At 46.6% G+C, this 57,671-nt stretch carries 48 protein-coding genes, 3 pseudogenes and 1 other annotated feature (1 of these 52 running past the window's edge); of the genes and pseudogenes, 9 read left to right on the forward strand and 42 right to left on the reverse strand.

The features are described from left to right. Window positions 1-294, forward strand: a 294-nt coding sequence (locus DXB83_RS16715; RefSeq protein ID WP_207665916.1) for a hypothetical protein, incomplete at its 5' end; no start/stop codon positions are given. A 272-nt stretch (window positions 295-566) separates the two neighbouring features. Here the strand turns inward: DXB83_RS16715 and DXB83_RS11775 are convergent. From DXB83_RS11775 to DXB83_RS16500, 23 genes and pseudogenes are all read right to left on the reverse strand, one after another. Beyond that, window positions 567-1,592 carry a U32 family peptidase gene (locus DXB83_RS11775; protein ID WP_117510905.1) on the reverse strand — a complete coding sequence of 342 codons (1,026 nt, stop codon included), beginning with the start codon at window positions 1,590-1,592 and terminating at the stop codon, window positions 567-569. Between the two features lie 24 nt (window positions 1,593-1,616). Beyond that, the gene (locus tag DXB83_RS11780) at window positions 1,617-3,881 is read right to left on the reverse strand and encodes a S8 family peptidase (protein ID WP_117510907.1); all 2,265 of its coding nucleotides are present in this window, start codon (window positions 3,879-3,881) and stop codon (window positions 1,617-1,619) included. Next, entirely contained in the window at window positions 3,874-4,923 is a 1,050-nt protein-coding gene (locus DXB83_RS11785; protein WP_117510909.1) for an ATP-binding protein, read from the reverse strand. The genes DXB83_RS11780 and DXB83_RS11785 overlap by 8 nt, the downstream gene beginning before the upstream one ends. A gap of 190 nt (window positions 4,924-5,113) precedes the next feature. Next, window positions 5,114-5,518 (reverse strand): IS66 family insertion sequence element accessory protein TnpB, encoded by a 405-nt coding sequence (tnpB, locus tag DXB83_RS11790; protein ID WP_117805366.1) that lies wholly within the window; start codon window positions 5,516-5,518, stop codon window positions 5,114-5,116. Window positions 5,519-5,552: 34 nt separating this feature from the next. Then, entirely contained in the window at window positions 5,553-6,329 is a 777-nt protein-coding gene (gene istB, locus DXB83_RS11795; protein WP_117510913.1) for an IS21-like element helper ATPase IstB, read from the reverse strand. 6 nt (window positions 6,330-6,335) lie between these two features. Continuing rightward, window positions 6,336-7,022 (reverse strand): annotated as a pseudogene (locus tag DXB83_RS11800) (Mu transposase domain-containing protein); the annotation flags it as partial. Window positions 7,023-7,048: 26 nt separating this feature from the next. Then, window positions 7,049-7,135 (reverse strand): annotated as a pseudogene (locus tag DXB83_RS17285) (DNA cytosine methyltransferase); the annotation flags it as partial. A gap of 101 nt (window positions 7,136-7,236) precedes the next feature. Beyond that, window positions 7,237-8,034 carry a hypothetical protein gene (locus tag DXB83_RS11810; RefSeq protein WP_117510915.1) on the reverse strand — a complete coding sequence of 266 codons (798 nt, stop codon included), beginning with the start codon at window positions 8,032-8,034 and terminating at the stop codon, window positions 7,237-7,239. Then, complete coding sequence (locus DXB83_RS11815; protein ID WP_117510947.1) at window positions 8,034-9,479, reverse strand: AAA family ATPase; 1,446 nt, start codon at window positions 9,477-9,479, stop codon at window positions 8,034-8,036. The genes DXB83_RS11810 and DXB83_RS11815 overlap by 1 nt, the downstream gene beginning before the upstream one ends. A 231-nt stretch (window positions 9,480-9,710) precedes the next feature. Further along, window positions 9,711-10,490: an ATP-binding protein gene (locus tag DXB83_RS11820; RefSeq protein WP_118697669.1), complete on the reverse strand. Its 780-nt coding sequence runs from the start codon at window positions 10,488-10,490 to the stop codon at window positions 9,711-9,713. A gap of 12 nt (window positions 10,491-10,502) precedes the next feature. Beyond that, a complete protein-coding gene (locus DXB83_RS16930; protein WP_242991210.1) occupies window positions 10,503-11,102 on the reverse strand; it encodes a Mu transposase domain-containing protein in 600 nt (199 codons plus the stop codon). Between the two features lie 80 nt (window positions 11,103-11,182). After that, the gene (locus DXB83_RS16935; protein ID WP_243002141.1) at window positions 11,183-12,058 is read right to left on the reverse strand and encodes a transposase; all 876 of its coding nucleotides are present in this window, start codon (window positions 12,056-12,058) and stop codon (window positions 11,183-11,185) included. A 111-nt stretch (window positions 12,059-12,169) separates the two neighbouring features. Continuing rightward, window positions 12,170-13,129, reverse strand: a complete 960-nt coding sequence (locus DXB83_RS11830; protein WP_330410168.1) for a relaxase/mobilization nuclease domain-containing protein — start codon at window positions 13,127-13,129, stop codon at window positions 12,170-12,172. 13 nt (window positions 13,130-13,142) lie between these two features. After that, window positions 13,143-13,334, reverse strand: coding sequence for a plasmid mobilization relaxosome protein MobC (gene mobC / locus DXB83_RS11835; RefSeq protein WP_242991212.1), 192 nt, complete (start codon window positions 13,332-13,334; stop codon window positions 13,143-13,145). Beyond that, window positions 13,279-13,410 (reverse strand): hypothetical protein, encoded by a 132-nt coding sequence (locus tag DXB83_RS17030; protein WP_256359700.1) that lies wholly within the window; start codon window positions 13,408-13,410, stop codon window positions 13,279-13,281. Before DXB83_RS17030 ends, mobC begins: the two co-directional genes overlap by 56 nt. A gap of 88 nt (window positions 13,411-13,498) precedes the next feature. Beyond that, complete coding sequence (locus DXB83_RS11840; protein ID WP_118697670.1) at window positions 13,499-13,816, reverse strand: DEAD/DEAH box helicase; 318 nt, start codon at window positions 13,814-13,816, stop codon at window positions 13,499-13,501. Continuing rightward, window positions 13,738-15,141, reverse strand: a complete 1,404-nt coding sequence (locus DXB83_RS11845) for a DEAD/DEAH box helicase (RefSeq protein ID WP_147326135.1) — start codon at window positions 15,139-15,141, stop codon at window positions 13,738-13,740. Before DXB83_RS11845 ends, DXB83_RS11840 begins: the two co-directional genes overlap by 79 nt. 83 nt (window positions 15,142-15,224) lie before the next feature. Further along, the gene (locus DXB83_RS11850) at window positions 15,225-15,818 is read right to left on the reverse strand and encodes a class I SAM-dependent methyltransferase (protein ID WP_118697671.1); all 594 of its coding nucleotides are present in this window, start codon (window positions 15,816-15,818) and stop codon (window positions 15,225-15,227) included. 407 nt (window positions 15,819-16,225) lie between these two features. Continuing rightward, a pseudogene (locus DXB83_RS16495) lies at window positions 16,226-16,603 on the reverse strand (transposase); the annotation flags it as partial. Between the two features lie 127 nt (window positions 16,604-16,730). Next, the gene (locus tag DXB83_RS11860; RefSeq protein ID WP_118697672.1) at window positions 16,731-18,125 is read right to left on the reverse strand and encodes a hypothetical protein; all 1,395 of its coding nucleotides are present in this window, start codon (window positions 18,123-18,125) and stop codon (window positions 16,731-16,733) included. A 195-nt stretch (window positions 18,126-18,320) separates the two neighbouring features. Beyond that, on the reverse strand, window positions 18,321-21,707 hold the full coding sequence (locus DXB83_RS11865) for a TRAP transporter large permease subunit (protein WP_118697673.1): 3,387 nt from the start codon (window positions 21,705-21,707) through the stop codon (window positions 18,321-18,323). Then, window positions 21,704-22,204 (reverse strand): TRAP transporter small permease, encoded by a 501-nt coding sequence (locus DXB83_RS11870; protein WP_055228267.1) that lies wholly within the window; start codon window positions 22,202-22,204, stop codon window positions 21,704-21,706. The genes DXB83_RS11865 and DXB83_RS11870 overlap by 4 nt, the downstream gene beginning before the upstream one ends. Before the next feature lie 114 nt (window positions 22,205-22,318). Then, window positions 22,319-22,591: a binding site (T-box leader), on the reverse strand. A 21-nt stretch (window positions 22,592-22,612) separates the two neighbouring features. Then, window positions 22,613-22,771, reverse strand: coding sequence for a hypothetical protein (locus DXB83_RS16500; RefSeq protein WP_158581112.1), 159 nt, complete (start codon window positions 22,769-22,771; stop codon window positions 22,613-22,615). Between the two features lie 48 nt (window positions 22,772-22,819). Between DXB83_RS16500 and DXB83_RS11875 the strand changes: the two genes are divergently transcribed. Next, a complete protein-coding gene (locus tag DXB83_RS11875) occupies window positions 22,820-23,920 on the forward strand; it encodes an SLC13 family permease (RefSeq protein ID WP_055228266.1) in 1,101 nt (366 codons plus the stop codon). A gap of 105 nt (window positions 23,921-24,025) precedes the next feature. Then, a complete protein-coding gene (miaB, locus tag DXB83_RS11880; RefSeq protein WP_055228265.1) occupies window positions 24,026-25,510 on the forward strand; it encodes a tRNA (N6-isopentenyl adenosine(37)-C2)-methylthiotransferase MiaB in 1,485 nt (494 codons plus the stop codon). A gap of 91 nt (window positions 25,511-25,601) precedes the next feature. Here the strand turns inward: miaB and DXB83_RS11885 are convergent, their stop codons facing one another. Continuing rightward, the gene (locus tag DXB83_RS11885) at window positions 25,602-26,951 is read right to left on the reverse strand and encodes an MATE family efflux transporter (protein ID WP_118666789.1); all 1,350 of its coding nucleotides are present in this window, start codon (window positions 26,949-26,951) and stop codon (window positions 25,602-25,604) included. Window positions 26,952-27,084: 133 nt separating this feature from the next. Between DXB83_RS11885 and DXB83_RS11890 the strand changes: the two genes are divergently transcribed. Next, complete coding sequence (locus DXB83_RS11890; RefSeq protein ID WP_055266011.1) at window positions 27,085-27,966, forward strand: AraC family transcriptional regulator; 882 nt, start codon at window positions 27,085-27,087, stop codon at window positions 27,964-27,966. 54 nt (window positions 27,967-28,020) lie between these two features. Here the strand turns inward: DXB83_RS11890 and DXB83_RS11895 are convergent, their stop codons facing one another. Further along, window positions 28,021-30,750 carry a beta-mannosidase gene (locus DXB83_RS11895; protein ID WP_118697674.1) on the reverse strand — a complete coding sequence of 910 codons (2,730 nt, stop codon included), beginning with the start codon at window positions 30,748-30,750 and terminating at the stop codon, window positions 28,021-28,023. 289 nt (window positions 30,751-31,039) lie between these two features. On the opposite strand from DXB83_RS11895, the gene DXB83_RS11900 reads away from it, so the two are divergent. Next, window positions 31,040-32,827 (forward strand): aminopeptidase P family protein, encoded by a 1,788-nt coding sequence (locus DXB83_RS11900; RefSeq protein ID WP_118697704.1) that lies wholly within the window; start codon window positions 31,040-31,042, stop codon window positions 32,825-32,827. Between the two features lie 50 nt (window positions 32,828-32,877). Here the strand turns inward: DXB83_RS11900 and DXB83_RS11905 are convergent, their stop codons facing one another. The 17 genes from DXB83_RS11905 to DXB83_RS11980 form a co-directional block, all read right to left on the reverse strand. Continuing rightward, entirely contained in the window at window positions 32,878-33,621 is a 744-nt protein-coding gene (locus DXB83_RS11905) for an amino acid ABC transporter ATP-binding protein (RefSeq protein WP_117762275.1), read from the reverse strand. Continuing rightward, complete coding sequence (locus tag DXB83_RS11910) at window positions 33,611-34,300, reverse strand: amino acid ABC transporter permease (RefSeq protein ID WP_055217777.1); 690 nt, start codon at window positions 34,298-34,300, stop codon at window positions 33,611-33,613. The genes DXB83_RS11905 and DXB83_RS11910 overlap by 11 nt, the downstream gene beginning before the upstream one ends. Before the next feature lie 94 nt (window positions 34,301-34,394). Continuing rightward, window positions 34,395-35,201, reverse strand: a complete 807-nt coding sequence (locus tag DXB83_RS11915; protein ID WP_055228259.1) for a transporter substrate-binding domain-containing protein — start codon at window positions 35,199-35,201, stop codon at window positions 34,395-34,397. A gap of 428 nt (window positions 35,202-35,629) precedes the next feature. Further along, window positions 35,630-36,496, reverse strand: coding sequence for a GGDEF domain-containing protein (locus DXB83_RS11925; protein ID WP_243108924.1), 867 nt, complete (start codon window positions 36,494-36,496; stop codon window positions 35,630-35,632). A gap of 52 nt (window positions 36,497-36,548) precedes the next feature. Next, the gene (locus tag DXB83_RS16505) at window positions 36,549-36,698 is read right to left on the reverse strand and encodes a hypothetical protein (protein ID WP_158565943.1); all 150 of its coding nucleotides are present in this window, start codon (window positions 36,696-36,698) and stop codon (window positions 36,549-36,551) included. Between the two features lie 114 nt (window positions 36,699-36,812). After that, on the reverse strand, window positions 36,813-37,025 hold the full coding sequence (locus DXB83_RS11930; RefSeq protein ID WP_055228257.1) for a DUF378 domain-containing protein: 213 nt from the start codon (window positions 37,023-37,025) through the stop codon (window positions 36,813-36,815). Between the two features lie 163 nt (window positions 37,026-37,188). Next, a complete protein-coding gene (gene gatB / locus DXB83_RS11935; RefSeq protein ID WP_055217758.1) occupies window positions 37,189-38,625 on the reverse strand; it encodes an Asp-tRNA(Asn)/Glu-tRNA(Gln) amidotransferase subunit GatB in 1,437 nt (478 codons plus the stop codon). Between the two features lie 15 nt (window positions 38,626-38,640). Then, entirely contained in the window at window positions 38,641-40,101 is a 1,461-nt protein-coding gene (gatA, locus tag DXB83_RS11940; protein ID WP_118697676.1) for an Asp-tRNA(Asn)/Glu-tRNA(Gln) amidotransferase subunit GatA, read from the reverse strand. Window positions 40,102-40,116: 15 nt separating this feature from the next. Continuing rightward, window positions 40,117-40,410 carry an Asp-tRNA(Asn)/Glu-tRNA(Gln) amidotransferase subunit GatC gene (gene gatC / locus DXB83_RS11945; RefSeq protein ID WP_022462350.1) on the reverse strand — a complete coding sequence of 98 codons (294 nt, stop codon included), beginning with the start codon at window positions 40,408-40,410 and terminating at the stop codon, window positions 40,117-40,119. A 39-nt stretch (window positions 40,411-40,449) separates the two neighbouring features. Then, entirely contained in the window at window positions 40,450-41,778 is a 1,329-nt protein-coding gene (aspS, locus tag DXB83_RS11950; protein WP_117802399.1) for an aspartate--tRNA(Asn) ligase, read from the reverse strand. Between the two features lie 194 nt (window positions 41,779-41,972). Continuing rightward, on the reverse strand, window positions 41,973-42,122 hold the full coding sequence (locus tag DXB83_RS16510; RefSeq protein ID WP_158555021.1) for a hypothetical protein: 150 nt from the start codon (window positions 42,120-42,122) through the stop codon (window positions 41,973-41,975). Between the two features lie 167 nt (window positions 42,123-42,289). After that, the gene (locus DXB83_RS11955) at window positions 42,290-43,504 is read right to left on the reverse strand and encodes an LL-diaminopimelate aminotransferase (RefSeq protein WP_022462353.1); all 1,215 of its coding nucleotides are present in this window, start codon (window positions 43,502-43,504) and stop codon (window positions 42,290-42,292) included. Window positions 43,505-43,531: 27 nt separating this feature from the next. Beyond that, a complete protein-coding gene (locus DXB83_RS11960; protein WP_022462354.1) occupies window positions 43,532-44,080 on the reverse strand; it encodes an ANTAR domain-containing response regulator in 549 nt (182 codons plus the stop codon). Between the two features lie 23 nt (window positions 44,081-44,103). Further along, complete coding sequence (gene glnA / locus DXB83_RS11965; RefSeq protein ID WP_118697677.1) at window positions 44,104-45,435, reverse strand: type I glutamate--ammonia ligase; 1,332 nt, start codon at window positions 45,433-45,435, stop codon at window positions 44,104-44,106. A 139-nt stretch (window positions 45,436-45,574) separates the two neighbouring features. Next, window positions 45,575-47,059 carry a glutamate synthase subunit beta gene (locus DXB83_RS11970; protein WP_022462356.1) on the reverse strand — a complete coding sequence of 495 codons (1,485 nt, stop codon included), beginning with the start codon at window positions 47,057-47,059 and terminating at the stop codon, window positions 45,575-45,577. A 14-nt stretch (window positions 47,060-47,073) separates the two neighbouring features. Next, complete coding sequence (gltB, locus tag DXB83_RS11975) at window positions 47,074-51,612, reverse strand: glutamate synthase large subunit (protein WP_118697678.1); 4,539 nt, start codon at window positions 51,610-51,612, stop codon at window positions 47,074-47,076. A 229-nt stretch (window positions 51,613-51,841) separates the two neighbouring features. After that, on the reverse strand, window positions 51,842-53,452 hold the full coding sequence (locus tag DXB83_RS11980; protein WP_117761556.1) for a CTP synthase: 1,611 nt from the start codon (window positions 53,450-53,452) through the stop codon (window positions 51,842-51,844). 464 nt (window positions 53,453-53,916) lie between these two features. Here DXB83_RS11980 and purF point away from each other — a divergent pair, with 464 nt between their 5' ends. From purF to DXB83_RS12000, 4 genes are all read left to right on the forward strand, one after another. Next, window positions 53,917-55,353 carry an amidophosphoribosyltransferase gene (gene purF / locus DXB83_RS11985; protein WP_055228249.1) on the forward strand — a complete coding sequence of 479 codons (1,437 nt, stop codon included), beginning with the start codon at window positions 53,917-53,919 and terminating at the stop codon, window positions 55,351-55,353. A 120-nt stretch (window positions 55,354-55,473) separates the two neighbouring features. After that, window positions 55,474-57,174, forward strand: coding sequence for a S8 family peptidase (locus tag DXB83_RS11990; protein ID WP_158565941.1), 1,701 nt, complete (start codon window positions 55,474-55,476; stop codon window positions 57,172-57,174). Window positions 57,175-57,320: 146 nt separating this feature from the next. Further along, window positions 57,321-57,563 carry a helix-turn-helix transcriptional regulator gene (locus tag DXB83_RS11995; RefSeq protein ID WP_022462361.1) on the forward strand — a complete coding sequence of 81 codons (243 nt, stop codon included), beginning with the start codon at window positions 57,321-57,323 and terminating at the stop codon, window positions 57,561-57,563. A 92-nt stretch (window positions 57,564-57,655) separates the two neighbouring features. Further along, on the forward strand, window positions 57,656-57,671 hold the start of the coding sequence (locus DXB83_RS12000) for a hypothetical protein (RefSeq protein WP_055228247.1). 269 nt of this gene lie beyond the right edge of the window; 16 of the gene's 285 nt are visible here — the first part of the coding sequence; its start codon is at window positions 57,656-57,658; its stop codon lies off the right edge, out of view.

The raw sequence follows: 57,671 nt of genomic DNA on the forward strand, positions 1-57,671 counted from the left end.
ATTTTAGTATTGACTTTTTATTTGCAGGCTAAAGTAACGAGAATGCGACGCGCCGTTTTCAATCAGAGAAAGAGTTTGATGCACGCGATCGCAATCGAAGCCACAGCCACGATCCGTTTCAGCAGCGTCTGGTTGATTTTCGTTGCATTTTTGCTTCCGGTAAAGACACTGATGCCATGTGCGACCAGGAGCACCGGCAAGCGCGCCGACAAAACTTCCGGCCGAAAGCACACCTGCCGTTTTCAGGTCAAGGTTCCCGCTCTTATAATAATTTACCGATCCCAGAATGCCTGAAATCAGAAATGCTGCAAAGCTAATTTCCCTGAAAAAAGGAAAAATCGCCATGACACTGGAGCAGTATCATCTGGCGCAGAAGACGATTCATCATTATGTTAATTATTAAAGCGTGCTGGGAAAACATTTCTCATTACGTTCTCCACTATTTCTTTAGATTAAGAAAGACCCTGCATACGCAGAGCCTTTCTTACATTTTCTTTCGAGGACTAACCCTTGATACAAAAATATGTCAATCCCAAATGCATTACTTCAGAAAGAGTTGACATATTTTATCTGACATAGCACATGTGACTGCATCCATTTGGAAAAAGCTCTGCTTTCATCGCTCGGATATATTCTTCTTCCGTAGAAGAATCCTCCAGAATCTCCAGCGTGCGGCGCAGATTTCGGATATCACGCTCCATAAAATCGGTATAATTTCCCCGGCCTACCAGCTTCAGATGAGTGATTCCAGCATCGGAAAGCTGTTTTAATGTACACAGGCCGCAGCCGGTTGCGCCGCAGAGGTAACCATCTTCCGATACAGGATTCATCAGTTCTGATGCAGAATCCCATTCGGATATAGAAATATTTTCTCCCGGACGATTTTTTTCTTGTTTTTCTAATTTAGATTCTGAAAACGACATCGGTTTCTTCCAGTAAGGAACCCGGCAAAGATATCCCATTTCATCGCAGTGCAGGGAATTGCAGAAAGCACCACTGAACTGGCACAGTTCATTCAAAGCAAATGCCTCGAACTCCGTTGGATAAGTCCATTCTTTTCGAGCGGCTTCTTTCTGCGCAGTTATATGCCGAATCACTGCACGCATTTCCGAGATCGTATTTTTGCGCTGGAAAATGATCCTCTTCGGGTATTCTTTCGCAAAAACCTCTGTCATCGCAGAATTCACCGTTCCCAAATCCCCGCTCAGATGCACCTCACAGTCGATCTTTTCTTTTCGCAGGTACACAAGCAGCGCGGGATCCGCAAGAATATAACTGTCAAACCCTATGCTGCGGCACTGTTGGATGATCTGCGTAATTTCTTCATACTGTTCCTGCCGGTAATACAGCGAATTGAACGCCAGATGCACTGGCTTCTGGTATTTCTGCACCATATTGGCCAGAATTTCCAGTTCACTGAACGATCCAATTTGTACGTTATAGTTTAAAACCTCTCTCCGATTCAGCGGCAGAACCGTTCCGTATTTTTCTGACCAGGAAAACGGAACGTAACCGCAGAACAGCTCGTCTGCTCCGGCGCGGACGTAACGGGGATAGTCATCAATGGAGCCGAGGCCTGATGTGATTTTCATAAGTTAAATCCTTTCGCTTGCGCCTCATTCAAATTCAATCTCTTCCTCCGCCTTAGCATACAAATCCAGCTGATTTTCAATATCAAGTCTCTGAACCAGCCAACCTCTTGCAAGACACATCTTCACAAAATCGTCTATACGATTTACTCCATTCATCTCTTTTAACGTTACAACCACACCAAACGGAAGAGAATCTTTTCTTTTCTGCAAGCATTCTTTCGTATTAATCTTAAGTCCCCATAACCCAGAATCATAAGCCTTTCGGGGAACCCTTTTTTCTTTTATTTTTTCACTGATATGTTTCACATTATCCCATTTGCGATACATTTTTCTTGCATCTTCTTCGTACAAAGTAATCTGTTTCTCTTCAGACTGTCGATTGTCATCAATTGCTTTAATCATGGTTGACCCTCTTTTGGCAACAACTCTGCCAAACTGAATATCCATTTCTGTACTCGTATAGTCAACACCCTGTTTGCGATCGCACTGTGGAAAATATGCCAGGGTGGCTCTTGCATAAAACGGGTGCGCATGATCTACAACAGGCACTGGCAGATTATAAGTATAAGTTTCATATTCCTCCGATGCCCCTGTCATAATGAAACGTATTTCATCATCCGGTGTTTTTAAAACCTCATTAATATGCTTTGGCACAACACCATATCCGATTCTATGTGAAATATCATCTCTTCGATTCCATCCGGCAGCTGCATCAATCAGCAATGCTTTCGCCACTTCCCGGCTTAATCCCATAATATGAATCAAATATGCCAGTTTACGTGAAATCCATGGCGCTGCAAATGAAGTTCCCGCTACGTATGCTGCTCCCATATCGTCTTTGCATACCACCATTTTATCTGTATAGACCGTTCCATCACCACCATAATAACTGACATCCGGTTTATGAAAAAACGACAGAACAGGTCCAATCCTGGTATAAGAAGCAGAGTTTCCTGCAAAATCCACAGCATTAACCACCATAGAATTCAGGGAATCTGCCGGAGATCCAATTCTCATATTCTTTTTGGTAACTCCTGCCGGAATATTTGTACCTGCTACCACAAAAATAACATCATATTCACTCTGAATACGATCCAGCTCTGCAGCCTCCGGCGAAATAAAATTTGGTTTGATTTCAAGTTTTGATCCCAGCGATAAATTCCAGACTTTAATATCTCGATTGGACGCAACAATATTTCGGATCATTTTCAGAACAGTAAAAGAACTAAATCCGTTATTTGTTGCCACTCCAAAATGTCTTACGCGAAATCTGCCGCAGCCATCCGCAAGCTCCGGGTTTCCCTGTGGACCATCTACGATAATATAGCTGACAGCTGTTCCGTGTTCATAATCTTTCCTGGACAGAGGAATATTAGGATCCAAAAGATTTTTATATTCAACCCACTCGTGAAAATACACTTTTTCATTGAACTGTGTATCTATCACACCTATGACCGGTTCGTTCTGTGGATGTGGGATTAATAATCCGGCATCCTCTTCCATATCCTCATACGCATCTAACACATCGTCTCTTGAAATCTCAGAGAAGTCTGTAACTCCCATAGCGATCAGATACGACGCATTGTTATATAGCAATTTAACTTCGTCTGGATTCAGTCTTAAAGTAGTTCCGTCTATGATGCGATCATCTACAATATCAATTCCGAATTTTGAAAGAAGTCTTTTTGTATCCACCCCTGTCTGATAGATGGTAATGATTGCTTCTTCTGTTATTTCCTCCGTTGCTCTGTCGATATCAAATCGTTCCACATAAAAGCCGTCAACCATGGTTTTCAGAAAACTGGTTTTGGGTACTTCATTAAAATGATATTTTTCGCCTAATTCTTCTATTACTTCACTAGGAACAGAACCTTTATAATACTGTTCTATGATAGACGCTGTCTTTTTTAAAACATCGATAGATTTTTCAATTGCCTGCAAGGAAACAAAATGTGTAAAAACATGTTTTTGCACTTCATTTCCTTTTTGATCTGGCTCCCAGACAAATTTGGCCCCTCGAATTGATTCTGTCGGTGATTTTCCATTTTCTGACAGTAGAATTTTCAACCGGTTGCTTTTGGCAACAATATGCTTATAATGTACACTTACCAGGGCACCACGAATATCCTTGTTTTCCGTCCAATATACAAGTATTCTTTCCAGCTGCTTTTCCAACTCACGTAAATGTGATGCAGAAACACTTTTCCCTTTTGGAAGCTTAGGTGATCCCGGTCTGGAACGATTTGATCTTTGTTCGAATCTTCCTTTTAACTGTAAAATACTATTCATCCCTTACACCTTCTTTTAAATCACGAGCCACGCTGCTTTTGGAACGTCCAACCAATATTTCCATTTCTCTCACTGTGAATTTCTGACTCTGCAGTTTTTTCAGATCGTCTGGTTTTTCATTACATACTGCATAGTATAACCGTCTAAAATAATCCATGCCGTCTTTCGGATTACTAAAGGCAACCGACGTCCTGATCAAATTTTTCAGTTCGCCTGGATATGGTAATTTGGACATCAATTTCATAATTTTCCGAAACAGGCGAATATCTCTATTTGCAAGTTTCAGCTTATCCAGATAACGATCCAGCATCTGCTCAGCAATAGAAAGAAGATCTTCCTGCGAATAACGGTTAAAATCAATCACAGAATCAAACCTTCTTATCAATGCCCTGTCAAAATACTGGTAAAGATTTGTTGTTGCAATCAAAACAACATCTTCATTCATTCGGTCAAACTCTTTTAACATTGTTGATGTAGCCCGCCCCATTTCTCTTAAATCGTTTTGGTTCGTGCGATCCAATGCCAATGCATCGATTTCATCAAATAGAACAATCACCTTATCCGGTTGAGCAAATTGGTTGATTTCTTTAAATAACATAGACAGATTCTTCTGTGTCTGACCAAGCTTACTATCTATAACAGAAGAAAAATCCACCATAAAAATCTCTCTGTTTAAGATTCTTGCCAATTGTTTTACTGCTTCCGTTTTTCCTGTTCCAGGCGCTCCCTGAAAAAGGAACTTATTAATTCCAATGTGATGCTCAATTGCATTAACTATCCCTATTAAATCACCTGTAATTTCATCCGGAAGTAATAACATATCCGTATTCGCTTCTATTTTTTCAAAAAAAGGAGAAACATTCTCTGATACCTGCGGCACAAACGTATTAGCATTTGATAATAATGACATAATATACTCAGCCAGTTGATAATCGCCGGATGCATCAAAATCCTTTGCTATTTCATAAGCTTCACTGCGAAAACCAACATCATTTTTTTCGGTATAATACTTAATTAAACTTATAACACTTTTCTTCTTCATACTATGCACCCCATTTTTATTCGCTGTCTTTTTTATATCATGTTGGGACAATTTTGTCAATATTGGGACAGTTTATCTTTTATAGCAAAAAAGCAGCCCACATAGGCTGCTTTTTTGTTTATAGATTTTTAACCACCACTTTACATCGTTTACTCTTTTTCGCATTTTTATTTTCAGCATTTTGCACAAACTACAGGATAGTGGGTGTTTCTTTTAATTCAGAAATCGGATGGCGCGCAACAATCTCCAGACCCTGCATCAGCATGTGGTACTGTTCTTCTGTGATGGCCATTGCCTTGTCCGCAGAGCGTGGCCATCGGAATGCACCATTGTCGAGTCTTTTGTACATAAGGAGAAACCCGTCTCCTTCCCAAAGTAATGCCTTGATCCGATCGCATTTTCGCCCACAAAAGAGAAACAGCGTATTTTTATCATAAGGATCCAGTTGAAACTGAAACCGGACGATGTTTGCAAGACCATTAATCCCACGCCGGAGATCCGTAAATCCCATCGCCAGATAAACTTTTTTAAAACCGGAAGCATCTGTGAATATTCCTGTGCGGCGGAGCCGCCAGTCCAGTGTGGCGTGAGCCACCTATCCAGACGGACTGAGCCACATAGGTTATGAATTATTCGCGTAGATTTTTAGCCAAACCGTATACTTCTCTCATGGATCTGTCATGCTCAGCATCAATACTTGTGATGTTGATGCGATAACTGTCATGAGCTATTCGGTCGATGATTGCGTCAGCAAGAGGACTGGCATCACCACCAAGCTGATCATACCATTCCTCGAATTCATACTGGGAGCAGAAAATCGTTGAAGATTTCTTGCGTCTCCTGTGGAGCAATTCGAAGATATCCCTCTGTTCTGAATCCGTTGGTTTCAACAGAAGCCATTCATCCAGAATCAGGACAACAGGATTGGCATACTTAGCCATAACTTTTTTGTAGTTGCCATCAGTCCGTGCCATCTCCAGATCAATAAGCAGATCAGGAAGACGGACATACTTGGTATTGAAATACTGCTTACAAGCCTCCATGCCAAAGGCACAGGCCATGTAAGTTTTACCGCAGCCTGTAGCACCGGTGATAAAGAGATTCCGGTGTTCAGATATATATTCGCAAGTTACAAGCCGGTTAATAAGATCCTTGTTAAGCTTGCGCCCGGAAGTGTAGTTGATATCCATGATACTTGCTTCCGGCTGGTCGAATCCAGCGTTACGGATTAGTCGTTTCTGACGATTGTTTTTACGATTGCTGTATTCGATGTCCACCAGCATACCGAAGCGATCCTCAAAAGGTATTTCTTTAAATTTGGGATCATCAAGTTGGTTACGAAATGCATCTGCCATAGTGGTAAGAAGCATTTCAATTAATTTATCAATTGTACTCTGATTGGTCATATGTGTTTACCTCCGATAGTAATCGGAACCTCTCGTGATGCCGTGTGTTTTATGTGTGGTTTTTGATTCAGTAGTTTCTGGTTCCGGTTTCACAGAACCGGTTACAAGGATGTTCTTTATGCTCTTGTAACTGGGCGAAGATGTATAGGATAACGCCTTTTTACAGGTTGCTTGAGGCAATGCATCTGAGTATTTCTCAGCAAGCTTCAGAAGTCCCATACAACTTCGGTAGGTCTGTTGTTCCACACGTTTGGAGGTCAGTATTGCATTGACCACAGTGTACGTATTTATGCCAATCCGCTCAGCCCATTTGCGGAACCGGTCGCCGTTCCATTCCAGATATTTCTGATGTTCTTCCGGCATATGTTCCGTGACCGTGCTGTACTGCCCGAGGCGTCCTTTCAGACGACGGTGGGAAGCAATGCGGCTATGGTTGTAGAAAATTTCAATAGTGGTATCTGTTACCTTTACATCAACTTTCTTTTTGATGTATTCATAAGGAACGGAGTATAGCATTCCGTCTACAGATATGTGATAATTGAACTGGACGGTGGCTGTCTTCCAGTCGATCAGTTCAAAACGGGTAGCAGGTAATGGTGCCAGCAATGGTTTTTCTTCCTCAAGAAACAAGCTTTGCCGACTGCCCTCTTTCTTTTGAAAGAGCCTTTGGTTGAACAGTCTTTTATTTCTAATGTTAGAACACATTTTGTATTATAGCCGGCTTTTTTGAAGGCCTGCTCAAACCCAAGCCTAATACCTCCCATTCCTGAAAATAAATCTATGAACTTAACCACCTTTTTAGGCATCGGTTTATTCCTCCAACATAATAATCATTTTTTTAATGCATATAAAAGTCCTGCAATCAAGGAAATACAACTTAATTACAGAACCCTTTCTCATCCGCATTTTAACTCTCTGCTTCCTCAAATAGCTTAGTAAGCAAAACATTCAAATTGGTGTGTCTATGCAATGAATTATTTCCTTTTTTTATAAAATCCCAAGATTCCTCATAACTCATATTCTTTACTGCATCAGGATCACCTGCTATTTCTTTAACAAATCCTTCAACATCACCAATGTAGTTTCTTGCAAATGTATCAGCCAAGTTTCTTTTCATTCTGTAATCCAGATTTGCAGAATGGTGTAAGAAATGATCAAGATTACTTGAAAAATAATACACAGAGTATGGCACTGTTTTCTGCTTGACTTTTATAGTTGAACACTTACTTAAATATGTAAGGTTTTCACTTTTTTGCTGATTTCTCAGTTTTATCTTTTCAACATCTAAGCAAGCAATCTCATCATCTTTATAGAATGGTGATTCTTCCTCTTGCAAAGAAGAATCCTCTACAATACACTCATCAGAAATATATGCACCATCAGTATCAACGATTTGAATTATTTCTGTAATATCCTTTGGCAAAATCTTTTCTCTGTCAAAGAAATCATCCAAGAACAGAGTGTATATTGCGTCCTCTATATTATTGGGATGAACCCAATAGTTTTTCCCCTGCTTATCTGTGTAACGGCTTGTTGTAATATCTCCGCCTTTCTCCTCATCTTCCCGACGAATCACCGGAAAATAGACTTCGATATCCTCATCAATCTGATCATATAACTCTGGGATAGCAAGCTTCAGAGCCTCTCGGTCAGATTTGCCTTCAACTAGAAATAGCACAATCTTCCTCTTTGGCCTTTTTCCCATTAACGCAATCCTCCTGCCTTCTTAAGTGCAGCTATAATCTTAAATTTCTTTGTCTTATTGTAGATTTCTTCTTCCTGTTCACAAAGGATTATTTCTCTAAAATAAGTATCTCTAAGATTATTTGTTGCAGATATATTTTTCAAACGAATATATCTGTTCTGAGGATTTGTCGTAGTAAAATACAAGAACTTTTTATTTATTACTTCCAACGGTCTAAGGTTATGGGATGTAAAAATAAACTGTCCTTTTCCAGACTCTTCCATAGACTGAAGAATTTCGCCTAGCAAGTACTCAAATATACCTGCATCAAATTCATCAATTGCCACAGTTACAGACTGTTCATTAAACGCCGCTATAATTAAACTCAGAACAGAGATGATTTTTCTAACACCATCCGATTCATCTCGCAACGGCAATTCCTTTCCATCTCTATATGCAGTCAGCATAGTAACAGTTGCAGCTTCCCCATCTTTATCTAAAGTTTGAGAAATCTCCTTAAAACCGATAGACAATCCCGGAACTAGCTGGGTTAATACCGAACTAATATCACTCAGTTCTTCACAAAGATGTTCTAAATCCTCATTATCAATAACCATAGGTCTTCGTGCATCAAACATCATTCTTCTAGATCTTGTATAAATAGGAAGTGCAAAGTTTAAGCGAATAAATCCCGATGATTTTGTATCAATAACAAACAGGAAATGTCTTGCAAATAATCGAAGTTCTATTAATACTCTGAAGAATAATGACTTGTTATCATTTTCCTCAAATATTTTAAGCGTATCCGTCATAAAAATGAAAGATCTCGAATTGCTACGCGCAAGCTGTTTGTTTACTTCAAGAGAAACTAAAGTTTTCTTCCCAACACCAGCAATTTCTTTTCTTTTTGTAGTTGGTTTAAACGGAGAATCTTCTGATGATGTATCGATAATCGCCTGTCTTTTCGATGCATCTTCCCACAACAACGAAAACTTTTCATCAAAAATAACAACTTTACACTCTTCTTCAGGTATTTCAAATTCCTCTGGAGCATCTTTATAGCGTTCTCTAATCTCTTCCGCTGTTAATTTTTGACTTGACATGCGGAATGAATAAGCCGCTTCACGTATAGCCCCATCTGGATACTGCAAATCAAAAACAAACTCCAACTCTGAAAACTCTTTGCCAGCGGCAACGCAATCAGCATATACACTCGGAACTGTGGCACCGGCCATTAATTCCTGCAAAATTGCTAATGCTTCAATAAAAGAAGTCTTTCCTGATCCGTTTTGTCCATATATACCGAGAATATCAGATTCTGTGTTGTATGGAATAAACTGTCTTCCACAGTTAAAAGTGATTTCTCCATAACCAACGCTCTTAAAATCTTTCAATATTACTTTTTTTATTCTAACAGTAGGTAAATTATCACCATGTTCTTCTGTTATAAAATCATGTTCGCTCATAATACACCTCACATATTTGTAGCTCCTATAGAACATTATACACGCCTCCAGTTATTTGTCAAGCAGAATCTATATTTTATATTTTTTACTCGATTTTTGCATTTTGATTACAGTTTTATTTTCCTTTTATATTAGAATATGCCCATTTGCATATTCCGCAAGAACTGCGCATCCGTTTCAGAGGAACGGAGCGCCATTCCGCTTTAAACTGAGCAAAGCTCAGCACGTTTATTAGTTACCATTATTTACTCTGCGATCCCTGCCAGGAAATTCAAGACGATATGCTTTGGATGTCATTCGGCTTAAGCAGGCATCCGCATAGGTGGAATCCCCAAAAAGTTGATACCATCCGGATACTGGAATCTGAGAGATTATAATAGTTGCCTTGCGGCAGTCTCTGGACTCGATGATTTCAAACAAGTCGCGGCATTTTTCAATGTCCAGATCCATTAAACCGAAATCATCTATCACCATGAGATCATAAGCTGCCATTTCATTCGAATACTCAAAGTAAGTACCTTCCTGTCTGGCATGATCGGATTCCTTTAAAAGTGTGTTCGCACGTATATATTTAACAGTACGATTCTGATGCATTGCTGTGATACATAAGGCGCAGGCGATGTGTGTTTTCCCAGCACCAGCTCCTCCGGTCATCAGCAGGTTATTCGGTTCATCGATCCAATCACACTTGGCCAGAAGTTCTATGACGTGTGTATTCAGCTGACGTTCTGGATCATAGATTGAACTGTCAAGATCAGCTGCAGGATATTTCAGAGATGCTTTCTTCATGAGACGTTTAAACTTTTTACTCTCACGCTGATCCCACTCCTGATTTACAATAGCAGCAAAGCGGACTTCAAATGGTTCGAGACCTGTGTTTGGTTCCAGAAGCTGCTTTTCAAAGGCTTCAGCCATACCGGACATACGAAGTTTATACAGCCGGTCCATGAGTATGTTCTGTTCCTTTGTGAGTTTATCGTTATAAAGATAGTCTTTTAATCTGTATGCCATAGTACGTCACCCTTACTTATAGTAGTCCTTTCCTCTGATATTTTCATGATTAGGCAGTGTTCCTGGTGAATGCTCGGGGAGTTCCTTCACATCCATCTTTTTCAGCATCTGCTTGAAGGTAAAATATTTACAGGAATTGATCTCTATACATTTACGGGCAACTTCTTCAGCAGCACCTTTCGGGATTACTTTTACTTTATGCAGGATACCTGCACAGGCATTATAAGACTGCTCTTCATGTTTCGATGATTTAAGGAGTCTGTCAATCAGTTCTGACATTGCAGGACCAATGGCAGAAGCCCAGCGGCGGTAATAATTACCATCCTTTGCATTGACTTCTTTATAATAAAGGTGTTCTGGCGGCATATGTTCATCTACTGTGATATACAGCGGAAACTCCCTATAAGACCGCTTATGTGTACAGATCAGCCGATTATACTGATCACAGATCCGGATCTCTGAAGCGGTTGCCTTCAGGATTGCAGGCTTGCCACAGTAAGAGTACAATACGGAGTAGTAGTGGCCGTCATACTCGATGTGGTAGTTGTTGGGAACTTTTAGGACCGCTTTATAGTCGCAAGCCGTGTAACATCCGCCTGGCAGTGGTTTCATACATGGTTTGTCATACTTTTCGAAAGCATCCTGTCTTGAGAAGTCCTTGCCTTGAAAAGATCGTTTATTGAGGACTGCTACTATTTTTTTATTTCAGCATTTAGGTCTTCAAATGATACATATATCTTTTCTTTCAGTTTCTCAACCAGGTGTATTTCAAGATAACGTACATGATTTTCAACTGTAGGCTTGCCTTTCGGCTTTCTAGCGGGTGGTGGAAGAACTATAGTTTCATAGAAATCTTCCAGATCTGCAAATGTAGACTGCAGGATAAGTTCATCCTTTGTGTGCTTGGTTACAGCAGTTCGCAGGTTATCGGGCACAAAGTATTTCGTAACAGCACCATAAAATGAAACAGCATGGGCACAGCCTTCTATAAAACATGGGAGCTTCTCATTTGGAAAAGCTTCTGCATAGATCAGACTGCTGACTCCAAGAGTGGTCGCAAAGATATGGACTTTTTTGATCTCGCCCGTTTCGGTATCTGTTAACAGTTCCGGCTGATCACCGACCCAGTCGATATACATCTTTTCACCCGGGATTCGGTTTACGGCCATGGATACCTTCTGGCCACCATAGTTTTCTGCTATGAATCGGTTGAAGTATTCGTAAAACTGTGACTTCTCATAACCATCAGGATTCTTTTCTTTATAATCCAGCCAACAGAACGAAATGTTCATGCGGCTCCCTGGTGCATGGATTCTGTCATAGTAATACTGGAAATCTGGAAGTGGGACATCTTTCCTCTGTAGATTTTTCTGCGGATAGAAAAGGTTCTCAACTTCCTTAGGTGCCATCATTCGGAGTTCCTCGATTGGGATTCCGTTGGCATGGTATCGGCTCATGATCAGATTTAATGTACCTGAGCCAATCTTGTAACGGTCCATAACGGACCTGGTCTGGCATCCATTCAAACGCATCTGGATGGAGCCGATAATCGTGTTGTAGTCTTGCATAGTTATGCCTCCTTTCGCAATCATTTGATGACTACGAAAGAACTATAACACGTTGAAAACTTATTGATCAGCTGAAGCGGAAATGCGTTCAGTTACATCCGGAAAGGCTGATCAGTTCTTAGCGGAATGCGTGGTCCGATGAGCCGGAATTTGCACCATTTCACAAAAAAATACTCGTATATTATTCCGAGCATTCTTCTTGCTATTTATTCTTTCTTGAATATCCACCACCAGGTCAAACTTCCGTTTTTCTGATTTCACAACTTTCTGATCAGATGCTTTTTCTTTTTTCTCAGGTAATTCTTTCTCTCCGGCAATTATTTTTTTCAGATTTTCTTCTGTATAATCTTCTCCCAGAGAACGGAATCTGATAAAACGCTTCTGCTCGTTTCCACATATTGCAGTATGCTTTCCACGTTTAATCTCATACCCTTCCTGCTGCAATAATTTCAGAAGCACTTCAAAATCTTCCGGCTTCTGCTCCAGACACCTCAGAATATCTTCCCGGATGACATCCCTCATACTGATCCGTTCCGGGTACTTTGTTCTCCTTTGTCTCTCACTCGGTTTTACTTTCGGAATGATGGAAAGTCCATGCTCCAGACAGATAATGTCGCTGAGTCTCTGCAAAGCAATTCCCGAAAACCAGAAGTCACGAAACTTCCGGTCACAGTCCAGATTGGTAGAATTGAAAATGATATGATTATGAATATGCGCCCGGTCCACATGCGTTGCCACGATAAAAGCATGCTTCCCTTTAGTGAATCTCATACCGGTTTCATACCCTACTTCATTTGCTTCCTCCGGTGTAATTTCTCCCGGCTTGAAAGACTGGCGGATCTGATATGCAAGTACATCTCCCTTAGGCTGCCGCCATGTTTTATGCAGATATTCTTTTTTTGCCTGAGCAAATTCCAGATCAACCAGCTCCGGATTACACTGATAAGATGAGATATATTTTCCATCTTCTGTCTTGTCCCCGTTCATTGCATAATCTGTTCTGTCTTTCAGACACTGCATCACGCTCCGTCCTTTGTTCTGATGCATTGCTATCAGTTTTGTTGCCGCCATTCTCTCACCTGCCTTACATAATTGCTGTTAATCTGTCCAGCACTTTTCTCATTTCCTGTAAGATTTCCTTCTGATTATTTTTCAATTCTTCAATATCCTCATGGTAAATGCTAACTGTTTCATTTGCTTTTTTTGCATACTGATTCAGATTATTTCCTGATATCTGTAGCAGCCTTAATATTTCTTTTAGATCCGACAGATCCATTACTATCACGCTTCATTATTTTTTCAAGTTCCTCTGGTGTAGCCCAGATATGAATGTCTTTGGTTCTTTCTAACATTCTCCAATTTCCCTTTCAAAACAACATCCCGGAATCGGTTTTCTCTCTGGAACAGGAAGCTGTGGTGTTGTCTATCTGCTCTGTTCTTTCAGTTTCTCCAATACAGGCAGGGCTTGATCATGGCGCCGTACTCATCGACTACGTCAATCACAATCACATTTTTCTTGGTGTCCGTTTTCCGCAGTCCCCTTCCGACCTGCTGCAGATAAAGAACCTTGGAAAGCGTAGGCCTTGCCATCACCAGAATGCCGAGTTCCGGATAATCCCATCCCTCTGAAATCATATTGCAGGCACACAGGAAACGAATTTCCTTTTCTTTGAACGCTTTCATAACAGAACTTTGATTTTTTGTCTGCCTTGTGTAGCTGGCCGCTGAAATATTTGCCTTATTAAGGAGCTTTGCCATTTCGTTCGCATGCGCAACATGACACAAAAAACAACACCCTGTCTCGTGCCCGCTTCGCCAGACGTAAAATACTCTGAAAGTACGTGGACAATCAGCTCATTTCTTGAAGTGACCCGGATTCTTTTCTCCAGATCCGCATTGACATAATCCCGCCCATTAAACCTTACACTGGAAAGATCAAGATTCGTTTCAATCCGGTAAACATTCGCTTTCGCGACCACTCCCTTTTCCATCGCTTCTTTTAAGGATAACGAAGTCGTATACGATCCAAACACCGTTTCCAGCTTTCTTTTATCCGGCCGCTGATCCGTCGCCGTCAGGCCTATCGTAAAAGCTGTCCGATAGTATTGCACGACTCTTTTCAGCACTGGCGCAACCGCATGATGTGCTTCATCCACGACAAGATAATTGTAATAGTCCGGTGCAGTGTCCGTATAATGTCTGGCCGCGAAGGCATACGTTCGAATATCAATCTTATCTTTTAACTCTGGCAGCGAAGCCTTTATTCTTTCTTCCCAGTCCAGCAAAAGATTGACTCCCGGAACCAGAATCAGGCCACGGAACTTTTGTTTTCCTTCTGCGAATGTCTGTAAATCTTCTTCCACAATTTTCGATTTTCCCGCTGCTGTAGGCAGCACAATCAAAAATGCTTTGATACCCGCTTCTCTGCGCTTTTGTATTTCCTGCAGGCTGACAGTCTGATGTTCATACAGCTCAACTTTTCTTTCAACTTTAATTCCGTCATCCACAAAATTCGAAGAATCTTTTCCAAAATACTGTTTGATATCATCCTCAATCCGACTGGCAAATTCGCAATCCTCTTTGGAAAAGCGAAATAATTTGATCCCCCACAGGGCACACGTATTTTGTTTCTTGAGCTGATTGCGATATTTTTCCTCTCCAATAATTTGCGGATGATGGTAATCAAGGCCGTTTTCTTCGATCGCATATTTCTGATCCTTTGTTCTGACAAAATAATCGAGAAAATAATTCCTTCCATTTTCATCACAAATTCCATATTCCCGCGTCAGATATCTCAGCGCATTCATTCCATAAACACTTGAAAAATTCTCTTCGAAATGAATTTCCAGCGGAGAAGCATCGGCCTGCTCGCTCCGATCTCCTGTGTTTCGTATATAACCGCCTTCCAGGACAATTCCATCTTTGGCAAGATATGAATCCAGATTTTCCCGCGCATATCCCAGAAAACGAAACACCCTTTGAAAGCGATGCATATAATCATTCTGCTTCTCCGTAATCAGCATATAGGGAAAAACCGGCTCTTTTGGCTCATGAGAGCAGATACCATCATCAATAACAACCATATCTATCCCATTATCATAAAACCGGGAAATTCCACCATTTGGATAACACACCTGTTCCCGAAATCTAAAATCTGCGTGTTCTGCTAGAAACCTGTCTTTTTCAATATCAGATTCAGCCACTTTTCCTTCTCCCTTCCCGGTCTTACATCATCCGTAATCCACTCTTCTTCTATTCGGATCTGCTCCACATCCTTGATAAAATCAGAAAAAGTATCCGGTGTGAAATCCGTAAAAAAACGGCCGTTTCTTTCGCCTTCAAACGTTCCATATTTAAAGGAGGTATAAATAATCCCATTAGTGTCCAACGCTGTTACCATCTTATGGAATACCATTTTTAATTCTTTTTTCGGTAAATGCAGAATCGATGAACACGCCCAGATACCGTCATATTGATTCATCTCATCCAAATCCTGAAATATCATGTTTTTTACCGGAATACCGGTATAGGCACTGGCGTATTTGCACAGTTCTTCTGAACCGTCCATCGCCGTAACAGCAAGACCGTTTCCAAGAAAATACTTCGTGTCTCTTCCGGAGCCACACCCGAAATCCAGCACTCTCTTTCCCGGCAAAGCGTTTAAAAATTTATCCTGCGTCGTCTGGAAATCTACAGAAACAGTGCCTTGTATGAAAGAAGCTGCATTTTGGTTGTAATAAGCGATTGTTTGGTTTTCCATATTGTGATGATCTCCTTGATAGAAAATGTAAAGCATGTGCTGTGCAAAACTGTTTTCTCTTTTTTCAAACCGAAAACACTTCTTCAGACATTTTATAGATACTTACTTGTCAAGTTCATTATATGCCTTTTTGACGATCTGCGCCATCAATAATCTTCTCTGCTTCAGAAATTCAGGATACGATAACTGCTCAAAATTCTCAGGTAATGCATTCTGAGCACAGGCAAGCCTGTATCCTTCTTCTCCTAATTTCTCTCGGTACCGGCAGACATATTCCGCCGGAGCTTCATCGGAAATATCAATGTTTGTTGTATAGTCCAAGTATGTAAAGTTCGCAATCTGGTTTCTGTCACGGTCATTATCGTACCCGATCTTTTCAAGATAATGTTTCGGAAAGATATGATGCTTGCCGCAGTGTCTGTAACCTGTTTGCCATACTGTAAAGCATCGTATATCATGTTTCGAACCGGCATTGCATAATGAATGTCTGTCTGATTTTCGATTCCAAGAAGCAGATAATACGTTTCCGATTCCTGCATAACCGCAGCTGTTTTCAATATATCCCGATATTTCTGAACCGGATCTTCTGTCATTTCGGTTATCTCTTTTGCCTCTTTTCTCTCTTTCTTTGCGCCAAACGATATGGCAATCTCTGTTGAATCAACTTCTGTCAGTTTTTCTGGATTAATAACTTTTCTTCCATTGTAGATAAGATAATTGAACGCATCTGCAAAAATGTTACTCTTTCGCATGTATGCTTTGGTAACAATATCCGGTTTTCCCATGTGCATACACCTCCTCAAAAATATTTCAGAGAAGTCTGCACCCTTCCAGTTGTTTTTCAACTTATCACGAATTGGCAGCTCTATCAAGTTGAAAATATGAACTGCGAACATCCTTCTTAAGAAGTCACTATAGCAAATTCACTACAATCCGGTCTATCCCGCGCAGCCCATACATTTTCCCCATCGTCTCCGGCTCCTGCAAGATCGACAAATCAATCCCAAACAACGAATTATACCTCCCCATCATCCGCAAATGCTCCGGATACAAAAACGCCTGTTCTTCACAGAATCTATGGCACTTCCGCACCGGCGTCTGCGCGCCGCGGCTTCCTTTAGTACATGCTGCATACAGTGGACAGTACTGTGAGGTATTGGTCTGATAAAATGGAAGATGCATACTGTTTTTCCCTTCTGGAAACTTCCTTGTACTGGTATCGCCGCAGCTCTCCCATTCATACCGTTCCATCCGAAATTCTTCTTTTAAATATTCCTGGTAAAACGCCGCATGAACGCTATTTTGTTCAAACAGCGTCCGGTTTCCCAGCTTATAGGCCATCCGTGGATCTTTTTTTCGCTTGTTGAGCAGCACGCCAAGGCAGAGAGAAAACACCGGAAGCTGAGCTGCCAGATGGGCCGTTCCCCAGTCATTTACGACAATCTCAATGGTTTTGTTCTTTTGTTCACACCATCTGGCAAGATGCTGCAGACGTGCTTGCGTTTCCGTCAGATTTTCTTCCAGCAAAAATGGAAAAGTAAGCGTAATTGAAAATGACTCCCGGCAGGCTTTATCCATCAGTGCGAACAGTTCCTCTTCCGTTGGTGCCAGATGCGGGCAGAAAGCATTTCCTATATAGAGCCGATCCGGGTGAAAAACCGGCGGATCTGCAATCTGGTTTCTCCGAAAATAAGCATCAAAAAACACCGCACTTTCCATCGAAAGATACGCCTTATACCATTCCGGCCGGTCCAGTTCGAGCGCCAGCTCAATCGGCTGCCCGGATCCGGCAGCACTATTTTGCAATGCCACAAAGGTTTCCTTCGTAATTCCGGAAAACCATACTTTTTTCTGCTCTTCCAGACTTTCCAGATGAAACGCGTCCTGCTCCGCAGGATATCCTGTTATCTCTTCTGCAAGCGCGGCATCATCATCTTCCATCTTCCACCGGATATACTGGCTGTATTGCAGGGCAAGGCGCTGTACCGCATTTTGATAATCTTCCTGTTCCGTGGCGAAAGTATAAACAACATCAAAATCTTCCTCTTTTTCCTGCAGAAAAGTCGCATCACGAAGAAGAATCCGCTGGTAGGATGCTGTTTTCTGATCGTAAAATGCCAGTTCCCACGGCGCATTTTTCTGCTCAACTGTAGTCGGTGTCGCAAGACGGGTCTGAAAGCCATATTCTGAAATTGCCGTGATCCGCACTTCCTTATCTCCCCAGTATCCCGCTAGGATTCCAAACGGCAGCATGGAAATCCATGGCCATTGACTGATTTCTTTTTCCCGTTCTTTTTTCTGTTTCATTGATTCAAATCTCCTGTTTTCTGATACCATCCAGTATACCTGTTTTCCTGGAAAACTCAAATAAAAAAATCCACCCACGCCCGGAAGCAGTCTCACCAGAGACCTCCAAGTCATGGATGAATTTTTATTTTCTACCAAATATGTAGTTTGTTACATTATTTTTTCAGGCAAACTCAGCAAATCTTATAAAGATGTTCACGAAGCTGCCTCTTTTGTAAACGTCTCAATCAACTCTTTGGCATCATCATATCCCTGTCCTTCCAGTTCTTTCTGATACCACTCGTCCACGCCGTCTACGGCCTGTTTGAACGAATCGATGTCCATATCCTCATAATTGGTAATGGTAACACCATTTTCATTCTGCCAGCGGTTCTTGATTTCGTCATCACCGGCGCGGTTGATTTCACGCTCGTACTGTGTTGCCAGACGTCCGCACTCATCGATTACTTCCTGCTGCTCCGAAGTCATACTGTCGTAAATGTCCCCGTTGATGCAGAAGAACAGACAGTCATAAATTGCATTCCACATCGAGCAGTACGGCTGTACTTCCTGTACGCTGGCTGCATCGATAGCCGGAAGCGGATTTTCCTGACCTTCTACGGTTTTCTGCTGCAGGGCCGTGTAGGTCTCGGACCAGTTCATGTTGGTCGCATCGGCGCCCCAGCGTTTGTAACATTCCATCAGCAGGTTGCTTCCTGCCACACGGATTTTCAGGTTTTTCATATCATCGACGGTTTTTACTTCCTGCTTGCTGTTGGTCAGCTGGCGGAAACCGTTCTCAGCGATTCCCATGCAGTGCAGGCCGTACTCATCAAGGATCTCTTTTAATTTTTCGCCTGCCTCGCCGTCCAGTTTGGCATCCGCATCTTCTACGGAATCAAACAGAAACGGAAGGGATACGACGTTAAATCTCGGATCAAATGCAGAGTAAATCAGATTGCTGTGCATCGAAATCTGTACCGGATCTCCATCAATCAGTGCCTGGATACCCTCGGACTGGTTTCCGTTGGTCAGCTGGTCTGCGGCATATACGTTGACTTTGATCTTGCCGCCGGTTGCTTTTTCGATCAGTTCTCCGAACTTCCGGCCGCCTTCTGCCCAGGTACTGGTTTCTGTCGTGGAGCAGGTGAAGTTCCAGGTCTGCTCCGGCCAGTCGAGATCGCTTCTGTCTTCTACATCGTAGGTGCTTGCAGAAGATGTATCTTTCTTTGTAAAGGCTTCAATCAGATCTTTGGCATCGTCATAACCTGCGGTTTCCAGTTCCTTCTGATACCACGCATCTACACCGTCTACCGCCTGTTTGAAGGAGTCGATGTCCATATCTTCGTATTTGGTGATCTTGACACCGTTCTCGTTCTGCCAGCGGTCCATAATCTCATTATCACCGGCACGGTTGATGGCACGTTCGTAGTCTACTGCTTTCTGTCCGGCCTCATCGACAACTTTCTGCTGCTCCGGGGTCAGATTGTTATAGATGTCTCCGTTAATGCAGAAGAACAGGCAGTCATAAATTGCATTCCACATGGAGCAGTACGGCTGTACTTCCTGTACGCTGGCTGCATCGATAGCCGGAAGCGGATTCTCCTGGCCTTCTACGGTTTTCTGCTGCAGGGCGGTGTAGGTCTCAGACCAGTTCATGTTGGTCGCATCGGCACCCCAGCGTTTGTAGCACTCCATCAGCAGGTTACTTCCTGCTACACGGATTTTCAGGTTCTTCATATCATCGACGGTTTTTACTTCCTGCTTGCTGTTGGTCAGCTGACGGAAACCGTTCTCGGCGATTCCCATGCAGTGCAGGCCGTACTCATCGAGGATTGCTTTTAATTTTTCGCCTGCCTCGCCGTCCAGTTTGGCATCCGCATCTTCTACGGAATCAAACAGGAACGGAAGAGATACGACGTTAAATCTCGGGTCAAATGCAGAGTAAATCAGGTTGCTGTGCATCGAAATCTGTACCGGATCTCCGTTCATCAGTGCCTGGATTCCCTCGGACTGGTTTCCGTTGGTCAGCTGGTCTGCAGCGTATACATTGACTTTGATCTTGCCGCCGGTTGCTTTTTCCATGAGCTCGCCGAACTTGCGTCCGCCTTCTGCCCAGGTACTGTTCTCGGTGGTGGAGCAGGTAAAGTTCCAGGTCTGCTCTTCCCATCCAAGGTCACTGTAATCAGCGATATCATTGTAATCCTCATTGCCGGAGGAATTTCCTGCTGTGCTGCCATCCGCACCATCGCCACTGGAAGTATCGGAATTCGTTGCTGCAGCTACCGTTCCGGTATAAGCTCCGTCTTTTGCCAGTGCTTTTGGAAGGAACGTGGAAATCTGCGGAACATACGTAATCAGAAGCAGAACTGCTACCGATGCTGCGATCATTGGCATAACGGCTTTGGAAATCTGCTGAATGGTAACTTCCATTCCTTTTTTCAGTTTTACGGAAATGGCGACAAACAGGTTGACACCGACCGGCGGAGTTACCTGTCCGATGGCCAGGTTGACCGTTGCCACGATACCGAATGCTATCAGGTCATAGCCAAGGGCTTTGCAGACCGGAAGCATAATCGGGATGAAAATATACATGGCAGAGTTTGCATCGATAAAGCATCCTGCAATCAGGAAAATGATATTGACAATCAGAAGGAATACAAACTGGTTATGAGCAACGCTTCCAAGAAGATCCGACGCTGCCTGCGCAATACCAAACTTTGTGCAGACAAAGGAGAACAGAGAAGCACTTGCGACGATCAGCATAATTCCACCGGTTGTTTTGGCAGAATCTACCATCAGATCCCACAGGTCTTTCAGTTTGATCTCTTTATAAATAAAGATTCCGACAAACAGACCGTATACAACGGAAACGGCAGCTGCCTCGGTCGGGGTGAAAATACTTCCATAGATACCGCCAAGGATGATGACCGGCATTAAGAATCCCCAGAAAGCATCTTTAAAAGCATCCCATCTTTCTTTGGCTGTTGCTTTTTTCTGGGTCGGCTGAATGTTGTGTTTCTTTGCCTCCAGAAGAACAACGATGACAAGGGCCACACCCATCAGAATACCAGGAACGATACCTGCTGTGAACATATCGGCGATGGATACGCCTGTGATGGATGCATAAACAACGAATGCAATACTCGGCGGTATGACGATCGCAATCGAACTTGACGTCGCCATCAGGGCCGTGGAAAACGGAGCAGAAAATCCGCCTCGCTCAATCATGGCAGGGATCAGAACCATACCAAGTGCTGCTACGGTTGCCGGACCGGAACCGGAAATCGCGCCAAAGAAGCAGGCTACGATAACGCATACGATCGCGATACCGCCCTTTTTATGGCCGACGCAGGTGTCGACGAAACGAATCAGTCGTTTGGAAATGCCCGCTTTTGCCATAATGTTTCCGGACAGTACAAAGAACGGAATGGCAAGGAGCAAAAATTTACTGATACCGGAATACATATTGGTTGCTACGATGGTCAGGGATGTACCGGAGTACAGGATCGCGCAGATCGAAGACAGACCAAGGCAGATGCCAATCGGGATACCAAGGATCAGAAAAACAAAGAATGAAAGAAAAAGAATTGCACTGATCATTTTTTCTGTCCCTCCTCTTTTGCTTTTACGAATGTATCAATCAGATATTCGATCATGTGCAGCGTCATGCAGGCTGCGCCGATCGGTACGAAAGACCAGAAAATCCATTCCGGCCAGTTTAAAACGAACGTTCTCTTTCCGTTGGCAAGCTGGGTCAGTACCTTGTCCATGCCGTATTTAAACAGAACTACGGTAAAGGCAACACTAAATGCTGTGTTGACAACCAGCAGGATTCTTCTCGCCTTCGCAGAAAGACGGTCCGGCAGCAAAGAAAGATTGACCAGTTCTCCGTCACGGGCAGCAAGCGCTGCTGCGAGAAGTGTAATCAGGACAAATACCGCAACGACAAGCTCTTCGGTAAATGACCAGGACTGATGCAGTACCTTACGGGAAAGAACGTTTCCCACCGTAAGCACAACAATCAGGATCGTGGACAGCACGAGAACCAGTTTCTCAACAAATGCCAGTCCATTCATGATTTTTTTGTACACTTTCATATGTTTCCTCCCTTTTCCCGCTGTCAGGTACAATGTTCCAGCAGGATCTATTCTTTGCCAGGCTGTATTACCGGGGTGAATTTGCAGCTGACAAACAAAAAAATCCGCCCCTCAACGAGGGACGGAACTGTTCTTTTCCCGCAACCACCCTTGTCTCTTCTTTGAAACAAGCACGAATACAACGCACAAGCATACGCGGTTTCTGTAACGGGAAACTCCCGTGAAAACCTACTGGAATTCCGGCACATAGTACGATACACGGCCGATTCGTTGGGCTTTCCTTCTCCAAGATGATTTTCAATCCAGATTCGTTGCTGTCTCGCACCTTTCCGGCAGCTCTCTGAAAACGATTTGTCTGCATTTACTTTTTCTTTTCTCAGAATTTGCTTTTACACGACAGAAGCAATTTTAACGCGATTTTTGTTGATTGTCAAGAATTGGCTGGAAAAATTTGTTGATTTTTTGAAAAACCGCATTTTTTTCGGTTTCTGACCTTTTTCTTGCATCTTTTCCATATCTTTTATATAATAATCTGCGGTATCCGAAATATGCAGCCTGATTTTTCATCTCGATCTTCCAACATCAGTCCTGCTTATTCATGAAAGGATGATTTTTATGATAAAAAAACTGATTTCCTTTTTTCAAAAAGATGCAGTGCTTACCGTCTCTTTTTTTCTTGCAGTGCTTTCCTGCTTTTTCTGTCCTCCCGGTCCACAGTATCTTGGCTATCTGGATTTTCATACTCTGATCCTGCTGTTCTGTCTGATGCTGATTGTCGCGGGCCTGCGGGAATGTGGCGTATTTGACTGGCTTGGCACCAGTCTTCTCCGGCATGTAAACTCAGAACGGATGGTTGCTCTGCTTCTGATTTCCCTGTGCTTTTTCTGCAGCATGCTGATTACCAATGATGTCGCTCTGATTACCTTTGTTCCGTTTGGCATTCTGCTTCTGCGAATGTGCCATATGGAGCAGAAAAAAATACTTCTTGTCACCTTTATGACCATGGCTGCAAACCTTGGCAGTATGTTTACTCCTATCGGCAATCCGCAGAATCTTTATCTGTATTCGCTTTCCGGACTTTCCCTTTTGCAGTTTCTGCTTATGATGCTGCCTTATACTCTGGGTGCTGCAGTTCTTTTTCTGATCTGCATTTTTCTGTTTTTCTCCGGAAAAAAAATTTCCGTTTCCCTGGGGAAAAAAGCGATTACTCATCCGCGGCAAATCGCAGTTTTTGCAGCTCTTTTTTTCTGCTGTATTCTTACGGTTGCCAAACTTCTCCCGCATAGTATTCTGCTTCTGATCACGATTGCCGGGATCTGCCTGGTGAACCGCAGCCTTTACCGCAGAGCAGACTACTCTCTTTTGTTCACTTTTGTGTTTTTCTTTCTTTTTATTGGAAACATGAAACAAATGGCAGCGCTTCGTATTTATCTGGAACAGATGATTACCGGACACGAACGGCTTCTTTCCGTCCTCACAAGCCAGATCATCAGCAATGTTCCTGCCGCCATGCTGCTTTCCGGATATACAAAAGAAATCCCGGAACTGATTGTAGGAACCAACCTCGGCGGCCTCGGGACTTTAATTGCATCTATGGCAAGCCTGATCTCCTATCGCCAGATTACGGCCGCAGACGCTTCCTGCCGCAAAAGATATATCCTGATTTTTACTGTTTTCAATCTTGTTTTTCTTGCTATTTTGTATCAGATACGCTAAAATAAAAAGAAGATCCGGCTGTACGGGTCTTTTTTCACGGCATTTTATACCGTCTCATGATTACTGTACTTAGCATTTTATATTGAAAAAGAAAGGGTTTCATTTATGAAGATAGATCTCAGAAACGTTCCGGATGCCGAGGTTTCCGGCATTGATCTTGCAAATGTTGACATTACTGTTCCGGCGCCGGAGACAGAACCGCAGCGTCAGTATTACTTTATGGCACTTTTAAAACAGCAGCTCGTACCGGAGCGTGCAAAACAAAACGGAAAAGAGTATCTGACTGCCTGCATCACAACCTTCGGCTGCCAGATGAACGCCCGCGATTCCGAAAAACTGGAGGGAATTCTGGAAACCGTCGGCTACCACATTGTGGAGACCGAAGATGCCGATTTTGTTGTTTACAACACCTGTACCGTCCGTGAAAACGCAAATCTGCGTGTCTACGGTCGTCTTGGACAGCTTGGCAAGTACAAAAAGAAAAATCCGGGCATGATTATTTCCCTCTGCGGATGCATGATGCAGGAGCCGCTTGTTGTCGAAAAACTCAAAAAAAGCTACCATTTCGTCAACCTGATTTTCGGAACGCATAATATCTACCGCTTTGCCGAGTATCTTGTCCGCTGCATGACAGAGAACCGCATGGTGATCGATATCTGGAAAGATACCGATAAAATCGTGGAAAATCTCCCGGTTGACCGCAAATATCCGTTCAAGTCGGGTGTTAATATTATGTTCGGCTGCAATAACTTCTGCAGCTACTGTATCGTACCGTATGTGCGCGGCCGCGAACGCAGCCGGAAGCCGGAGGAAATCATCGCAGAGATCAAACGCCTCGTTGCAGACGGCGTTGTTGAAATCATGCTGCTTGGTCAGAATGTCAATTCCTACGGAAAGAATCTCGAGGAGCCGATGACGTTTGCACAGCTTCTGCGCAAGGCAAATCAGATTGAAGGGCTGAAACGCATCCGTTTCATGACCTCACATCCGAAGGATCTCTCGGAAGAACTGATCGATGCAATGCGCGACTGCGAGAAGGTCTGCCTCCATCTTCATCTTCCGCTCCAGTCCGGAAGCAGCCGTATCTTAAAACTGATGAACCGCCGTTATACCAAAGAGCAGTATCTCGACCTAGTAGACCGAATCCGCGCAAAAGTGCCGGATATTTCTCTGACAACAGATATTATCGTTGGTTTCCCTGGTGAGACCGAAGAAGATTTTCTGGAAACACTGGATGTGGTCCGCCGCGTTCGTTACGACAGCGCGTTTACCTTCCAGTATTCCAGAAGAACCGGAACACCGGCAGCTGCCATGGAAGACCAGATCCCGGTGGATGTTGTAAAAGACCGTTTTGACCGTCTTCTTGCCGAGGTCCAGGAAATTTCCCGCGAGGTAACCGCAAGACATCTTCATACCGTACAGGAAGTTCTGGTGGAAAGTATCAATGAGCAGGACGCTTCTCTTGTCACCGGCCGTATGAGCAACAATACGCTGGTTCATTTCCCGGGAGATGCTTCGATGATCGGAACGCTGCGGAACGTTTCCCTGGACGAATGCCGCGGCTTCTACTATATGGGAACGCTTGTTTAACCAAAAGACCCTGCCCGCACAGTTTTTCAGTCTTTGAAAAGACTATGTTACAAAGCTGTGCAGGCAGGGTTTTTATATATAACTTCTCCTTTTATCCTCTCACATCTGGAGTTTTCCCGGAGAGCCGCCTCTGATAAAAGAAGTAGGTAATCATAAGCATAACTCCAGCTCCGACCCATGCGGAAATTTCTGCGAATGCCACTCCGCGGAACGCAAGGCGCGGTGCTAAAAGCAGCACAACCATGACGCGCATGGCAACCTCCACAATCCCGGACACCATCGGCAGAACTGTTTTTCCCATTCCCTGGCAGGCGTTTCGGAAGACAAACAGCCAGCCAAGGGCGAACAGGGCAACTCCGGTAACCGGCAGAAAGATACAGGTATAGGAAATGACTGTCGCATCATTCAGCATCAGGGATGCCAGAAGCTTCGGGCAGAAAATTTCCAGTGCTGCAAAAGGAAGATTGACAAGGACAGAAAGCACGACACCTGCCCTGACTCCCTGTTTGATCCGGTCGTATTTTCCGGCTCCATAATTTTGTCCTGTAAAAGTCAGAAGTGCAAGTCCAAGTGTTATACCCGGCTGCTCGAACAGACCGCACACCTTCATACATGCAGCATAAGCTGCGACATAAGCCGTTCCCATCTGATTGACAAAAACCTGAAGGACCATACCGCCCACCGCAGTTACAGAATTCATCACAGCTACCGGCAGGCCTTTTCCAACGAGTGCGCCAAGAAGTACACCATCTGCCCTCCAGTCTGTTTTCCGCGGAAGCAGTTCTGCGGCGCGCCGGATATATACCAGACAGTAAAGGGCAGAAACCACCTGCGCCAGAACCGTTGCAAGCGCCGCTCCAAACACGCCCATGCCAAACGGAAATACAAATAGAAGATCCAGCACAATATTGACCACCGACGAAACGATCATAGAAGCCAGCGGCACTTTACTGTTTCCGACGGACCGGAGAAGCGTCATGGCAAAGTTATTAAAAATGGTAACGGTACTGCCCGCCAGAATGGTTCCAAAATAAACCAGAGTGTCTGTCATCATATCCTCCGGTGTCTGGAGAAAGACAAACAGACGGCGCATCCAAAACAGACTGCCCACCGTAATTACAATTCCAATGGCAAGGCAGATATAAACCGACATCGCAATTTCTTTCCGCAGTTTTTCGATATCATTCGCTCCAAAGGAGTGGGAAATACAGATCCCAAGTCCTCCGGTAAGCCCCATGGCAAAGCCGAGAATCAAAAAATGTACCGAACTGGTATTTCCAACCGCTGCCAGGGCCACATCTCCGATCCCCTTTCCAACGACCATGGAATCCACAAAGCTGTAAAGCTGCTGAAAAAGATTTCCGATCAGAATCGGCAGGAAAAACTGAAAAATCAGCTTCATGCTGTTGCCCTGCGTCATATCATTTGTTGTTTTTTGCATGATGATAATCTTGTAACCTTTCCTTTCTTCATTCCTTCTTGCAAATCATATAAAATCACTATATACTAAAAGAAATTTGTTTCCATCCACAGTCAGTATGGAACATCCACTACGAACGAAAAGTGAGACATCTATGAATAACTTATATGAATATATCGACCCCATCGCCTCTCCTTATGAGGCTTTTCTTTTTGACAGCACGCGGGACTCCCTTCCGATTCCTGCTCACTGGCACTATTATGTAGAACTTCTCTACGTTCTGAAAGGAGAAATTGAGGTTTCCCTTGATAATGTGACATCCATCGGAACGGAAGGATCTGTGATCCTTTTTCCGCCCAAATGCGTTCATTCTATCGCGCTTGCAAAGGGGTCTGTTCCGGTGCAGTATGATGTGATTAAATTTGACCCCAATCTTCTGCCCACCTGCAAGACGGATGAGCTGGATCTGCGTTCGATTCTGCACGGCATCCACACGTTCCGCTGCCCCTGTATTTTTTCTCCGGAGCAGGTACGGAAAATGAACCTTTTTCCTCTTTTTTCGGATATTCTTAAGGAATACCGGGATAAAGAGCTTGGCTATTCCATGATTCTTACAGCGGATCTTCGGAAAATCATCAGCCGTTTTGTACGGAATTGGCAGAAAAGCGGGACTTCTTTTCCGTCTCCCGGCGTGCATCCTTCCTACGAAATCAGTTTTGACCTGATTTCCGAATACATTGATTCCCATTATTTTGAAGAACTGACCGTAGAGAAACTTGCCGCCATGTGCAACATGTCGCACTCCACATTTTCCATGAATTTTTACCGCCGCTACAATATGACCTGCAAAGAATATATTACGGCAACCAGAATCAATGCGGCAGAAAACATGCTGCTTTTTTCCAGTCACGATGTTTCTTTTATTGCCAGAGAAGTCGGCTATCCGGACTGCAGCTATTTCATCCGGTGTTATAAAAAAATAAAAGGAATCACACCGAAACAGGCCAGAAAAATCCAGGCAGAAAAAAATAAATAACGTTATTTTGCAGAAAAGGGCACGCATTCATTTTGCGTGCCCTTTTTCCATGCCTTATCGTTCTGCTGTCTCGTATACGCTTCGTACGCGGTATGCGCCCGATACGCCGGTTCCCTTGGCGGTAAAGTCTGCGGTCGGCAGAATACGGAAGGTCTTTGTTCCTGCTTCCATATCAACGAAGTTATCGTCCAGGCGAAGCACACCGTTTTCGGTCTCTACGCTGACAGATTTTGCGAAGTTCTCTGCCGTTACAGTTACGGTATCGCCGTCTACCGATACAGAAAGTTTCGGATCTGCGAAATGGTAATGCTTCGGTGCACAGAACAGCGTTGATCCGGAAGATACGACGTTTCCATCGACAACCAGCTCATACGTCAGATGAACTTCCAGCGGATCCTGACCGTTGAAATCAAGATGCGGCATCCACTGTCCGCCGTAGGCCGGTGCGTTGACCTCGAAGGTTCCCTCTTTGACTACGGAAGAATCCGGACGGCGCAGAGACCATTTTACGGTTCCAACAATCGGCTCACCCGTCTCATTCGCAACGTGAAGGTCTGCACTGACATCGATTGGATGCGGCAGGGTGTTGACAAACGGTTTCTGATCGATCTCTCCATGCTCCTCACAGGAAAGCAGAACCGGTGCGAACATCTTCTTCTCTGCGTACTGCAGGGCTTTCCAGTTTCCGTAGTAATCGACGCTTGCCCAGGATGCTACCGGCCAGATATCGTTCAGCTGCCATACAACAGCACCCATGCAGGTACCGCGGAAGCGGCGGAAATGCTCTACTCCGTAGCGGATGGCATCGGCCTGAAGAAGCTGTGAGCAGTAAAGAAGCTCATCGAAGTTCTTCGGGTACAGGTAGGTCTGTGAGATATAGTTCAGGATCTTTCCGTTGGCAGCCGTATTTCTCTGGTGCATTTCCATAACGCGTGAGAAGATGTTGCGGTCGCCGTCTTCTGTAAACCGTTTTACGGTCTGCAGTGACGGGAAGGACTGGAATCCGAACTCGGACAGGAAACGGTAATGGTGGGAACGATAAGCGGTAAACGGCTCGCTTCCGTGCCATACGCCCCAGTAATGGGTATCGCCGACGTTCTCTGCATTACTGTTTTCGTAATTTCCGCCTGAAGACGGGGATGACGGCCAGTAGAATTTCTCCGGATCCTCTTCTTTGACGATTTTCGGAATGATGTACTCGTACAGATGGATATAATCGTAATACTGTTTCTTGGATTTCGGCCATGCCATCATTTCGTACTGTGTCTCCATCTCATTGTTTCCGCACCACAGAGCGATGCTTGCATGAGAACGAAGTCTGCGTACATTCTGACGGATTTCTGTGGAGATATTCTCCTCAAAGTGATCTGACAGCTCATAGGAAGCGCAGGCAAACATGAAGTCATGCCAGATCAGAAGTCCTCTCTCATCGCAGACATCATAGAAGAAGTCATCGAGGAAGTATCCGCCGCCCCATATACGCAGGGAATTGAAGTTTGCTTCCTGTGCGGATTTTAACAGCAGATCGGTACGTTCTCTCGTCTGGCGGGTTAAAATATTATCCTCCGGAATGTAATCCGCGCCCATCGCGAAAATCTGCAGTCCGTTGATTTCATATGCAAAGTTGCGGCCTTTTACCGTCTTTGCTGCTTTATCGGTGATAATTACTTTCTTCTCACCGTTTGTCATAACCATGTTGTCGCCGTCGTCGTAATCTGGTGCCTGTCCGGTCATGTGCTCATCATAAACTTCATCTTCCATCGGATCGGTATTGACCGTGATGGTGCGAAGACCCATTTTTTTCTCCCAGGTATCCAGGGTATCCTCTGCAACAAGCGCTACCTTTACCTGATACAGTGCCTGTGCGCCGTAACCGTTCGGCCACCACAGCTCCGGATTTTCTACGGTAAGAGAAGCCTGTACATGGTTGCTGCGAAGCTCACACGTAAGACCAGTCAGATTCTTTGCCGGTGCTGAATGGGTCAGCGGATCGATGCTGCCGCTTTCTGCGGTCAGAACGGTTTTTCCATCCGGAGAAGTAACCGTCATGACAATTTTTACATTTCCGTCGGTAACTCCCGGCATCCACTCGATCTGGGCATCTGCCGTCAGGCGAACAGAATCAACAACGTTTCCGTGAACCGTTTTTCCGGTTACGTGATGCTCCTGTCCTACAAATACCTGTGCCAGACGGGCTGTTTTTACTGCGAGAACGGAAGCTTCACGGAACAGTCCTGCATCTGGCAGACGCGGGCCCCAGTCCCAGCCGTACATGCACGCTGCTTTACGGATATGCGGGAATCCCGGCATTGCATCGGAGGATCCGCCAACCGGGCATTTTGTATCTTCTTCCTCAATGAATTTGGTCGGGGAATGCAGAATCACTTTTACCTGATATACGGTATCGGCTGCATCACCTGCAACAAGATCGGTAATATCGTACTCCCAGACACGGTTCATGTTGTCTGCGGAGCCGATTTTCTCTCCGTTCAGATAAACATCCGCGATCGTATCAATTCCGTCGAAATGTAAAAACAGGCGGTCCGCTTTTCTGTCTTCCTCTCCGATCACGATTTCTGTCTCGTATGCGAAATCGTTCTCCATCAGTTTCAGTGCGTCGAGTTCATTGTCACGATAAAACGGATCCGGGATCAGATCTTTTTCCAGAAGTGTGCCGTAAACGGTAGACGGAACCTTTGTCTCAATTGGAGTCTCTGGAATATCGTAAACATTTTTTCCAAGGACCGTTAAGGTCCAGTTGTCTTTCAGACATATTGTATGCATTACAGTATGTCCCCCTTTCTTACATAGTTTCTGCTTCTTCGCGTAGTTTCACCACGCTTTTTCTTTCTTCCTATCTTACTTCTTTTGTGCAGAAAATGGTACAAAAAAGCTCTTGAAAAATAGGAAAAATCTCCAAATGCACAAAAATTTTCGCAAAAACAGGAAAACAGTGAGACAAATTCTCAATCATCACTTTGACAGATTTGGAAAATGTGATAGAATAAAAATGTTGGCATCCCATTTAAAAATGCCGACATTATTTTTCGAAAAGAAAGATGAGGAAAAAACTATGATACCAGAAAGATTAGCTGCTCTCCGTGAAAAAATGAGAGCATACGGCGTGGACGCTTATCTGGTTCCGACCGCCGATTATCATGAATCCGAATATGTAGGAACTTACTTTAAAGCAAGAACGTATATTACCGGTTTTACCGGTTCTGCCGGAACTGCTGTGATTACGCAGGACGAAGCGTGCCTCTGGACCGATGGCCGCTACTTCGTACAGGCAGCCAAAGAACTTGCCGGAACCGGCGTTACCTTAATGAAAATGGGCCAGGAAGGCGTTCCGACGGTAGAGGAATACCTGGCAGCAAATACAAAAGAGGGCATGACCATTGGTTTTGACGGCCGCGTTGTCAATGAAATGCTCGGCGAAGCACTGGAGAAAACACTTCCGGAGCGTTTTCTTTCCTATCGAAGCGACCTGATCGGTGAGATCTGGTCGGACCGCCCGGCACTTTCCGCAGAACCCGTGTGGATCCTTGATGCAAAATATACCGGTGAATCCGCTGCGGAGCGTCTTGCAAAAGTACGCGAAAAGATGAAAGAGAACGGTGCCGAAGTGCATATTCTGACTGCACTGGATGATATCGCCTGGATGCTGAATATCCGTGGAAACGATATTCCATGCAACCCGGTTGTCCTCTCCTATCTCGTACTGACAGAAACCGAGAGTCATCTGTTCATTCAGGAAGAAACCTTAAATGAGAAAGTAAAACAGTATCTTGCTGATCTTGGCATTTCCCTTCATCCATACGATGCTGTTTATGATTTTGTTTCCGGCATCACAGGAAAAACCATTCTTCTGGAGAAAGCCAAAGTCAACTACACGATCTGCCAGAGTGTCATGGGCAGCAATACGATTGTCAATGTCATGAACCCGGCTTCTTCTTTAAAAGCAGTCAAAACACCGGTTGAGATGGAAAACATCCGAAAAGCCCACATCAAAGACGGCGTTGCCGTTACCCGTTTCGCATACTGGTTAAAGAAGAATATCGGTAAGATCCCAATGGATGAGGTTTCCGTTGCTGAAAAACTGGAATCCTTCCGGAAGGAGCAGGAAGGCTTTATTGAGCCAAGCTTCGGAACGATTTCCGCTTACGGCCCGAATGCTGCTATGTGCCATTATCAGGCAACGAAAGACAATTTCTCTGTTCTGCAGCCAAAAGGCATGTACCTGGTGGACTCCGGCGGACAGTATTATGAGGGAACGACCGATATTACCAGAACAATCGTAGTTGGACCGCTGACCGAGGAAGAAAAAGAACATTTCACCATCACTGCGATGGGAACCCTGCGTCTTGGAAACGCAAAATTTCTCCATGGATGCATCGGCATCAATCTCGATTACCTCGCAAGACAGGCATTCTGGGAGAGAGGTCTTGACTTCAATCACGGAACCGGCCACGGCGTCGGCTATCTCTTAAATGTCCATGAGCGTCCAAACGGTTTCCGCTGGAAAATGGTTCCGGAGCGCATGGAAAATGCCGTTCTCGAGGAAGGTATGCTGACCTCCGACGAACCAGGTATCTATATTGAAGGAAGCCACGGTATCCGTACCGAGAACCTGATGCTCTGCCGCAAAGCAGAAAAGAACATGTATGGCCAGTTCATGCGCTTTGAGTTCGTTACCATGGTTCCGATCGACCTCGACGGTATCGATACGCAGTATATGACGGAGAAAGATGTCGAGCTGCTGAATAATTACCACAAAGAAGTGTATGAGAAGATTTCTCCTTATCTGGAAGGGGACGAAAAAGAGTGGCTGAAAGAAGCCACCCGCACGATTTCCAAATAAGATGCAAAAACGCTGTTCTGTGTTTTGATGATACAGAGCAGCGTTTTTTATTATAATACTTTCGATAAAAACTCTTTGAGCCGGGGATGCTGCGGATTTGCGAAGAACTCCTGCGGCGTATTCTCCTCCTGAATATTTCCCTCGTTGATAAAGACCACGCGGGTTGCCACTTCTCTTGCAAAACCCATTTCATGCGTTACGACAACCATCGTCATGCCTGATTCAGCAAGTTCCTTCATAATTTCAAGAACCTCTCCTACCATCTCCGGATCGAGTGCAGAAGTCGGTTCGTCAAACAGCATGACATCCGGATTCATCGCAAGGGCGCGCGCGATGGCGATTCGCTGCTTCTGTCCGCCGGAAAGGCTTCCCGGATAGGCATCTGCTTTGTCCGGCAGTCCGACACGGGTCAGAAGCTCCATCGCTTTTTTCTCTGCTTCTTCCGGTGTCATTAGTTTTAATGTCACCGGAGCGAGCAAGATATTTTCCTTAACGGTTTTGTGCGGAAACAGATTGAACTGCTGGAATACCATTCCGATCTTCTGACGCACATGGTCAATGTCAGTTTCCGGCGCCGTGATGTCAACGCCCTCGAAGTAAATTTTTCCGCCGGTTGGAATTTCCAGACGGTTTAAGGAGCGCAGAAACGTCGATTTTCCGGAACCGGAAGGACCGATAACGGCGACAACTTCTCCCTGACGGATCTCTGTGCTGATTCCGTCTAAAACTTTATTATCCTCGAAGCTCTTCTGCAGATTTTCAACTTTAATTAATACTTTTTCGTTAGTGGTCACTCTTACGCAGTCTCCTTTCCAGTTTGCCCATGAAATAGGTCAGAATCATAACAAGAATCAGATAAAAGATCGCTGCGGAGAGAAGCGGAACCAGCGCATCGTACGTACGGCTCTGTACCAGAGTTGCTGCTTTTGTAATATCGATGGTTCCAATATAGCCGATGATGGCGGTCTCTTTCAACAGCACGATCATCTCGTTGATCAGCGCCGGAAGAACATTTTTAAACGCCTGCGGAATGATAATCAGACGCATGGTCTGTGCCGAATTTAAACCAAGGCTTCGTCCCGCTTCCGTCTGTCCTTTATCCACAGACATGATTCCGGAACGGAAGATCTCGGCAACGTACGCACCGGAGTTAATACCGAATGCAATTCCGCCGATCACGATATTGTTCAGGTTTACGGTTGCAAAAATAACGGAATAGAAAAACAGAATCTGAATCATGGACGGCGTTCCGCGGATAATCGTCAGATAGACGCGTGCCACAATGTTCAGAAGTTTTAATTTACCGGTCTGCTCGTGTGTCGAACGGATCAGCGCGATGAGAAGTCCGAGCACAACACCGATGCACAGTGCAATTACCGTGACAAGCAGCGTCGTCTTCAGACCGGTCAGCCACCACTCTGTAGCACCGTTGTCTACAAAGTAGCGGTTAAACTGATGCTGTAAATTTTCCATAGAATACATCTCTCCTTTGTGGTTTCATTTCCTGCAAAAAGAGCGGCTGCACCATTTTGCCTGGCGGACAGCCGCTCTTTTTCCTCTTATTAGATTACTTTCTTACAATAACAACCTGCGTTGCATTTGCGTAAGTATCGGTGAAATCAACACTCTCCTCACGCTCCGGAGTAACGGTCATTCCGGCTGCGCCGAAATCTGCTTTTCCACTGTTGACAGATGCAAGGATGGTTTCAAATGACATATCCTCGATTTTCAGCTCATAACCAAGCTTGTCGCAGATTGCCTTGGAAATGTCGGCATCGATACCAACGATATCATTTCCCTCTTTGTACTCCCACGGCTCGAACTCTGCGTTGGTTGCCATGGTAAGCGTTCCCTTGGAGTGGTCTGCGTCTGCCGGGGATTCATACGGATGCTGTCCGACTTCATCACCAATGTAGTTGCTCATGATCTCATCAAGAGTTCCGTCCTCTTTCAGCTCTGCCAATGCAGTGTTGAACTCGTCTCTTAACTCATTTCCTTTTTTGAAGCACATCGCGTACTCTTCGGTATCAAAAATGCCTTCTACAATTTTCAGATCATCGTTTGCTGCAACGAATTTTTCTGCCGGCAGGGAATCGATGACAACACAGTCAATCTTTCCGTTTTTCAGTGCCTGAATAGCATCGGCGCCTTTGTTGTAACGCTGCATCTGGGAATCTGCATTAACGGCATCGCTCGCCTGAGAATCACCTGTTGTTCCGGTCTGTACACCAATCTTCAGATCTGCCAGATCCTCTACGGATGTTACTTCTACTTTCTTTGCGGTAGATGCAGAACTTCCGCAGCCTGCCATCGAAACAGCAAACAAAACGGACATTGCAAGTGCTGTTGCTTTTTTTGCAAAATTCATTTTCATAATAATCTCCTTCTCTCCTCATGTAATGTATATTTATTCACTTTCCCTTATTATAACAGCATCTTTCTGAAATGCAAGGAAAAACGGAAAAAAAGCAACAGAAATACAAAAGACAGCCCGGGGGTTCTTCCATGGCTGTCTTTCCGTTTTTGTATTCAGTCCGTATTTTTTCCGTCTGCTGCTGTGCAGCGCAGGATCCGCTGAATGCTCTTTTCCGATAAAGCATATTCCTCTGAGAGTTCGGAAACTCTGCTTCCGTTTTGATGTTTCTCGCAAATTTCCCGGCACCGGATGCTCCTTTGCCCATTCCTAGGCTTCCACACTGCTCCCGAAGAGCTTTAAGGCTTCCATCCCTTCCAGTCCCTCTGTATTTGTTCGTCGTCTACACAAATGATGTTCATCTGGTATCTCTCCTGCCTTGTCCTGTTCTAATTGCTTTTCATCCATTCTTCATAAATGGAGGCACTGTATCCCTGTTTCTTTTTACTCTGATACATTGCCCGGTCCGCCTTTCTGTACAGCTGGTCAAAAGAAACTTCTTCCGATGCCTCGCAGAAACAGGCACCCAGGCTGATTTCTATCTGCTTCCCCTTCATTTCCGCAATCGTAATCTGGCTGATGTTATAAAAAAGTCTTTCGAAAAATCTCTCTGCCGCCGCTTTCTCCCGCATTTCCGGCATAAAGACTGCAAACTCGTCACCCCCGAGGCGCAGAACTACGTCCTTGTCCCGGCAGGATTTCTGCATCGTCTCTGCAACGGCGATAATAACCTTATCCCCTGTCGAGTGTCCATACGTATCGTTGATTGTTTTGAATTTGTCACAATCAATCAGGCAAAGCAGACCTCCTGTTTTTTCCTGCAGCAGATGGGAAATCTGTCTTTCCCCGCTTCCACGGTTATACAATCCCGTCATAAGATCCGTCTGTGCCAGATAAATCAAGCGGTTCTCACGTTTTTTCTCTTCTTCGATACACTCAATACAAAACAGCACATGCAGAAGCCTTCCATTTTCATCGTAATCAACAGGAATGAATCTGCTCCGGCACCAGCCTGTTTTTTTATCGATAAATTCGTGTATGATACTGTTTTTTCCGGCGAGCCGCTCTTCCAGCGTATTGAGATCGATAAATGCAGCAGTTTCTTCCAGTTGTGATTCCATGCACATTTTCTCTGCCATGCACTTCGCATGCCCGCCAAAATCGTCTATGATCTCATATTCCCCCATTTGGGCTGCACTCTGCGATGTTGTCTTTACAATATGATATTTCTGCGTCTGCACATTAATATAATGCATCGACTCATAAAAATTGCTGCAAGGGCAATCCATTCAGCAAGATCTATCACATTCAAACCAGATAGTTACTCACATACACAATACCTCTTTCCAGACTCCCAGGACTTCCGCTGAATGCCCACGCTGCGGCATCACTCGCCAGAAGAACGGCACAGGAAAGCTGCATCAGAAGTATCCGGTATTTTTTCTTTTTCTGATCCATATCCCTGCTCAAAACCATACAGAGGGCCGCAATATTTGTTTTGTCCTTCCTAAAACAGCAAAAGAAAACCCTCTCATACCGCCTTTCTCTGCGTATATGAGAGGGTTCCTGTTCTTACGCCTGTCCCAGTACGTGGTCGGAAATTCTTCCGTAGACGGAGATCAGGTAGAGACCGCAGATGCCGACAACCGCGTAGATGATGCGGCTCAGCCACGTCATGTTTCCGAAGATCAGGGCGACGAGGTCGAGGCGGAAGAATCCGATCAAGCCCCAGTTGACGGCTCCGATGATTGCAACGGTGAGTGCGGTGTAATCCAGTCCTTTCATGTAAAGAAACCTCCTTTTTCCGGATTTTGTATCGTCTTTTTATCTCTTCCGGTTTCTTTATAAAGAATTTCCCAAAAGGAGGCAGATTATGCATTTTCTTTGATTTTTCGGGCTGAAAAATGGAGACCATTTCCAGGCCTCCATTCGTGCAATTTTGTTTTCTTTATTCAGACAGCAGCTTCTGCAGCAGCTCTCCTGCTGCTGCCGGGTTGGCTTTGCCTTTCATTTCTTTCATGACCTGGCCGACCAGAAATCCGAGGACTTTTGTCTTTCCGGATTTGTACTGCTCTACCGGGCCAGGGTTGTTTTCCAGAACTTTTCTCGCAGTTTCTTCCAGAAGGCCGGTGTCGTTTACGGTTTTCAGTCCGTGCTCCTCGACGTATGCTTCCGGATCGACATCCTCTGCAAAGATCTGCTCAAATACCTCTTTTGCCACCTGGTTGTTGACCGATCCGGCTTCTGCCAGTTCGATCAGGGATGCCAGATGCTTCGGTGAAAACTGCAGATCCTCCGGCTCCTGGCCGTTCTCCTTTAAGAGACGTAAGGTCTCGCCCATCAGCCAGTTTGCCACTTTTTTCGGTTTGCCGCAGAGCGCCGTCGTCTCCTCAAAGAGATCGGACAGCTTCTTGGAACCGGTCAGAATGCCCGCATCGTACTGCGGCAGTCCGTACTGCTCCACGTAGCGTGCCTGTTTTTCCGGCTGGAATTCCGGCATGGATTTCACAATGCGGTCGATCCACTCGTCGGAAATGTGCACCGGCGGCAGATCCGGGTCCGGGAAGTAGCGGTAATCCTTCGCATCCTCTTTCGAACGCATCGCGTAGGAATACTCTTTGTTGTCGTCCCAGCGGCGGGTCTCCTGGACAACGGCTTTTCCTTCCTCGATCAGCTCGATCTGTCTTGCACGCTCTCCCTCGATCGCTCTTCCGATTGCCTTAAAGGAGTTCAGGTTCTTCATCTCGGTACGTGTTCCGAATTTCTCACTTCCAACCTCACGGACCGAAAGGTTGACATCGGCACGCATCGAGCCCTCCTGCAGTTTGCAGTCGGATGCGCCGAGATACTGAATCATCATACGCAGTTTTTCCAGATAAGCGATAACCTCTTCCGCAGAGCGCATATCCGGCTCGGATACAATCTCGATCAGCGGAACGCCGCTTCGGTTGTAGTCGACGAGCGAGCAATCCTCCCACTCATCGTGGATCAGCTTTCCGGCATCCTCCTCCATGTGGATCTCATGAATGCCGATTTTCTTCTTTCCCGCTGCGGTGTCAATCTCGACATATCCATCGTGGCAGATCGGCAGATACAGCTGGGAAATCTGATAGTTCTGCGGGTTGTCCGGGTAGAAATAGTTCTTCCGGTCGAATTTGCAGAGCTGGTTGATTTTGCAGTTTGCAGCCAGTCCGACGCGCAGGGCGTAATCGACAACCTTCTTATTTAATACCGGAAGGGATCCCGGCATACCAGTGCAGACCGGGCAGGTGTGGGTGTTCGGCGCACCGCCGAATGCGGTAGAGCAGCCGCAGAAAATTTTTGTTCTCGTCGCAAGCTCCACATGTACTTCAAGTCCGATGACGGTTTCATACTGTTTTGACATTGTTTTGCTTCCTCCTTACCATTTTTCTGGCTGCCCGAATGCACCGCGTACCTGCTCATAGGTGTATGCTGCACGGAACAGTTTTTTCTCTGAGAAACAGTCGCCGATAAGCTGCATGCCGATCGGAAGCCCCTTGTCATCCATGTCGCACGGAACGGTGATGCCCGGAAGGCCGGCGAGGTTGACGGATACGGTGTAAATATCGCCCAGATACATCTGCAGCGGATCGGAAAGCGATTCCCCGAGACGCGGTGCGGTCGATGGTGCTGCCGGGCTTAAAATCATATCGTATTTTTCAAATGCGCGGTCAAACTCTTTTTTAATCAGGGCTTTCGTGCGCAGTGCTTTCAGATAATACGCATCATAGTAACCGGAGCTTAAGACGAAGCTTCCCAGCATAATCCGTCGTTTCACCTCCGGACCGAAGCCCTCAGAACGGCTCTTCTTATACATATCGTGGAGTCCTTCGTACTCTTTGGCACGGAAACCGTATTTCACGCCGTCGAAGCGTTCCAGGTTGGAGCTTGCCTCAGCGGATGCAATAACGTAGTAAGCCGGAATGGCATAATCAATGAGGTCGAGATCGAAATACTCTACTTCTGCTCCGCGTGCCTTCAGGACATCGGCAGCTTTTAAAATGGATTCCTTCACCTGCGGATCCAGGCCTTCGCCGAAGCAGCTGTTCGGAATACCGATTTTCAGATCGGAGACATCTTCTTTTAAAGCGCTCATGAAATCGTAATCGTCGCGTTTCATCGATGTCGCATCTTTTGCATCATACGAAGCGACCGTCTGCAGCAGTGCTGCACAGTCTGTCACATCCTTTGCGACCGGTCCGATCTGGTCGAGGGAGGAACCATAAGCGATCAGTCCGTAACGGGAAACGGTGCCGTACGTCGGTTTCATGCCGGTTACGCCGCAGAAGGAACTCGGCTGACGGATCGATCCGCCGGTATCGGAGCCAAGTGCCATCGGTACTTCTCCTGCTGCAACGGCTGCGCAGGAACCGCCGGAGGAACCGCCTGGAACGTGTTCGGTGTTCCATGGATTTTTCGTCACGCCGTACGCGGAAGTCTCTGTCGTACTTCCCATCGCAAACTCATCCATGTTTGTCTTTCCGATGATAACGGCTCCCGCCTCTTCGAGCCGTGTGATAACCTCTGCATCATACGTCGGAACAAAGTTCTGCAGAATTTTTGACGCACACGTCGTCGCAAGACCTTTCGTACAGATGTTGTCCTTGACCGCAATCGGAACGCCGGCCAGCGGACCGGTGAGCTCTCCTGCGTCAATTTTCTTCTGCACTTCTGCCGCGCGTGCTCTTGCACCCTCTTCATCCACAAGAAGGAATGCGTGAATTGATTCTTCCGATGCTTTGACTGCCGCAAGGGACGCTTCCACAGCGTCCGATACGGTGATTTTTCCTTCTTTGATTGCGGCAGAAAGCTGTACTGCTGTCATATCTTTGATTTCCATATCAATCTCCTCCTGCTATTCTACCGTTTTCGGAACCTTGTACTGGCCCTCTTTGACTTCCGGTGCATTGGCAAGCATTGCATCGCGGTCGTCGCCATTGGTTACTTCATCCTCGCGGAATACATTTCCCATCTCGAAAATGTGGGTCATCGGCTCGACCTTGCTGGTGTCGAGCTCGTTTAATTTATCTACATAATCCAGCATTTTCTGCATATCCTGCCGTGCGGATTCTTTTTCCTCATCCTTTAATTCCAGCTTTGCCAGGATGCCGACATATTCCATCGTTTCATCTGAAATCACATTTGCCATTTCACTCATTCTCCTTTTTTATTTTCCAGCAGGATCTGCTTACGGCTCCAGTCTTGTAAGATCACGCGGGAACAGCGTTGTCTCGCGGACGTTGTCCTCACCGATCAGCTTCATGGTCAGACGCTCCAGACCGATGCCAAGACCTCCGTGCGGCGGCATACCGTGTTTGAAAGCACTCAAGTACTGCTCCATGCCCTCTTCTGTCATGCCGCGGGCTGCGATCTTTTCAGAAAGCATCTTGTAATCGTGGATACGCTGGCCTCCGGTTGTAATCTCCAGACCGTGGAACAGCAGGTCGAAGCTCTTTGTGTATCTCTTATCCTCCGGGTCGTCCATCGCATAGAACGGTCTCTTTTTCGACGGATATTCGGTGACGAATACAAAGTCTGCGTCGTACTCCTCTTTGAAATACTGGCCGATCAGAAGCTCCTCCTCTGGCTCAAGGTCGAACGGGTTGCGGATCTTTCGGTTGTATTTCTCGGCTACCAGCTCTTTCGCTTTCGTGAACGGTACAGTTGGGATTTCTTCTGTCTTTGGAAGCATAACTTTCAGGATCTCCAGCTCTTTTGCGTAATCCTCTTTAAGAAGCTCCACCATGTACTGTAAAAATCCGGTTTCCATTGCCATGATGTCGGTGTAATCCTCGATGTAGCCCATCTCAAAGTCAAGGCTGGTATACTCGTTCAGATGACGTTTCGTGTTGTGTTTCTCTGCACGGAAAACCGGTCCGACTTCAAAGACACGGTCAAACACGCCGACGAGCATCTGTTTGTAGAACTGCGGGCTCTGTGCCAGGACAGCCGGGCGGTGGAAATATTCCAGCTTGAAGATGTTTGCGCCGCCCTCAGCGCCTTTCGCGCCGATCTTCGGTGTATGGATTTCGGTGAATCCCTGGGAATGAAGGAAATCACGGAACGCCCGTACCACGCCTTCCTGGATGCGGAATTTTGCACGCTCTCTGACGTTTCGAAGAGCGATCGGCCGCATGTTCAGCATTGCTTCAAGGGAGGTGTTCATTTTCCATTTGTTGACTGCGAGCGGCATTGGCTCGGTCGGCTCGGAAAGAACGGTGATGGTCTGCAGCCTGACTTCGACGCCGCCCGGTGCGCGGTCCTCTTTTTTGACCGTTCCGGTTACGGCAACTGCCGATTCCTCTTTCAGATCTTTCAGCGGGAAGTCAACGCTTCCTTCTTCGTACACACACTGAACGAGTCCCTCGCTCTTTCTTAAGATGACAAAGGCAACCTCGCCCATGTCACGGATGATGTGTACGGCTCCTTCGAGTTTTACTTCTGTGCCTTCCGGTGTCTCCAGCAGAGTTTTTACGGAGATGTCTTCTTTTTTCTTTACGCCTGTCATAAATTCCATGTCTTGTTCTCCTCTCTTTCTCGCCTGTCCCGGATTGCTTTTTCAAATAAAAAAGTCCCGGAACAGTTTTTTAACTACTGTTCCGGGACGGGATATTTTATGTTCCCGCGGTACCACCCGCATTGCGTTTTTCTCTCCGGTTTTCCGGGGGAAAACGCCCACTCATTTATACTTAACGCGTATCACGGATCTGCCTACTTGATTTCCTGTTCGGATCTCATGTTCAGCAGACCGGCTCCGGAATGTTCCCCATTGTATGTTTCCTCCATGCTGATGCTCTCAGTCGGTGACATCGGCTTCCTGTCAGATTCCGCATACGGAGTTTCCTTCACTGCCTTTTTCATACTGTGCATTATAGCACAGCAGTTTTGCATTTGTAAACACCTAATTTTTACGGATTTTATATAAATTCTAATGCATTTTTCATGAATTTTATCTATACAAAATTATTTTTTTCGCGTGTTTATAAAATTGCGCAGAAATTCCGTTTTATTGGTATTTCGCACACAATTTACAGTTTTTTGATTCTCTCCACTGCCTCTACTGTATTCTCATACGTACCGAATGCAGTCAGACGGAAGTAGCCTTCTCCGCTCGGGCCGAAGCCTGATCCTGGTGTTCCGACTACGTTTGCGTCTGCAAGCAGGTGATCAAAGAACTCCCAGGAAGTCATATTTCCCGGTGTTTTCAGCCAGATATACGGAGCGTTGACGCCGCCGGATACGGTGTAGCCTGCGCCTTTTAATCCGTCGTAGATGACTTTTGCGTTCTTCATGTAGTAAGCAACCTGCTCTTTTAACTGTGCTTTTCCTTCCGGAGAGTAAACAGCCTCGCCGGCTCTCTGGATGATGTACGGAGCTCCGTTGTATTTCGTTCCGTGACGGCGTGCCCACAGGCTGTGCAGAGTCACATCGCCGGATTTGATGTCTTTCGGGATAACGGTGAATCCAAGACGCATACCGGTAAAGCCTGCGTTCTTGGAGAAGCTGCGCATTTCGATGGCACATGTTCTTGCACCCTCGCACTCATAGATGGAATGCGGAATGTCTTTTTCTGAGATATATGCCTCGTATGCAGCATCATACAGGATGATGGCTCCTACTTTATTTGCATAATCAACCCATTTCTGCAGCTCGGCTTTGGAAACCATAGCGCCGGTCGGGTTGTTCGGGAAGCACAGATAAATCAGATCCGGGGTTTCTTTCGGGAGCTCCGGGGTGAAGTTGTTTTCTGCGGTACACGGCATGTAAATCACATTCGTGAAACGCTCGGTTGCTGCGTCGTAGTCACCGGCACGGCCTGCCATTACGTTGGAGTCTACATAAACCGGATAAACCGGGTCGCATACAGCGATCTTGTTGTCCAGGCTGAAGATCTCCTGAATGTTGCTGCAGTCGCATTTTGCGCCGTCCGATACAAAAATTTCATCAGATGAGATATCGCATCCTCTGTCCTGATAATCATTTTTTGCGATGGTATCGCGAAGGAAAGCATATCCAAGATCTGGTGCATATCCGTGGAAGGTCTCTGCGTGTCCCATCTCATCCACTGCTCCGTGCAGCTTTTCAATGATCGCCGGTGCGATCGGCTGGGTTACGTCGCCGATTCCAAGACGGATGATTTTCGCGTCCGGATTTGCCTCGGTGTAAGCTGCAACTTTTTTTGCAATTGTGGAAAACAGATAGCTTCCCGGCAATTTCAGATAATTGTCATTGATTTTGAACATTATTATGTCGCTCCTTTTCACTTTTTCTTACTCTGTCAAAAGCGTCAGCACCATCTGTGCCGTTTCAACCAGATTGGTGCCGCTGTCCATGCTGCATTTCTGCATGTAGCGATGGGCCTCCGACTCGGTCATGTGATTTCGTTCGATCAGAAGGCTTTTTGCACGATCGATGATGTGCTGTTCCTCGGCGCTGCGCACCTTTGGCTTTGCCCGCTCTTTCTTTCTGCGCCGTGCCGCACTCTGCAGCATCATCTCCAGTGTATTGACCAGCTCGTACACGGAAAGCGGCATCGTAACCGCCATGATTCCGGTTCCCTCCACCGCACTTAATGCGCGGCTTGATGCAATCAGAAGCATCTGGAAGCCGGACGGCATACACTCATTCAGATCCGTAAAAAACATATCCGGGAGCTTGTAGCCGCAGATGACGATACCGCCGTTTAAGTTGTTCATCTCTCCGAGCGCCGCTGCCGCTGTCGAACAGACAGCATCGATTTCATATCCTCTTTTTGCCAGAATATCCCGGATGCGCTTTCCATCTTCTATTTTGGGAAGTACTATCACTATGCTGCTCATGCATTTTCAGGCCCCTTCGTCGTCTAAATACGGTACAGATATTTCTCGGTCTCCCAGTCGGATACCTGGCGGAGATACTCATGCCACTCTTCTTCTTTGGCATTGATATATCCATTCACAAATTCCTGGCCGAGTACCTGACACAGAAAATCGTCTTTCTTTAACTCTGCGACCGCTTCTCCAAGGCTTCCCGGGAGAAGGGTGATCTGCATCGCGTTTCGTTCTTCTTCTGTCAGATCGGAAATATTGCGGTCCACCGGGGACGGCGGAACGATTTTCTGTTTGATACCGTCAAGTCCTGCTGCCATGCAGACAGCAAGTGCCAGGTACGGATTGGCTGCCGAATCCGGGCATCGAAGCTCAATGGCCATGATACCGTCTCCCGTCAGCGGAATGCGGATCAGCGGGCTTCTGTTCTTTGCAGACCATGCCACGTAGATCGGTGCACCGTATCCCGGTGTCAGACGTTTGTAGGAGTTTACAAGCGGATTGGTAATCGCTGCGATTCCGCTGATGTGTTTCATCAGTCCGCCCATAAAGTAATATGCCTCTTTGCTGAGCCCGTATTCATCGGATTTGTCGGCAAACACATCTTTTCCCTCCTGAAACAGGGAGAAGGAAAGATGAAGACCCGATCCGTGAACTCCGGTTTTTGGTTTTGGCATAAAGGTTGCGTGAAGGCCATGACGTTTTGCAATCGTACGGATAGCAAATTTGGCAGTCATCAGCTGATCTGCCGTCCGAAGTGCTGCAGCCGGACAGAAATCCAGTTCGTGCTGGCCTGCCGCTACCTCGTGGAAGGAAGACTCCACGTCGATTCCCATTTCTTCGAGGGTCAGCACCATATCGCGCCGCGCGTTTTCTCCCAGGTCCAGCGGTCCAAGATCCAGATAACCGCCTTTGTCGTGTGTTACACTCGTTGCTCCGCCGTCCTCATCGGTGTGGAACAGGAAAAATTCACACTCCGGTGAGATTTCAAACTCATAGCCCATCGCTTTCGCTTCGAAAATTACCTTCTGAAGGATGGTTCGGGAACTCTTTGCATAAAGATTCCCCTCTCTATCATACACATCACAGATCAATCTTGCAACCTTTCCTTGCTGCGGACGCCACGGAAGTATTGCAAAGGTGTCGAGATCCGGGTGCAGAAACATGTCTGCTTCCTCGATGGTGACAAATCCTTCGAACGAAGAGCCATCGAAAACGCACTGATTATTCAGGGCTTTTTCCAGCTGTCCGGCGGTGATGGCCATATTTTTCATCATTCCAAACATATCGGTAAACTGCAGGCGGATAAATTCAACATCTTCTTCCTCCGCCATCTGAAGGATCGCTTCCTTCGTATACTTTGCCATATCGATTCTCTCCTTTATCAAAGACGATTCTAAACGAAAAGGGTGCTTTCACGCGGCAGGGCAGAAAGACACCTTGCGTAAAAACACCCTTGTTTTGGGCATATTATAGCAGTTTTTCGCGTGTTTTGTCAAGAAAAACTTAGAGATTCGTGTATCCCATCAGGGATTCATCAACTGCCTTTGCTGCCTCGCGTCCCTCGCGGATCGCCCATACGACCAGGGACTGGCCGCGGTGCATATCGCCTGCGGTGAAGACATTTTCTTTTGTTGTCTGGTATTTTCCGTCATCTGTCTTCACGTTGGTGCGCTGGTTGACTTCCACTTTAAATGCATCGGTCACATATTTCTGGGATCCTAAAAAGCCTGCTGCAATAAGAACGAGATCTGCCGGGAGAATCTCTTCGGTTCCCTCAACCGGAACCATCATCATGCGGCCGGATTTCTCATCTTTTTTCGGTGTCAGTTTTACGGTCTTGATCTGGCAGACTTCACCTTTTTTGTTTTTGATAAATTCCGTTACGGTTGTCTGGTAAATCCGCGGATCATGGCCGAATACGGCGATTGCCTCTTCCTGGCCGTAATCCGTCTTGCAGATCTTCGGCCACTCCGGCCACGGATTGTTCTCGGCACGCTGATCCGGTGCTTTCGGCATCATCTCAAGCTGTGTCACAGATTTGGCACCGAGACGGATGGAAGTTCCGACACAGTCATTACCGGTGTCGCCGCCTCCGATGACAACAACGTGTTTGCCCTTGGCATCGATGTAGGCATGATCCTCAAAATTGGAATCCAGAAGACTCTTCGTTACGGAAGTCAGGAAATCGACAGCAAAGTAGATGCCCTTTGCATCTCTTCCCTCTGCCTTGATATCTCTTGGATTTGCCGCACCGCAGCAGAGCAGGACACGGTCAAATTCTTTTAAGAGTTTGTCAGCTTTTACATCTTTTCCGATATCAGCATTCGTCACAAACTCGATGCCCTCGGCCTTCATCAGATCCACACGGCGGTCGATGACGCTCTTATCGAGTTTCATGTTCGGAATACCGTAGCGTAAAAGTCCGCCCACGCGGTCGCGGCGTTCAAAGACCGTAACAGAATGGCCGCGGCGGTTGAGCTGCATCGCTGCTGCAAGGCCGGAAGGACCGCTTCCTACAACGGCAACGCGTTTTCCGGTGCGCACTTTCGGCGGCTGCGGCGTAATCAGGCCGGTTGCCCATGCGTTTTCGATGATCGCGCGTTCATTTTCCTTCGTGCAGACCGGGTCTCCGTTTACGTTGCATGTACAGGCTGCTTCGCAGAGTGCCGGGCAGACACGGGAGGTAAATTCCGGAAAACAGTTTGTCTTGGTGAGGCGGCGGTATGCCTGCTCATAGTTTCCAAGATACACAAGGTCATTCCACTCCGGAACGAGGTTCTGCAGCGGACAGCCGGAGGCCATTCCCGCAATCATGGTTCCCGCCTGGCAGAACGGTACACCGCATGCCATACAGCGGGCAGCCTGCATCTGCTGTTCCTTTTTCGGGAGCTGCAGATGAAATTCCTTAAAGTTTTTGATACGCTCAAGCGGGGCAACGGTGTTTCCCGTCTTGCGCTGATATTCCATAAATCCAGTTGGCTTACCCATAATTCTTCTTCCTCCTACTTACGCATGCTTTCGTAAAATGCTTCAATCTGTGCCTGTTCGCTGCTAAGGCCCTTGTCTTCCATCTGGGCACTCAGCATCATCATGCGCTTATAGTCATTCGGAATGATCTTCTTGAATTTCGGCAGATATTCGTCAAAGTGTGTGAGAATTTCTTTACCTTTTTCAGAGCCGGTGTGTGCGACGTGTTTTTCAATCATGTTTTTCAGCTCTGCAATATCGTATTTGCTTTCTACCAGTTCAATCGAAATCATTTCCTTGTTCAAATTGCGGTACAGGTTGCTCTTTTCATCCAGGACATAAGCGATACCGCCGCTCATGCCGGCTGCAAAGTTCTTTCCGGTTGCGCCGAGGACAACGACACGGCCGCCGGTCATATACTCGCATCCATGCTCACCGACACCCTCGACAACGGCGTAAGCACCGGAGTTTCTGACACAGAAACGCTCTCCTGCGATACCGTTGATGTACGCCTCACCGCTCGTTGCGCCGTAGAGGGCAACGTTTCCGACGATGATGTTTTCTTCCGGTTTATACTTTCTTGCTTTCGGCGGGTAGACAACCAGTTTTCCGCCAGAGAGGCCTTTTCCGAAGTAATCGTTCGAATCGCCCTCAAGTTCCAGGGTCAGTCCTTTTGGAATAAATGCTCCGAAGCTCTGTCCGCCGGCACCCTTGCACTGTACGGTGTACGTATCCGGCTCCAGAGAGGTGCCGAATTTTCTGGTGATCTCGGCACCAAGAATCGTTCCCACGGTACGATCGGTGTTGGTGATCTCGACTTTGACGGTCTTCTTCTCTTTCTTATCCATTGCCGGACCGAATTTCTTTAAGAGTACCTTCTCATCCAGGGTTGCGCCAAGTTTGAAGTCGTAAACATCTTTCGGATCGAACGTTACCTTCTCGCCTGCTTTTGCAAACGGATTGTTCAGGATCTGGCTTAAGTCTACGCGGTCTGCGTGCTCGTTCGTCACTTTATCATTTCTCTTTAAGAAGTCGGAACGGCCGACCATCTCGTCAACGGTGCGGAAGCCAAGTTTTGCCATGTATTCCCGCATCTCTTCTGCGATGAAGCGCATGAAGTTGATGACGTACTCCGGTTTGCCGCGGAAACGTTTGCGCAGCTCCGGGTTCTGGATTGCAATACCCATCGGGCAGGTATCGAGGTTGCAGACACGCATCATAACGCATCCCATCGTTACAAGCGGTGCGGTCGCAAAACCGAATTCCTCGGCGCCAAGGAGTGCTGCAATCACAACGTCACGGCCGCTCATCAGCTTACCATCGGTCTCGATCATGACACGGTTACGGAGGCCGTTTTTGATCAGCGTCTGATGGGTCTCGGCAAGGCCTAACTCCCATGGAAATCCTGCATTGTGGATGGAACTTCTCGGTGCTGCTCCCGTTCCTCCATCATATCCGGAAATCAGGATAACCTGTGCTCCGGCTTTTGCAACACCGGCTGCGACAGTACCAACACCTGCTTCGGATACCAGTTTAACGGAGATTCTTGCATTCACATTCGAGTTTTTCAGGTCATAAATCAGCTGTGCAAGGTCCTCGATGGAGTAGATGTCGTGGTGCGGCGGCGGGGAAATCAGGGATACACCCGGTGTGGAGTGACGTGTTTTTGCAATCCACGGGTAAACCTTTCCGGCCGGTAAGTGGCCGCCCTCGCCCGGTTTTGCACCCTGAGCCATCTTGATCTGGATCTCTTTTGCACTGACAAGGTATTTGCTGGTAACGCCGAATCTTCCCGATGCTACCTGTTTGATCGCGGAGCATCTCTCCGGGGATTCGAGACGGTCATCACTCTCACCGCCCTCACCAGTGTTGGATTTTCCATGCAGACGGTTCATGGCAATTGCCAGTGTCTCATGTGCCTCCTGAGAAATAGAACCGTAGGACATCGCACCTGTTTTGAATCGTTTTACGATAGAATCTACGCTCTCAACTTCTTCGAGCGGAACGCCCTGCTCCGGATAATCGAAGTCCATCAGGCTCCGCAGATAGCCGCTCTCCTCGCTGTCGACCATTGCTGTGTACTCTTTGAACATCTTGTAGTCGCCGCGTCTTGTGGACTCCTGCAGTGTATGAATGGTGCGCGGATTGTAGCGGTGCTCCTCGCCCTGGCTTCTCGATTTATGACGGCCGATACTGTCCAGTGTCAGATCGGTAGACAGCTCCAGCGGATCGAATGCCTGGGAATGACGCTCATCGACATCTTTTGCAATGTCTTCCAGGGTAATACCGCCGACACGGCTGACCGTACCGGTGAAGTATTTGTCGATGACATCTGCTGAGATACCGATGGCCTCGAAGATCTGGGAACCCTGATACGACTGGATCGTGGAGATACCCATCTTCGCTGCGATTTTTACGATACCAGAGATGACTGCGTGGTTGTAATCTTCAACGGCTGCGTAGTAATCTTTCTTGATCATGCCCTCTTCGATCAGCTCATGGATCGTGTCGAGTGCCAGATACGGGTTGATTGCGCAGGCACCGTAGCCGAGCAGTGTTGCGAAATGGTGCACCTCGCGCGGCTCGCCGGACTCCAGAATAATCGCAAGAGAAGTTCTCTTTTTCGTTTTTACCAGATGCTGATGAACCGCAGATACAGCCAGGAGGGATGGAATCGCCACATGGTTCTCATCGACGCCGCGGTCAGAGAGAATCAGGATGTTGGCTCCTGCCCGGTGTGCACGGTCAACCTCGACGAAAAGGCGGTCCATCGCACGGTCAAGCGGTGCGCTCTTGTAGTAGGTGATCGGAACGGTCACTGCCTTGAAGCCTTCGACTTTCATGTTCTTGATCTTCAGCATATCGGTATTGGTCAGGATCGGATTGTTGATCTTTAATACCTGGCAGTTCTTCGGCTCCTCCTCAAGCAGATTTCCGTCACGTCCGACGTAAACGCTTGTGGAAGTTACGATCTCCTCACGGATGCAGTCGATCGGCGGGTTCGTTACCTGTGCGAAGAGCTGTTTGAAATAGTTGAACAGCGGCTGATGCTCATGGGAGAGAACGGCAAGCGGGGTATCGATACCCATCGAAGCGGTTGCCTCGACACCGTTTAATGCCATCTTTCCGATGGAGGAACGGTACTCCTCGTAGGTGTAGCCGAACGCTTTCTGCAGGCGCATCCGCTCTTCTTTCGTGTACTCTTCGACCGGCAGATTCGGGATTTTGATATCCTTTAACTGTACCAGATAACTGTCGAGCCATTCGCCGTACGGCTGTTTCTTTGCGTAATATTCTTTGACTTCCTCATCGTTTAAGACTTTTCCCTGTACGGTGTTGACGAGAAGCATCTTGCCCGGATGGAGACGCTCTTTTAAGACGATTTTTTCTTCCGGAACTTCCAGAACACCGACCTCAGAGGAAAGGATCAGGAATCCATCGTTGGTGATGTAGTAACGGGAAGGACGAAGACCGTTGCGGTCGAGCACTGCTCCCATCACATCTCCGTCGGAGAACAGGATCGATGCCGGTCCGTCCCACGGCTCCATCATCGTTGCATAATACTGATAGAAATCACGTTTCTCCTGGGAAATCGTATCGTTGTTTGCCCATGGCTCCGGGATCGTGATCATGACAGCCAGCGGAAGATCCATACCGCTCATGGTCAGGAACTCGAGTGTATTGTCGAGCATTGCAGAGTCAGAACCCTGGGTGTTGACAACCGGCAGAACCTTGTGCAGTTCATCCTGCAGCATCGGAGAGGACATCGTCTCCTCACGGGCCAGCATCTTGTCGGCGTTTCCGCGGATGGTGTTGATCTCGCCGTTGTGTACGATGAAACGGTTCGGATGGGCTCTCTCCCAACTTGGGTTCGTGTTCGTGCTGAACCGGGAATGCACCATGGCGATTGCAGATTCATAATCGACATCCTGCAGATCGCGGAAGAAGGTGCGGAGCTGTCCTACGAGGAACATACCTTTGTATACGATGGTACGGCTGGAAAGGGATGGCACGTAGGTGTTGTCGTTGCTCTGTTCGAAAACACGGCGTACGACGTACAGACGACGGTCGAAAGCGATTCCCTTTTCCACATCCTCCGGTTTTTTGATGAATGCCTGCATGATGTAAGGCATACACTCTCTTGCCTTATGGCCGAGAACTTCCGGAACGGTCGGCACGTTTCTCCATCCAAGGAGTTCCAGTCCCTCTTTTTCCACGATGATCTCAAACATCTTTTTTGCCTGGTTCCGTTTCAGCTCATTTTGTGGGAAGAAGAATACGCCGACGCCGTATTCCCGTTCTCCGCCTAATGAAAAACCGAGGGTCGAACAGGCTTTGGAAAAGAATTTGTGCGATATCTGCAACAAGATTCCTACTCCGTCTCCTGTTTTACCCTCGGCGTCTTTGCCGGCTCTATGTTCAAGATTTTCTACGATTTTTAATGCGTTTTCTACGGTCGCATGGGATTTTTCACCTTTGATATTCACGACGGCTCCGATACCGCAGTTGTCGTGTTCAAAGGAAGAACGGTACAGCCCTTCTTCTCCCATGACACGCTCTTTGCTCTGTGTCATACGGCTTCCCTTCCTTTACTTTCCTTATTTTCGGTTATCCTTTGTCTTTTCTGAAAAGAATGGAGGGGAATCTTTTGTTCCCCGCCGTTCTTTCTGGATTGCCCTTACTATACTCTATTTTTTTCGTCCTGTAAAGAGCAAATTTAATTTTTATATAATTTTTTATATTTTTTCTTAACTTTCTTAGGTTATTACTGCATTTTACCTAATTTTTCATACCATTTATCGATTATTTTGCCGCATGGTACTCGGCTGCTGCTGCGATCAGGCCGCGGAACAGCGGATGCGGACGGTTCGGACGGGATTTGAACTCCGGATGTGCCTGCGTTGCGATGTAGAACGGATGATCTGAAAGTTCTACCATCTCAACGATTCTTCCGTCCGGAGAAACACCGGAGAGAACCATGCCGTTTTCGGTCAGTGCTTTCCGGAAATCGTTGTTTACTTCATAGCGGTGGCGGTGACGCTCGGAAATCTCTTTCTCACCGTACAACTCCTGTGCTTTCGATCCGTCTGCCAGGACGCATGGATATGCGCCGAGACGTAACGTACCGCCGATATCCTCGATTCCATCCTGATCCGGCATCAGTGCGATCACCGGGTGCATGGTGTTCGGGTTCATCTCGATGCTGTGTGCGTCGTGGTAACCGAGAATGTTTCTTGCATATTCAACAATCGTCAGCTGCATGCCGAGGCAGAGGCCGAGGAACGGAATCTTGTTCTCTCTTGCATATCGAATCGCTGTGATCATGCCTTCGATACCGCGGTTTCCGAATCCGCCCGGTACCAGAACACCGTCCACATCGCTCAGATACTCTGCCACGTTCTCCTCGGTTACCAGCTCGGAATCCACCCATTTCAGGTGTACGTTTGCATGGCTTGCAATTCCGCCGTGTTTTAATGCCTCAACAACGCTCAGGTATGCATCATGCAGCTGGATATACTTTCCGACGAGCGCAATCGTCACCTCTTTGTTCGGATGGCGGAGTGCTTCTACCATATGGGTCCAGTCGGACAGATCCGGTTCCGGGCATGGAAGGTGAAGGCTCTCGCAGACAACCTGCGCCAGGTTCTCTTTCTCCATGGCAAGCGGAGCTTCATACAGATACTCCACGTCCAGGTTCTGCAGAACATGGCTTGACGGAACGTTGCAGAACAGAGCAATTTTATCTTTGATCTCGGTGGTCAGCGGATGCTCGGACCGACATACGATGACATCCGGCTGAATACCGATTCCCTGCAGCTCTTTTACGCTCGCCTGCGTCGGTTTTGTTTTCATTTCACCGGAAGCTTTCAGATATGGAATCAGGGTAACGTGGATCAGAATGGCGTTCTCGTGTCCGACGTCATGCTGGAACTGGCGGATTGCCTCCAAAAACGGCTGGCTCTCGATATCGCCGACGGTTCCGCCGACCTCAATGATGGCAATACGCTCCTCGTCTACTTCTTTTCCGCGGTAGAAACGGCTCTTGATTTCGTTTGTAATGTGCGGAATGACCTGTACGGTGCCTCCGCCGAAATCACCGTGGCGTTCTTTCTGCAGAACAGACCAGTATACTTTTCCGGTCGTCACGTTGGAATTTTTATCCAGGCTCTCGTCGATGAAACGCTCGTAGTGGCCGAGATCGAGGTCTGTCTCTGTGCCGTCATCGGTAACGAAAACCTCGCCGTGCTGAATCGGGTTCATCGTACCCGGGTCAACGTTGATGTACGGGTCAAATTTCTGCATCGTCACTTTGTATCCTCGGGCTTTTAAAAGCCGTCCAAGGGACGCCGCCGTGATTCCCTTTCCAAGGCCGGAGACTACTCCGCCTGTCACAAAGACATATTTTACTGCCATATTGATTTCCTCCTGCTTTTCTCTTCTGATATTTTCTTTTCCGTCACAAGTTTCTCTAAAAGGAAATGTCGCCTGCCGGCGACATCTCTATGATGAAAGCCAGTTACTCCGCGCCTGCGTCGCTCCCGTAACTGCTGACAACATTCGTAATCCGGGCTATCGCCCTACTTACTCATGTCGTCTTGCCCGGCCAATATCTATGAATTCGCTCATGCAAGCATGGCTCATCCATAGCTGCTGTCCGGGGCTTTCATTCAAAATCAAAAACGATTATAACACATCTCGAATTTCCTGCAACTTTTTTTTACTATTTTTTATTATTTTCGACATTTTCCACGAAATCCTAAATTTCTGCACCATATTTTATACATATCACGATTTTCTTGACATCATCCGCAAAAATGAGTATGATAATCAATGTTTTTAAAACATGCAGGTCTACAACTGAAAAAAGGAGAATACCTATGCAGCCATCGTCAAACAATTGTTATGATACCGGTCTCCGGGAGGAATGTGGTGTTTTCGGCATTTACGATCTGGATGGTGCCGACGTCAGTCCTTCGATCTACTATGGCCTTTCCGCCCTGCAGCACAGAGGACAGGAGTCCTGCGGAATTGCCGTCTCTGACACCAGCGGTCCAAAGGGCCATGTGAAATCCTACAAAGGCCTTGGCCTTGTCAACGAAGTTTTCAAAGAATCCAAATTAGAAGAGCTGTCCGGCAACATCGGCATCGGCCATGTCCGGTACTCTACCACCGGTTCCACTACCGTAGAGAATGCACAGCCGCTCGTTCTGAATTATCTGAAAGGCTCCCTCGCCCTTGCGCACAACGGAAATCTGGTCAACGCTATGGAACTGCGCGAGCAGATGGAAAACACCGGCGCAATTTTTCACACTTCGATTGACTCTGAAATCATCGCCTACGGCATTGCGCGGGAACGCGTTCATTCCAAAACGGTAGAAGAAGCGATTCTGCGCACGGTAAAAGAAATCCGCGGCGCCTATGCCCTTGTCATCATGAGCCCGAGAAAACTCATCGGCGTGCGCGACCCATATGGCTTAAAACCGCTCTGCATCGGAAAGCGGGACAACGCCTGGGTTCTCGCCTCGGAAAGCTGCGCCCTCACTTCGATCGGCGCTGAATTCGTCCGCGATGTCGCTCCGGGAGAAATTGTAACGTTTGACAAAACCGGAAATCTGAAATCCGAATTTATGCCGGTTGACGTAAAAAAAGCGCATTGTATTTTTGAATATATTTATTTTGCCCGCCTCGACAGCAAAATAGACAACATCAGTGTCTATGAAGCCAGAATCCGCGGCGGCGCAACGCTTGCAAAGACCTATCCGGTTGACGCAGATCTTGTCTGCGGCGTTCCGGACTCCGGACTTGCCTCCGCAAAAGGCTATTCCGAAGAATCCGGCATTCCGTTCGGTCTTGCCTTCCACAAAAACAGCTATGTCGGCCGTACCTTTATCAAACCGACACAAAAGGAACGGGAATCCAGCGTAAAAATCAAGCTGAGTGTTCTGGAATCCGTCGTAAAAGGAAAACGAATTGTCCTCGTTGACGATTCCATTGTCCGCGGAACAACGATTTCGAATCTGATTACGATGCTGCGAAAAGCCGGTGCGACCGAGGTTCATGTCCGTATCAGTTCCCCGCCGTTCCTGTATCCATGCTATTTTGGAACCGATGTGCCTTCCAACAAGCAGTTGATCGCAAGCTCCCATTCCACCGAGGAAATCCGCCAGCAGATCGGAGCGGACTCCCTGGGCTACATGCCGATCGAAGAGCTCCAGAACATGGTCGGTGACCTGCCGATCTGTCGTGCATGCTTCGACAGTCATTATCCGATGGAAGTACCAAAGCAGGATATCAGCGCTCTTCTGGAAAGCTGATTTCGTTTTCTTTCCCCTTACCGTGCAGATCTTGCACCCGGTAGGGGGATTTCTTTTTTGAGCATGCATACTTTTCTGTATGGTTTGCATACAATACCTTCAAAAACAAAGGATCTCTTTATGGATCTTACGGACATCATCTATTCCAACGATTACATCAACATTCTGATTCAGAATTACGTGGCACAGTCCGAGCGGTACCAGATGCTCTTTCCAGAATCCAGTGCCCTTCTTACACTGAATTCGCAGTATTCCGTTCTCTTTCTCGAGCGCAGCCTGCTCCCGGAAAATCTCTTTGGTGAAATTCTTTTTACCGGACTCCCGAAACTTTTCACGCCGCTTTCCACCCTCTCTTTAGAAGTCTCCGGCATTGTACAGACGCAGAATCTCTACGGCGGCGGGTATACCGGCAAAAATGTAATCCTGGGTTTTCTGGACACCGGCATCGATTACCGCCACCCCGCCTTTCTGCGCAGCAACGGCCAGAGCCGGATTCTTTCCATCTGGGATCAGACCGACCGCACAGGCACACCGCCGCCGCAGTTTCCCTATGGCAGTCTCTACGAAAAGTCTGACCTTGACGATGCGCTTCGAAGCAGGGATCCTCTTTCTGTCGTTCCGGTCACGGATCCAGACGGACACGGAACATACGTCGCCGGAGTCGCTGGCGGTACTCCGAATGCGTCCGCCGGCTTTCTCGGTGCTGCACCGGAAGCCGATTTCGCTGTTGTTAAGTTAAAACCGGCGAAACAGAATCTGAAAGACTTTTATCTTGTCTCCACCAATGCTCCCGTCTTTGAAGAAGATGATCTTCTCTCTGCGATGCGTTTTCTAAACGAAGTCGCAGCCAGGGAGGGAAAACCACTGGTCATCTGTCTGGCACTTGGAACAAATCAGGGAAGTCATTCCGGAACCCTTCCCATCGCTCTGACGCTGGCGCGCTACGGAAATACGCCGGGCATTATTCCGGTCTGCGCCACCGGCAACGAGGGAAACGCCGCTCACCATTATTATGGCTCCGTATCCGAAAATGACTCCCCGAAAAATGTGGAGTTTCTCGTTTCCGAAGGCAGCCGCGGTTTTGTCCTGGAGTTCTGGGGACAGGTTCCGCAGCTTTTTTCCGTCGGATTCCGCTCTCCCGGCGGAGAAACGATTCCGCGGATTCCCGTCTCTTTGACTCAGGAACAGAGGATCACCTTTGTTCTGGAACGCACCGTCATCTACGTCAACTACGAAGTCGTTCAGACGACGACCGGCAGCCAGCTCATCCTGATCCGCATGCTGGATCCGACGCCCGGCATCTGGACACTTCAGGTTTACCGCGCCTTTCCTTCCCCTCCCGATTTCCACGTCTGGCTTCCGATTACCGGATTTTCCACTTCCGATGTGATCTTTCTGGAACCCGACCCGTACACGACACTGACGACACCCTCCGCCACCGTTCCCGTTCTGTCTCCCTCCACCTATCAGGCATCCAATAACAGTTTTTCACCGGAATCCGGACGCGGCTTTACCCGGCTTGGTGAAATCAAACCCGATTTTGCTTCCCCCGGGATTTCCGTCACCGGACCGGGACCGGCAGGCTCCTACGAAAACCGGAGCGGCGCAAGCGCGTCCGCTGCCATTACATCCGGTGCTGCCGCTCTCTTCCTGCAATGGGGCATTCAACGCACCCCATCCCGCTATTTTACGGCGCAGGAGCTGAAAAACTATCTGATCCGCGGCGCTGGCCGAACTGATACCATTACTTATCCAAGCCGCGAGTGGGGATACGGAAGATTGCAGTTATATCAGAGCTTTCTAAGCCTTATGACAAACTGATTTTCCCGCTCACAGGTTTGCTTCTATGGTATATCCGTTTGTTGATGCAAACTTTTAATGTGCAACTGCCTTGTTTTTGATTGTTTTCCGTTGTATCATTACGTATTATCATTATATTTATAAAACTAAAAGGGGGATTCCTGACTATGAATTACGAACGCTTGAACGATCTTCGCCTTCTTGGACTTACGATTGCCTACTACCGAAGAGCAAAAGGAATGACGCAGGCCGAACTTGCCGAGGCGGTACATATCAGTCGTACCCATATGAGCAACATCGAAGCGCCAAATACAAAAACCTCTATTTCGTTGAATCTTCTGTTCGATATCGCTGAGGCACTTGACATTCCGGTGAAAGAGCTTTTTGATTTTCAGGGACGCAGTCTGTAGGGTCTTTGAATTTTTCTCTTTAAGAGTAACCCCGCCCGGCAGTTTTTCATATCATGAATTGTAAGCAAAATGATTCCTTTGGAGGAACAAACATGAGTGATTTAGCTG

This window comes from Blautia sp. OM06-15AC (assembly GCF_003481425.1).
GTDB classification, from domain to species: Bacteria; Bacillota; Clostridia; order Lachnospirales; family Lachnospiraceae; genus Fusicatenibacter; species Fusicatenibacter saccharivorans.

Excerpts from the sequence above, each read along its gene's own strand:
- DXB83_RS11910 (WP_055217777.1), bottom strand. The coding sequence starts at position 34,300 with ATGGAAAATTTACAGCATCAGTTTAACCGCTACTTTGTAGACAACGGT.
- DXB83_RS16510 (WP_158555021.1), bottom strand. The coding sequence starts at position 42,122 with ATGAAAAAGGCAGTGAAGGAAACTCCGTATGCGGAATCTGACAGGAAG.
- DXB83_RS11870 (WP_055228267.1), bottom strand. The coding sequence starts at position 22,204 with ATGAAAGTGTACAAAAAAATCATGAATGGACTGGCATTTGTTGAGAAA.
- DXB83_RS11885 (WP_118666789.1), bottom strand. The coding sequence starts at position 26,951 with ATGCAAAAAACAACAAATGATATGACGCAGGGCAACAGCATGAAGCTG.
- DXB83_RS11995 (WP_022462361.1), top strand. The coding sequence starts at position 57,321 with ATGAATTACGAACGCTTGAACGATCTTCGCCTTCTTGGACTTACGATT.
- purF (WP_055228249.1), top strand. The coding sequence starts at position 53,917 with ATGCAGCCATCGTCAAACAATTGTTATGATACCGGTCTCCGGGAGGAA.
- DXB83_RS11815 (WP_117510947.1), bottom strand. The coding sequence starts at position 9,479 with ATGAGCGAACATGATTTTATAACAGAAGAACATGGTGATAATTTACCT.
- DXB83_RS11875 (WP_055228266.1), top strand. The coding sequence starts at position 22,820 with ATGATAAAAAAACTGATTTCCTTTTTTCAAAAAGATGCAGTGCTTACC.
- DXB83_RS11775 (WP_117510905.1), bottom strand. The coding sequence starts at position 1,592 with ATGAAAATCACATCAGGCCTCGGCTCCATTGATGACTATCCCCGTTAC.
- DXB83_RS11915 (WP_055228259.1), bottom strand. The coding sequence starts at position 35,201 with ATGAAAATGAATTTTGCAAAAAAAGCAACAGCACTTGCAATGTCCGTT.
- gatB (WP_055217758.1), bottom strand. The coding sequence starts at position 38,625 with ATGTCAAAACAGTATGAAACCGTCATCGGACTTGAAGTACATGTGGAG.
- DXB83_RS16500 (WP_158581112.1), bottom strand. The coding sequence starts at position 22,771 with ATGAAAAATCAGGCTGCATATTTCGGATACCGCAGATTATTATATAAA.
- DXB83_RS11785 (WP_117510909.1), bottom strand. The coding sequence starts at position 4,923 with ATGAAGAAGAAAAGTGTTATAAGTTTAATTAAGTATTATACCGAAAAA.
- gltB (WP_118697678.1), bottom strand. The coding sequence starts at position 51,612 with ATGACACAGAGCAAAGAGCGTGTCATGGGAGAAGAAGGGCTGTACCGT.
- DXB83_RS11830 (WP_330410168.1), bottom strand. The coding sequence starts at position 13,129 with ATGGCGGCAACAAAACTGATAGCAATGCATCAGAACAAAGGACGGAGC.
- DXB83_RS11990 (WP_158565941.1), top strand. The coding sequence starts at position 55,474 with ATGGATCTTACGGACATCATCTATTCCAACGATTACATCAACATTCTG.
- DXB83_RS11850 (WP_118697671.1), bottom strand. The coding sequence starts at position 15,818 with ATGGAAAACCAAACAATCGCTTATTACAACCAAAATGCAGCTTCTTTC.
- mobC (WP_242991212.1), bottom strand. The coding sequence starts at position 13,334 with ATGGATCTGTCGGATCTAAAAGAAATATTAAGGCTGCTACAGATATCA.
- DXB83_RS11865 (WP_118697673.1), bottom strand. The coding sequence starts at position 21,707 with ATGATCAGTGCAATTCTTTTTCTTTCATTCTTTGTTTTTCTGATCCTT.
- glnA (WP_118697677.1), bottom strand. The coding sequence starts at position 45,435 with ATGGCAAAGTATACGAAGGAAGCGATCCTTCAGATGGCGGAGGAAGAA.
- DXB83_RS11970 (WP_022462356.1), bottom strand. The coding sequence starts at position 47,059 with ATGGGTAAGCCAACTGGATTTATGGAATATCAGCGCAAGACGGGAAAC.
- DXB83_RS11820 (WP_118697669.1), bottom strand. The coding sequence starts at position 10,490 with ATGGCATACAGATTAAAAGACTATCTTTATAACGATAAACTCACAAAG.
- DXB83_RS11860 (WP_118697672.1), bottom strand. The coding sequence starts at position 18,125 with ATGAAACAGAAAAAAGAACGGGAAAAAGAAATCAGTCAATGGCCATGG.
- DXB83_RS11930 (WP_055228257.1), bottom strand. The coding sequence starts at position 37,025 with ATGAAAGGACTGGATTACACCGCACTCACCGTTGCAATCATCGGAGCC.
- DXB83_RS11895 (WP_118697674.1), bottom strand. The coding sequence starts at position 30,750 with ATGCATACAATATGTCTGAAAGACAACTGGACCTTAACGGTCCTTGGA.
- DXB83_RS17030 (WP_256359700.1), bottom strand. The coding sequence starts at position 13,410 with ATGTTAGAAAGAACCAAAGACATTCATATCTGGGCTACACCAGAGGAA.
- DXB83_RS16505 (WP_158565943.1), bottom strand. The coding sequence starts at position 36,698 with ATGGATCAGAAAAAGAAAAAATACCGGATACTTCTGATGCAGCTTTCC.
- DXB83_RS11840 (WP_118697670.1), bottom strand. The coding sequence starts at position 13,816 with ATGGCAAAGCTCCTTAATAAGGCAAATATTTCAGCGGCCAGCTACACA.
- gatA (WP_118697676.1), bottom strand. The coding sequence starts at position 40,101 with ATGGAAATCAAAGATATGACAGCAGTACAGCTTTCTGCCGCAATCAAA.
- DXB83_RS11955 (WP_022462353.1), bottom strand. The coding sequence starts at position 43,504 with ATGTTCAAAATCAATGACAATTATCTGAAATTGCCGGGAAGCTATCTG.
- DXB83_RS11980 (WP_117761556.1), bottom strand. The coding sequence starts at position 53,452 with ATGGCAGTAAAATATGTCTTTGTGACAGGCGGAGTAGTCTCCGGCCTT.
- DXB83_RS16935 (WP_243002141.1), bottom strand. The coding sequence starts at position 12,058 with ATGCAAGACTACAACACGATTATCGGCTCCATCCAGATGCGTTTGAAT.
- DXB83_RS11890 (WP_055266011.1), top strand. The coding sequence starts at position 27,085 with ATGAATAACTTATATGAATATATCGACCCCATCGCCTCTCCTTATGAG.
- DXB83_RS11780 (WP_117510907.1), bottom strand. The coding sequence starts at position 3,881 with ATGAATAGTATTTTACAGTTAAAAGGAAGATTCGAACAAAGATCAAAT.
- DXB83_RS16930 (WP_242991210.1), bottom strand. The coding sequence starts at position 11,102 with ATGAAACCACTGCCAGGCGGATGTTACACGGCTTGCGACTATAAAGCG.
- DXB83_RS11845 (WP_147326135.1), bottom strand. The coding sequence starts at position 15,141 with ATGGTTGTTATTGATGATGGTATCTGCTCTCATGAGCCAAAAGAGCCG.
- DXB83_RS11960 (WP_022462354.1), bottom strand. The coding sequence starts at position 44,080 with ATGAGCAGCATAGTGATAGTACTTCCCAAAATAGAAGATGGAAAGCGC.
- aspS (WP_117802399.1), bottom strand. The coding sequence starts at position 41,778 with ATGGAATTTATGACAGGCGTAAAGAAAAAAGAAGACATCTCCGTAAAA.
- gatC (WP_022462350.1), bottom strand. The coding sequence starts at position 40,410 with ATGGCAAATGTGATTTCAGATGAAACGATGGAATATGTCGGCATCCTG.
- istB (WP_117510913.1), bottom strand. The coding sequence starts at position 6,329 with ATGACCAATCAGAGTACAATTGATAAATTAATTGAAATGCTTCTTACC.
- DXB83_RS11810 (WP_117510915.1), bottom strand. The coding sequence starts at position 8,034 with ATGGGAAAAAGGCCAAAGAGGAAGATTGTGCTATTTCTAGTTGAAGGC.
- DXB83_RS11925 (WP_243108924.1), bottom strand. The coding sequence starts at position 36,496 with ATGCATTATATTAATGTGCAGACGCAGAAATATCATATTGTAAAGACA.
- DXB83_RS11900 (WP_118697704.1), top strand. The coding sequence starts at position 31,040 with ATGATACCAGAAAGATTAGCTGCTCTCCGTGAAAAAATGAGAGCATAC.
- miaB (WP_055228265.1), top strand. The coding sequence starts at position 24,026 with ATGAAGATAGATCTCAGAAACGTTCCGGATGCCGAGGTTTCCGGCATT.